The organism is Candidatus Accumulibacter phosphatis, assembly GCF_012939955.1.
Taxonomy (GTDB): Bacteria; Pseudomonadota; Gammaproteobacteria; order Burkholderiales; family Rhodocyclaceae; genus Accumulibacter; species Accumulibacter delftensis.
Window position 1 is genome coordinate 1 of record NZ_SPMY01000019.1, and the last position, 57671, is coordinate 57671.

A 57671-nucleotide genomic window follows, 5' to 3' on the forward strand; every position below is an offset into this window, starting at 1 on the left:
GATTGACGAGGCCTGCGCCCCAGTACGCGAAGCAAAGAGGACCCCAGTGAAGGATTCGTAGTTGGAATGCGCTTGATTCTCGACACCAACATACTTATCGCAGCACTGATCACGCGCGGTACGCCACCCGATCAGCTGTATAAGGCATGGCGGGACGGCCAGTTCACCCTTATTACCTCAGAGCTGCAAATCGAAGAAATCCGCCGACGTCACGCGTCGCGACGGAATCCGCTTCCGAATTCACCCTGCAGAGGCAGGCCGATTGGTCAACGATCTCCGCCGCTTGGCAGTGACCGTCGAGAACCTGCCGACCATAGACATTTCACCAGACCCCTACGACAATTTTCTNTTGGCGATGGCCCAGGCAGGACAAGTCGACGTTCTGGTTACCGGTGACAAGCGAGACCTACTCGCCCTCTCACGCCATCAGCGGACGCACATCCTGACCGCACGCGAGGCTCTTGTTTTTCTGAAGAGCTAACGGTCATGACATGTCGAGACACCCCTGATGATGAAAGCCATGACCGTTTTCCCCTCTTCCCCTGACCCTTCTCCCGCGAGGGAGAAGGGAGTTTCGTGAGTCGCTTGCGCAACTTTCACATCAAGGCGATTTCTGCCACCGGCCAAGCACGCCGAACACCTGCTTGCGTAACAGAACAATCAGTCGCCCGCAAGCAACCGCCAGCGGCCTAGGTCTTCAGCCGATACCCCGTCTTGAAGATCCACGCCACGACAACCAGAAACACCGCCAGAAACAATAGGGTCATGAACAGGCTGACGCCGACACCGACGTCGGCGACGTCGTAGAAACTCCAGCGAAAACCGCTCACCAGATAGACCACCGGGTTGAACAGGGTGATCGTCTGCCAGATCGGCGGCAGCATGTTGATCGAGTAGAAGCTGCCGCCGAGGAAAGTCAGCGGGGTGATGATGAGCAGCGGCACCAGCTGCAGTTTCTCGAAATTGTCGGCCCAGATGCCAATAATGAAACCGAACAAGCTGAAGGTCACCGCCGTCAGCACCAGGAAGAGCAGCATCCAGACGGGATGCGCGACCTGGAGCGGAACGAACAGCCCGGCCGTCGCCAGAATGATCAGGCCGAGGATGATCGACTTGCTCGCTGCGGCGCCGACATAGGCCGCCGCGATTTCAATATACGAGACCGGCGCCGACAGCAGTTCGTAGATCGTGCCCGTGAATTTCGGGAAATAGATGCCGAAAGACGCGTTGGCCACGCTCTGCGTCAGCAGCGACAACATGATCAACCCGGGGACGATGAAAGCGCCATAGCTGATGCCTTCGATCTCGTCGATGCGCGAGCCGATCGCCGCGCCGAAGACGACAAAGTACAGGGAGGTCGAAATCACCGGCGAGATGACGCTCTGCAGCAGCGTGCGGCGCGTACGCGCCATCTCGAAAAGGTAAATCGCGCGCATGGCGTGCCAGTTCATTGCTCTTCCTTCACCAGGCTGACGAAAATATCTTCCAGCGAGCTTTGCGTGGTGTGCAGGTCCTTGAAGGCGATGGCCGCGTCGTTGAGATCCTTGAGCAGGGCGACGATGCCGGTGCGCTCACCGTGCGCGTCGAAGGTGTAGATCAGCTCGTTGCCATCACTCGCCAGCTCCAGCTGGTAGCCGGCCAGCGCCGGCGGTATGTGCTCCAGGGGGGTCTGCAGTTGCAGCATCATCTGCTTCTTGCCCAGCTTGCGCATCAGCTCGACCTTGTCGTCGACGAGAATGATCTCGCCCTTGCTGATCACCCCGATGCGGTCGGCCATTTCTTCGGCCTCGTCGATGTAATGGGTGGTCAGGATGATGGTCACTCCGGTGGCCTGCAGCGAGCGCACCAGTTGCCACATGTCACGGCGCAGGTTGACGTCCACGCCCGCCGTCGGTTCATCCAGAAAGAGAATCTGCGGCTCGTGCGACAGCGCCTTGGCGATCAGCAGGCGACGCTTCATGCCGCCCGAAAGGGTGATGATCTTGTTGTCTTTCTTTTCCCACAGCGAGAGATCACGCAGCACTTTTTCGATGTAGCCGGGATTTGCCGCCTTGCCGAACAGGCCGCGGCTGAACGACACCGTCGCCCACACCGACTCGAAGGCATCGGTGGTCAGCTCCTGCGGCACCAGGCCGATCATGGCGCGGGCGGCACGGTAGTCGGCGACGATGTCGTGGCCAGCGATGCGAACGCTGCCCTCGCTGGCATTGACGATCCCGCAGATGATGCTGATCAGCGTCGTTTTCCCGGCGCCGTTGGGACCCAGCAAGGCGAAGATCTCGCCACGGCGAATATCCAGATTGATGCGCTTGAGCGCCTGGAAGCGTGAATCGTAGGTCTTGGAAAGTTCGGATACGGAGATGATTGTCTGCATCGCTGTGACGATAACAGATCGTGGCGATTCATCCAAAAACGCAGCAGCGCCTTCGTCAGGCCCGGCGCAGTTTCAGCAGCCGGCGCGGCAGCCACATCGTGGTCGATGCGCCGTGGCGCATCGGTCGCAGAGGGCAAGGAAAGGAACGCTGGACTTCCTCATGTCGCCGCGTGCACCCCTCCTTCAACGCGGATTGTTGTATCGGCGTGGCTGGCTGCTTCCCGGTGCAGCCGACCCTTGAAAGCTTGCACCGCTGGGCGGAGCGCTCTTGGCTGTGCCGTTCGGGACGGTCACGGCTTCCCCGCTTTCTGCGCTGGCCCTCATCCGTCGGCCCCACGCGGCAACTGCTCGACCCGTCCACCGCCACCGCCGCGCCCCTCGCGCTGCTCCCCCGCCTCGCGCGGGCGTTCAGGCCGCGACTGCCGTCCCTCGGGCGGCGGCGACTTGGCATCGCCGGCGGGTGCCACTGAGCGCTGCGGCATCGCCGCGGGCCGCGCATCGACTGACGCTTCTGGCTTCTGTTGGCGAGCGAAGGCCTCTTCGCGACGCGCAACATCATCGGCTCGACGCGGCTCGACACGGCTACCCGACCTTTCCACGCCGGGCGCTGGCGCTTGCTGTGGCGCTGGCGCTGGTGGTGCTTGCGGTGGCCGTGGTGCTTGCGGTTGCGCTTGCGGTTGCGCTTGCGGTGGCCGTGGTGCTTGCGGTTGCGCTTGCGGTTGCGCTTGCGGTTGCGCTTGCGGTTGCGCTTGCGGTTGCACTTGCGCCGGGACAGGCGCGGATACAGCGGGCCGCTCGGGAAATCTCGGAAGCGTCGCCGCGGGTGGCGGCGCCACTACGGGCTGAGCAGGCGGCTTGGCGTGTTCTTCAGGTCTTCCCGAAGGGGCACCGCTTACCGAGTGCTCCACGGCCGTGACCGGTCGCTCAGCGCTCTGCGCTCCGCGACCAGCAGTCGCCGCTGGCAAGCGATCAGGGCGTTCTGCAGGGGCAGCCGTGCTGGTGGTCGCACCCTGAGTTGCGGGCGGCATCGACACGGCTGGTGGCGCCACCGGCACTGCCGGTGCCCCGCGATCGATTGGCGAGGCAACGCCGGGCAATGGGGTCAGCCGCGGCGGCTCGCCACGCCCATCCAAGGGCTCACTGCGCGGAACGCGACCAGTCTCCCGCACAGGCCGTGCACCCTGCTCTGCATCGGGCCGCTGCCCGGCAGCAGGCAGTGACGAAGGCGATCCGGCAGCCGGCAGCGCTCCCTGCTGCCGTGGTGGATCACCTGCAGACGCTGCTGCGGCTGCAGGTGCCGTTGCCGGCGCGGGCTGCGGCTGACCGATCGCCACGTCGTTCGGCCTGGCCGCCGGACGCTGCTGTGGCTGTGGCTGTGGCTGTGGCTGTGGCTGTGGCTGTGGCTGNGGCTGCGGCTGCGGCTGTGCCTGTGGCTGTCTGGGAAGGCCGCCCGTTGACGGCTCCCTCCTTTCCGCAAGCGCCCCGCGCTCACGGCCATCCTGCGCCATCGGTCGACGCCCTTCGCCGCCCCGCCCGGCGTCTACCGGCGGTACTGCAACCGGCGCCTGCACCTGCACCGACCGAGCGCCAAGTGACTTGCCGTCGCGCGGCAGCATCGCGGCGCGATCGATCGGCCGCTGCTGGGTGACGACATCGGCCGGCACCATGGTCACCGCGCGCGGCATTTGCCGATGCGCGTAGGGCATGCGCTCGACCGCCGCCTGCGGATTGTTGGTGATCGTCGTGATGTTGTTGATCTGGGTGACATGGGTGACGTTGACCGCACGGACATGTCTTGCGCTGGACCGGTAGGGCGGCACATAGACTTCGCGTGGGGCGAGGGGAAACCAACCGACTGCGGGGCGCGCGCCGACCTGTACCGAGACACTGGCGCCCGGCGAGCCGACCCAGGCGACCAGCGCCGGTGCGTACACCGGTCGCGCCACACGCTTGCCGGGCACCCACCCCCAGGCCCCTCTGTGGATCACCCAGCGGCCGTAGTGGAAGGGCGCAAAACCCCAGGGCTCGTCACCGACCCAGGTCCAGCCCCAGGGGGCGACCCACATCCAGCGACCGTGCCGATAAGGCGCCCAATCGGCGGCAACCCCTTGCGGGAACCAGACCGCACCATACTCGGGGCTGTCGTGCCAGCGCCCGTGGGCGTCAAGGTCGGCAGCGCCGGTCATTTCAGGAGACACGTAGCGACCGTACGCGGCACTGGCAGGCCCCTGCTCGCGCCCGGCACTCCACAGGACAAACGCGTCCTCCACAGGCGCTGACACCTGGTAGCGGATGCCGCCGTCGTTCCAGAGTTGGGTACGCTGGCCGGCGCGCAGGTCGAGCGCGCCGTCGCCGCCTGCGAAGCGCAGGCGGCCGCCATGAACGGTGGCCACGATGGCGGCAGGCTCGGCATCGAAACGATAGCTACCCGCCTCCGAAAAGCTGAAGCGGCCATCGCGACTGCTGAGCTCGAATTCAGCGGCCGCTTCCGGTGAGCGGAGGCGAATGATCACGCTACCGGTGAGCAAGTGCAGGCGAACGCGCTGATCATCGACCGTGACAAACTCCAGGATGCTGCTCGCATCAAACTGCACCGAGGCCGACCCGAGCTGGACTTCGCTGCGTGCACCGGCCGCGGTCGACAGAATATCGCCACTGGTAATCGGCCAGTTGAGCAAGGCATTGGTCGATTCGCCACTGTCCGCACGATGCAGGTGAACAGAGCCCGACAACCAGGCGATACGCCCAACACGGCCTGTCGGGTCGGCCGCAGCCGGCGCCGCCAACAGCAGCGCGAGTAGCAGCAGGAGAGGCAAGACGAGCGCACGGCGCAGGGCCGGAAGTAGACGGTGGCACGACGGGGCAAGCGACAAAAACATGGCTGCGGTCTCGAAAAGCGCTGCGTGGAGAACGGCGAATGGGCACGGATGGGAGCTTAACGCGCGAGCAGGTGCTTGGTTGGACACGTGGAACAGTTTGTTACACGATTGTTGGCGCTTGCTCGCGTGGTGACATTCTCGTCGGCACGCGCGCCGACCGTTCCGCCGTCGCTTCGGCGCCGGCCGACTTGCAGTTGAGCGGCGTAGTTTCCACCGCATCGCCGGCCGCCCCTTACCGAGCCACGAGCGAGCGTTGCACGCATCGCCACAGAAATATAGACTAGGCGGATGTACAAATAAGAGAAGTGAGCCATGGCTAGCTCCGCAACCGCCAAGATCTTCAAGAATGGCAACTCCCAGGCCGTACGGCTTCCGAAGTCTTTCCAGTTCGATGTGGACGAGGTGGAGATCCTCCGCCGCGGCGACGAGGTCATCCTGCGCAAGCCACGTCAGAACCTGTCCGAGGCTTTCGATCTGCTGGCCAGCATGCCGGACGACTTCTTCGCCGAGGGCCGCGACGACGCGCCGCCGCAGGATCGGGAGCCCCTGGCATGACCGCCCGTTATCTGCTGCATACGGACATCTGTATTTACACGGCTAAAGCCCGGCCCCCGGAAGTCGCCCAACGCTTGCGGAACCTGACACCCGGCTCGGTGGCCATGTCGGTCGTGACCCTGGGCGAGTTGGTGTTCGGGGCCGAGCGCAGTCAGGCACGTGCGCAGGCCATTGGAAATTTGGCGCGGCTGGTCGAGCTGATACCGGTCCTGGACCTGCCCGAATCGGCGGGCCGTCAATATGGACGCATACGTGCCGCCCTGACCGCGGCAGGGACGTCCCTCGGCAACAACGACCTGTGGATCGCTGCCCATGCCGCGGCCGACGCCCTGATCCTGGTCAGCACCAACAGTCGCGAGTTCGAGCGCGTGCAGGGGCTTCAGGTCGAGAACTGGGTCCGTGAGTTGTGAGCAGGAAACCGTGATCCGTCCCCGGTTTCAGTCGTCCCCGGTTTCACTCCCCGATCTGATTAGAGAACAGCCAAAAAATGCAATTCCGAAATAATATCAATGCTCTGCGGGCGGTTGCGGTGCTGGCGGTAGTCTTGTTCCACTTCAAGATTGATGGTTTCCAGGGCGGATTTACGGGAGTAGATATATTCTTCGTTATCTCCGGGTTTCTGATGACTGGCATCATCTTCAGCGGCTTACAGGAAAACCGCTTTTCACTGCTCGGTTTTTATGCGTCCAGAGCAAACAGAATCATCCCGGCGCTGTTCGTTTTGTGCATGGCACTGATGATCTTCGGATTCATCTACTTGCCCATTCAAGATTACCGAAGCCTGCTGAGAACTGTAAAAAGCAGCATGTTGTTCAGTTCCAACTTCTTGTTCGCTGGCGAAGGGAGCTACTTCGACTCCCCCGTGCATGAGAATTGGCTGCTGCACACATGGTCCCTTTCGCTGGAATGGCAATTCTACATCCTTTACCCCGTCCTGCTGATGGCTATATTCAGAGCATTCGGAGAACAAAGGGTCAGAGGCACGCTGGTGCTGCTGGCGATAGCCTCGCTGGCGGCCTCGATATATTTCACAAAGACACATTCGGTGTTTTGCTTCTATATGCTTCCCACACGCGCATGGGAGTTGATTGCCGGCGGCCTGGCATACCTCTTCCCCCTGAGAACAACAAAACGCGCAGGATATGCACTCGAGTTTTTGGGTATGGCAGTGATCATGGCCAGCTTGTCTTTTTTTTTCCGAGAAAAACCATTGGCCGGGTTATCTGGCAACCCTGCCCGTTCTTGGTACTCTCCTTTTTATCTACGGAAACACCAACTCCGTTTTCAGCCGCAACAGCTTCCTTCAGTTCGTTGGCAAAACTTCATATTCTACATACCTCTGGCACTGGCCGATCGTTGTCCTCCTTTACTTCTGTGGGCTCCTCGAAAATTGGGCATACGTAGCCCCCTCAATTCTTCTCGCTTTCGCCTTGGGAGCACTTTCTTTCCACCTCGTGGAGAAGCGCAGGAAGAAACCTCGCGAGACCACAAAAGTTGTCTTGCGGTACGCTGCTCTGACTGCCGCTACCGTATCAGCAGCTGCCATTACTGCAGCAGTAGCCAAGGATCACCCCGGCATCCGGTTTGCTTCCCTTGAGGAGGGTCAGCCCGAATACACCAGCACACTCTATACGCAAGACTGTTATCCGAACGATTTTGGCGCAGCCGATTGCAAGCTCGATTATGGCGAGATCTCTGTCATTCTGTTCGGCGATAGTCACGCACAGTCTACGGCAGCTGCCGTCCAGCTGGAAAACCGGAATGCCGCATTAGGCTGGGCTCTTGCCGGCTGCCCAAGCCTGAGAAACTTTGCAATGGACGATAAAAAGCAGGAAAAGAAATGCCACGGCTTCATCAAGGAAAAAACTGGATATATTGAAAAATCAATACCCTGGAGTACCAGTCATTCTATTTAGTCGTTCAGGAATCTATTTGGACCCCAGCAGGGAGAATCGCTTTCGTGTCTACTTCAATGGAAAAACCAATGAAGATGGACAGTCATTGGAAAGCGAGTTCTCAAGAGAGTACGTCAACACAGTTTGTGAAATATCTGAAAACCATCCGGTCTACATCGTCAGACCCATTCCGGAAATGCCTTTTAGCATATACAAGGGCCTAAGCCTGAAAGCTAGACTGTTTCAAGGCACTTCAGATATATCCAGCCCTCTCGAACACCATGAAAAACGCACCAAGGTCGCCAATCTTGCCATTGATGCCGCGGCCGAAAAGTGTAAGGCACAGATTATTGATCCGATACCCTACCTCTGTCCAAACGGTCAATGCATGGGCTCAAAAGACGGCGAATCGCTGTATTACGATGACAACCATTTGGTTGACCATGGTAACGTGCAGCTAAAAGGTTTGTTTAAAGGCATCCTTCGCCCCTTGTAAATCGGAAGTCTGGCACTGCTCAACAAGGCCCACCGTCACTCCGCCAACAAGCCGCTCGCACGCAGCACCTGTCTTTGCGCCGCTTCTTCCAGCAGCCTCACCGTTCCCGGCATGGCCACGGTAAGGAAAGCGCGCGCGCGAGTGATGCCGGTGTACAGCAGCTCGCGGGTCAGGATCGGACTCAGCGTTGCGGGCAGGAGCAGCGCGGCGTGGGTGAATTCCGAGCCCTGCGCCTTGTGAACGGTGAGCGCGTACGCTGTTTCCACGGCCTGCAGTCGGCTCGGCAGGACCCATTTGATGCTCTGGCTGACATCTCCGGCAGGAAAGGCGACGCGCAGAATCCAGTCATCATCGCTCGCGCCGGGCAGCGCCAGGGTGATGCCGATGTCGCCGTTCATCAGTCCCAGGCCGTAGTCGTTACGCGTGATCAGCACCGGGCGACCAGGGTACCAGCCGTCGCTGGCCGGAATCAGGCCGGCCGCACGCAATACGCGCGCGATGCGCTGGTTGAGCCCGGCGACGCCCCATGGTCCGCGCCGCAGCGCGCACAGCACCTGGAAGCGGCCGTGTGCGCGCAACACTGCGCGCGCCCAGTCGTCGAAGGCTTCCTGGCTGGCGGACGACGCGGGCTGCTGCCCGCGCAGGGTCTCGAGGTAGTGGCGATAGCCATTGCGCTGCGGCGGCGAGGCCACGACGGAGGGGGCGCAGCCAGCGTCGACGGCGTTTGTTGTTGCTGCACTCGCCAGGCCGCCATCGACGATCAAGGCGCCGAAGCCAGCCTCGTCGTCATCGTCGCCGCCAAGCGACAACAGGGCGAGATCGGCATGGGCCTGCTGCCAGAGCCGGCCGACCCTGGCGGTATTGCCGGCATTGACTGCCTCGGCCAGTTGTCCGATTCCGCTGCGCGCAGAAAAGCGGTGGCTGTGGCGCAGCATCACCACCGCCTGATCAAGGGCACTGCCCGCGGCATCGACCAGATCCGGGCCGACCTGTTCGCCGGATGCCTGCTCCAGCCAATCGCAAGTGGCCGGCGTGTAGTGGCCGTCGCACGCACGCTGGCACAGCTCGCCGAGCACCGCCCCGGCCTCGACCGAGGCCAGTTGGTCCTTGTCGCCGAGCAGGATCAAGCGCGCCGAAGGTGGCAGGGCGGCGAGTACGGCGGCCATCATTTCCAGATCGACCATCGACGCTTCGTCGATCACCAGCACGTCGAGCGCCAGCGGATTGCCGGCATGGTGGCGAAAGCGGCGGCTATCGGGCCGGCTGCCGAGCAGGCGATGCAGGGTGCTCACGCTCACCGGGATCGCCGCGCGCACCGCTTCTCCGTGCGCCAGAGCGGCCAGCGGCAGGCGGGCAACGGCGTTGGCGATCGACTCGTTGAGGCGGGCGGCAGCCTTGCCGGTCGGCGCCGCCAGGCGGATGCGCAAGGGTCGCGGCGGCTTCTCGGGTGATGGCGTGCCCGGTGCCGGTTTCAGCGCCACCGCCTGCAGCAGCGCCAGCAAGCTGACCACAGTCGTGGTCTTTCCGGTACCCGGGCCGCCGGTGATGATGCTGAAGCCACTGCGCGCGGCGAGCGCGCAGGCGATCTTCTGCCAGTCAGTAGCGCCACCCGCAGCGACAGTCGCAGCTGCAGCCACACCCGCAGCCGGCGCGAAGAGCAGGTCGAGCGTCTGGCGCAGCGCGGCAATCGGCAGCGCTGCCTGCAGACTGCTTGCCATCGCCAGGCGACGCTCGAGCGCGCCGCGCACGTCCTGCTCGTATTGCCAGTAGCGGCGCAGATAGAGGCGCCCGCCGACACGCAGCAGCGGCGTATTGCCGGCGCCGGCACCGACCAGCAGCGGCTGTGCAAGCGCTTGCTGCCACTGGCTGAGGCTCAATCCGGCGAAGACTTCGCCAGGCAGCGGTGGCGGCTCGAGTGTGTCGGCCGGGCTGCTTCCTGAGCTTTCCCCTTCGGGTGGCAGCGACAAGGCGAATGCCGGCGCTTGCAGCGTCGCTTCGAGATCGAGGCAGGCATGGCCACGCCCAAGCTGGTGGCTGGCCAGGGCAGCGGCGAGGATCAGGAACGGCGGCGCGTCGGGAACTTCACGCCACAGGAAATCGGCAAAGGCGGTATCGAGCGGGCGCAGCCATTGCCGCGCTGCCCAGCTCGCCAACAGCGCCTGCATTGGCTCGCGGGCGTCGAAGCTGCGTGCATTCATGGCCGCTCTCCGGCCATTCTTGTCCTCGCGCCGCGACGCGCAAACAAGGCATCGAGCGCTTCGATCAATGCCCGCGGCGGTCGCTCGACGTGCAGCCCCTGACTGGGCGCGTACACCCCGCGCAGGAAGATGTAGACCGCCCCGCCGACGTGGCGGTCGTAGTCGTAATCGGGCAGGCGCGACTTGAGCAGGCGATGCAGGGCGAGCAGGTAGAGGACGTACTGCAACTCGTAGCGCGCGTGCAGAATCGCGGCGCGCATCGCCACCGGCGTGTAGGCGGCATCGTCGGGCCCCAGCCAGTTCGACTTGTAGTCGGCAACGAAATAGCGGCCCTGATGTTCGAAAACGAGGTCCATGAAGCCCTTGAGCATGCCGTTCAACTGCGCCGGCAGCAATGCCGGGCGTGCCGCGCCAGCGAGCGTGTGCGCGCAGACCAGGGCGTCGATGCGGGTGGTGGGAACGCTGTGCACCGCCAGCCAGAACTCCATCTCGGCCATGGCCGCCTTCAGTTCGGACAGGCGGATCGACGTTTCCGGCGCGCCAGGCATGGCGCTCAACTTCATCGGCGTGTTCAGGAAGTACTGTAACCAGGCCGTCAGCGGCTCGATCCAGTGCACCCAGCCGCGGGCCTGGCAGCGGCGCGCGATCATGTCGCGCTGCAGCGCCTGATCGCCGGCGCCAGTAGCGAAGCCCTGCCTGGCCACGGCTTCAAGCAGATCGTGCAGAAAAGTGCCCGCCTCGGCGCCGCGCGGGAAGCCGTGCAGCGAACCGAGGCCGCTGGCTACCGCCAGCGCAGGAAGCGCCGTCCCGGCACCAGGCAGCGGCAACAGCCCGGATTCCGGCATGCCCGCCTGCGTCGCCAAAGCCAGCAGAGGCAGCTGTGCCACCATGGCCTCCTGAAAAACCGCTTCGCTGGCTGTCTCGGCCGCGGGCGCGGCCGCAGCTGGCGCAGCGCCGCTCTCGCCCTCGGTTTTCAGCGCCGAATAACTGGCGATCCACCAGTGCTCACCAGCGACGCGCTGCGACTGTCTTGCCGCACCCACAAACGGGGTCACTCCGTTCAGCTCGAAGCGTTCATTGCCGGGCTCCGGCGCCGGTTCGACGAGGATATCCGGACAGCCATCGCCCCAGTCCTGCAGCGCCTGCGGCAAGGCGCCAGCGGCGATCGCCTGCCCGCCGCCGAGCAGATAGGCCAGGGCGCTGCGCTCCAGATCCTGCAAAGGCGCGACTCCGACCCAGGTCGCGTAACGGGCGCGCGTCAGCGCCACATAGAGCTTGCGCAGATCTTCGCCCAGGCGCTCGCCGTCCGCGCGCTCGACGACGCCCGCAGCAGCGGCCAGCGAGAGACGCAGGCCGCCGTCTTCGTCGTGCCATTTCAGCGGCAGATCGCTGCCTTTGGTGAGCCGATAGTTGCTGGCAAAGGGCAGGAAAACGAGCGGATACTCCAGTCCCTTGGACTTGTGCACAGTCACCACCTGCACCAGGTCGGCATCACTTTCCAGGCGCAGCTGCCGGGCATCGCCGCCAGTGCTCGCGGCGTCCTGCTGTTGCTCGGCCAGATAGCGGATCAGCGCGTGCTCGCCGTCGAGCAACGTGCTCGCCTGTTGCAGCAATTCGGCGAGATGCAGCACATTGGTCAGGATGCGCTCGCCGTTGTTGGCGTTGATGGCCTTATTGGCCTCGCTCGCCCTGCCCTGGCCCAGCAGCCGCGCCGGCAGATGGAAATCGTTGAGCAGCCGGCGCAGCATCGGCAGCACGCCCTGGCGACGCCAGCAGTCGCGGTAGGCGCGAAACTGCAGGACGCGCGCCTCCCAGGCGAGCTCGTCATGGTTCAGGCAATCGAGTTCCGGCCAGCTCAGGTCGAGCGTCGCCGTGGCCAGCGCGGCACGTAAGAGACGCACATCGTCGGGCTCGGCGCAGGCGGCGAGCCAGTGCAGCAACTCGACCGCTTCGGCGCTTTCGAAAACCGAATCCTTGTCCGACAGATAGACGCTGCGCACGCCACGCTGCGCCAGCGCGCCACGCATGGCATCGGCTTCGCTGCGGTTGTTGACCAACACCGCCATGTCCGCCGGGCGCAGCCATTGCGCCCCCAGCTCGCTGACAAAACCGGCCCGCCCGGCCTGGCCGAGATTGAGCAGGGTCACCATCTCGCTGGCGCAGGCGGCCGCCATTTGCTCGAGATAGTCGGTCTTGCTCAAGGGCTTGCCGTCCGCCTTCGCCGGCAAGCACCAGGCGATCAGCGCCGGCAGCGGCTGGCCGGCCAGCTGCCATTCATCCTGGCGGCCCTTTGCCGCGGCGGCGACGAAGGGCACCGGATTGTCGTCGTCGCGGCGGAAGAGGAAAGCCCCGCTTCCTGCCGCGCCGGCTTCAGCGACCGCAAAGCAGTGATTGGTCGCGGCCAGCAGGGCCTCGGTCGAGCGGTAGTTCTTCTGCAGCGTGTGCAGCCGGTCGGCACAGGCGCGTCGGGCGGCCAGATAGGTGTGGATGTCGGCGCCGCGGAAGGCATAGATCGCCTGCTTGGGATCGCCGATCAGGACCAGCACGGTGTCCGGGGCGTTCTGCGCGACGCGATAGACGGCGTCGAAAATTCGGTACTGCACCGGGTCGGTGTCCTGGAACTCGTCGATCAGCGCGGCCGGGAACTGGCGACGAATGATCTCCGCGAGGCGCGCAGCATTGGCCCCGTGCAAAGCGGCGTCGAGGCGGGTCAGGAGGTCGTTGAAGCCCATCTGCGCGCGCCGCGCCTGCTCGACCGAAAAACGTTCGGCGACCCAACGCGCGGCATGGCAGAGCAGCTCTTCGCGCGCACTGGGGAGTGCCGAGAGCTCGGCAGCGAGCGCCGCGATGGCCTCGAGAGCCGGGTGTTGCGGCGCTGCGCCAGCCTTCCAGGCTTCGGCCAGGCCAGCCGGAGTCAGGCGATTCCATCCGCTCTTCAGATCGGGCCGTACCATCGCCGGGTCGTCGCGCCAATCGCCCAGCGTCTGCAGCCACGGCTGGTAGTAGCGCGCCTGCAGTTTGCGCCCATCCACCTGCTTGCTGGCGACGGCCTTGTCGAGCAGCGTCTGCAACTCCTCGACCCATTGCCCCCAGGGCGCCTTGAGCTCGGCCAGGCGCTGCCGCTTCTCGCCGAGAGCCTTCGCGACGGTAGCGGCGGGCGTCAGCGGCGGTTCGGCGAGCAAATCCGCGTAGTCGATTAGGCCGCGAAGACTGGCCCGCAACGCTTCCGGGCCAGACCACCATTGCCGAACTTCGGCAACCGCCTCGGCATCGAGCGCGACCATGAAGCTGCGCCAATAGTCACGCACGACTTCGGCAAGCAACTCGCGCTGGTCGGTCTCGAGGGTCTGGGTAAACAGGCTGTCGCTGTCGAAAGCGTGTTCGCGCAGCATGCGATTACACCAGCTGTGGATGGTCGACACCGCCGCTTCATCCATCGCTTCGGCGGCCAGTTGCAATTTGCGGGCGCAGGCTGGCCATTGTTCCGGCGGATACTCGGCACGCAGCTCGTGCAGCAGATCCTGGCCCGCGGAGGGGCTGCCGATGCTGTCCGGCGCGACACGAAAACACGCGGCCGCTTCGGCCAGACGATGGCGAATACGGTCGCGCAGTTCCTGCGTCGCCGCCTCGGTGAAAGTAACGACGAGTATTTCGCCGGGCGTCAGCGCCCGTTCGAAGGCGTTCTCGCCGCCATGGCCCAACACCAGGCGAACATAGAGCGCGGCGATGGTGAAGGTCTTTCCGGTGCCGGCACTGGCCTCGATCAGGCGACTGCCGCGCAGCGGAAAACGCAGCGTGTCCAGTGCTGTGACCGCGTTGGTGGTCGTGGCCTGGCCATTGCCAGGAGCGGTGAAGGTGGTGGCAGTGGCTGCAGTGGTGGCAGCGGCGGTGGCGGCGCCCGTTCGTGCGGTCTGACTCATGCCCTTGCTCCCGCCGTCTTGTCGGCTTTTGCAGCCCGCTCACTATTCCCAGCCTCGCCCTTGGCCCTGGCGGGAATCGCCTCGAGCAGCGGCCGCAAGAGTAGCTCGGCGAGGGCAAAAAACTCGCCGCTTGCCGTCAGCGCCGCAAAGTCTGGATAAGCACGCCGCAGATAAGGGTCGGACTCGACTTCGCCCGCTTGCCGGAAAGCGCCGGCGTAGGTCTTGCCGGCGGCATCGCTACCGCCTTTCAGGAAATCGAAAGCACTGCGCGCCGCCAGCGGCAAGGGCTCACGCATGCCGCGCTGCCACGCCGCCAGCAGGACGCTCAGATGCGCCGCGGCCTGAGCAGCTTCGAGAGCAGCCAACTCGACATCGCCGACCTTGCTCAGGACCAGCGTCGTCAGCGGCCCGCCGGCAAGCTGCAGCGCCAGGTGCCGCACCCAGTGGCGGATCAGCCGCTCGCTCCGGTAGTGACCGTCCTTGACCAGATCGCCGCTCTCCAGCACCACCCGGCCACGCTGCCCGGCGCCGTCGCTACGAATGCCGCCCAGCCAATCCGCGAGTTCCAGATCCTGCCCTTCGACGCGCGCCTGGAAGCGGATTTCCTCCTCGCCTTCAAGCACCAGCGGCCAGCGCGCGAGCGCCGCCTGATAACGCGTGAAGAGCTCGTCCATCGGCGCCAGCAGATCGTCGGACAGGGCCTCGCCGAAGCCTCCTGCGGGCAGATCGCCGCGGCGCTGGATGCTTGCCAGTCGCGCCTCGCGGGCGACGACCAGGTCCTCGCCCTGCTCCAGCGCCACCGCCTGCGCACGGATCAACTCGTCCTGCAACTGCCAGCGGCCCAGGCCGTCGAGATCGAAAGGTTCCTGATCTTCGCTGAGCGGATCGTCGCGCTCGAAAGAGACCTTCAGGCGCTGGCGAAAAAAAAGCCCGCACCGGCTGCTTCAGGAAGTCGCCGAGATCCTGCAGGCTGAGCGGCTCCTCGCGCAGCAGCGGCGACAGCAGAGCATCGCTCGCAGGCAAGCGTTCGCTGGCGCGCTCGCCGGCAGCGGCATCCGGCCGCCACTCCCGCGAATAGGTGAACAGCGTTGAAGCCTCTGGCTGCGGCGGGAAATAGTCCGCACTGAAGGGCTGCAGCCGATGCTCGACGGTCAGCGCGTCGAGCAGGGTCGTGCTGGGGCTGGTGCGAGCACCTGCCGCTGCCGCCTTGTTGGCGTCCTCGGCCAGTCTCCAGCCAGCGGCAAGATGATCGCGCAACTGCCCGACCAGCACCGACGGCGGTCGCTCGCTGTTGTCGTTGATGCTGCGGCCGACCCAGGAAATGTGCAGGCTTTCGCGCGCCGACAGCAGCGCTTCCAGGAACAGATAGCGATCGTCCTCGCGCCGCGAACGGTCGCCGGGACGGTAATCGTGCACCATCAGGTCGAAATCCATCGGAATGCGGCTGCGCGGGTAGTCGCCGTCGTTCATGCCCAGCAGGCAGACGCGGCGGAAAGGAATGGCGCGCATCGGCATCAGCGTCGCGAAAGTGACGACGCCGCCGAAGAAGCGCTGCGACAAGCTCCCCTCGTCGAGCCGGCTCAGCCAGTATTCACCGACCACCGACAAGGGCAGCGTTTCGACCAGCGCCGCCTCGTCGCAGGCCTCCTGCCAGCGCTCCAGGGCCATGTCGAGTTGCAGCAGCGTGTAGGCGTCGTCGGCACCCTCGTCGGTGGCGAAGAAATCGGCCATCAGTTGGCGCAGGCGCAGGCACCAGTCAACCACCGTCGCCGGCTCGCGCAGCATCCGCCAGCTCGCTTCCAGCGCGTCGAGCAACTGCACCAGCGGGCCGAGCAAGGCCGCATCGATACCGCCGATCTCGTCGTAAGGCTCGATGTCCCGCCAGGCCGCCGCGTCAGCGCCAACGGCGTAGCCGAGCAGCATTCGCCGCAAGCCGAACAGCCAGGTATTCGCTGCGGCCGCATCCGCCTGCCTGGGCAGGTCGAGGCTGGCGCGCTGCTCGGCGTGCAGGCCCCAGCGAATATTGGCGCCATGAATCCAGCGCTGCAATTGCGGCAGCTCGTCTTCAGCAATGGCGAAACGCTGGCGCAAGGCCGGTACGTCGAGGAGGTCGAGCAGATCGCTGACCGCCAGCCGCGACTGCGGCAGGTCAAGCAGCTTTTCCAGCGCATTCACCAGCGGATCGAAATGGCGCTGCCCCTGGTCGGCGACGCTGAACGGCAGGTAGCGCGGATCGCTGGCCTCGAGCAGACCGAACACCGCCTGGATGTGCGGCGCATAGGTATCGATGTCCGGGACCATGACGATGATGTCGCGCGGGCGCAGGCTGGCATCGGCGTTGCAGGCGGCAAGCAACTGATCGTGGAGGATCTCGACCTCGCGCTGCGCACTGTGCGCGACATGGAAGCGGATCGACGCATCGCACGCCGGATCGACGGCCGGCCAGAGGTCGATCGTTTCGTGCACCGGGCGTAACTCGAGGATGTCGTCCTGCAATTGCTGCAACAGCGTCTCGCCGCCGAACGCCTTGAAGAGGTCGATGCGCTGCTCGATGGCCAGGAACTGCGATTGCGCACGCGCGCGCGCCTGCTCGTCGTCATGCTCGTCGAGCAGGCCGATGAAATCGCGTCCCTGCTTGCCCCAGGCAGCAAGCAGCGGCTGCGCGTGCAGGTGCAGCAGTTCCTCGGAAATTTCGCTCGGCGCGCCCTGCCGCCGCTGCTGGCGTGCCTGTACGCGACGCAGCAGATCCCGGTCGGCAACGATGTCCGCCCAGTAGTGCTCGCAGGGGTTGTGCACGCACATCAGCACCTGCGCCCAGCGCCCGAGCACCGCCAGCACTTCCAGCGATTGGCGTGGCAGGCTGGAAATGCCGAAGACCATTACTCGGCGCGGCAGACCCGCCGGCGCCTCGCCCGGCGGCCAGTTTCCGGCGCGCGCGAGAAAAGCTTCATGTACGGCTGCCCGGCCGGCGTTGGAGCGCTCGTTCCGACCCTCACCCTGCCCGCCCGCGCCGCGGTCTAGGTGCGCCTCGACGTCGGCCAGCAGCGCCCGCCACAGCGCTGCCTGCCAGCGCTGCTCGTCGGCGAGCGGCGTCTGCTGGCCACGCGCGTCGATCAGCACATCGTCGCCCGCCGCCCAGGCCGCCAGCCAGTCGGCACGGTAAACCTGATATTGATCGAAGAGATCGGCCAGGCGTTCGGCGAGCTGAAAACGCTTGCGGCGATCGCTGTCCGCGGCCAGAAAACCCCGCAGCGGCGCGTATTCGAGTGCGTCCATCACCTGCGGCAGAAGACGCATCAGCCGCCACAGCAGCCGCCCCTTGTCGAACGGCGAATTCTCCGGCACCGCCTGCCGCCCGAGCACGGCGCGATAGACCTGCCACAGGAAACGCGCCGGCAGGGAAATCTCCAGCGCCGCGGCGATACCGCAACCGCCATGCTCGGCCGGCTCATCGCCCTCCGCATCGCCCTCCGCATCGCCCTCCGCATCGCCGTCCGCATCGCCGTCCGCATCGCCGTCCGTCGCGTCGGCCGCCAGCGCCAGCTTCAGCCACTGCGCGATGCCATTGCTCTGCACGAGAATGATCTCGTTCTCCAGCGGCGCCAGCGGATAGCGCCGCATCCATTCAACCACCAGATCGCGCAGCATCTCGGGTTGATTGCCATGCACGAGCATCAGGCCAGGGGTCAGGGCGGGCGAGGTCAAATCGGGCTCCGGGAACGGGGATCAGGGAAGCTCAGGCGAGGCTCGAAAGATACCCTGGAATGGGAGTGGAGGCCATGCCGATGGCCGCCCTCGAGCGCCTTGCCTTGCCCTGGATTGCTTCGCTTCGTGTTGTTCTTCGGCTTTGCGTTTGGCGTCGGCGCGGATCAGTTCGCGCATCCAGCTCTATTCGCTCACGCTGCTGTAGGGGCCTTGGGCAATCTGTCCATCCACAAACGGCTGCAAGGGGGCGGGGATTCGGATGCCGATGCAGCAGTCACCACGACGGCGACCGGCAACGCGAAGAGCAGGCTACTTGGGCAGCCGCTTCTGCAGGGACTCGATCTGCGCCGAGGCTGATGCCGACGGCGTGAATCGCTGCGGGTGGTCGGCGAGGAAAAGGCCGCGCTCGGCGGCGCTGCGCTGGCGCAGGAACCATAGCCCGGATTGTCCGACCCGATAGTGGAGGTCACTACTCGAGAGCGGCCGGTCGGCCGCCGGCAGCACCAGGAAAGCGACCAATTGCCCGGCCGCTCCCTTGTACACGGTGTCGATCCTGATTACCGCCAGAACCATGTCCTCGCCGGCAGTGCGCACCGGGCTGTGGCCGATCAAGGTGCCGCTGACCACCAGGTCCGAGCGCTCGAGCAACTCGGATTCCGACATGCGCGCCCACATCGCGACGGCGTCAAGACAGACGACGAGCAGCAACAAGCAGCAGAGGATGGGGCGGACCCAGGCCAAGGATCGATGCGAGATCACGGCGATTCACCATGCCAGACTTCCTCCGGTCGCAGCAGCGCCGCCGGAGGAAGAGAAAGGCTCAGGCAGGCTCAGGCGACCGGCAGCGCCGCAGCGCGGCGGCGGCGGCCGAATACACCCAGAGCCGCGCAGGCCAGGCCCAGAAGTGCTGCCGTTGCCGGCTCGGGAACGTCCTGCACCTGCGCCGGACCATAGAGGTACTGCATGCCGGCGATGTCGTCGGCCTGGGGACCGGAGAAGGCCTCGCCATAGAACGGATTCATCAGCGAATCCGGCACGTCGGTGTGACCCAGGCCAAGCGCGTGGCCGATTTCGTGCGCGGCAACCGTGAAGATGTCGAAGGCGCTCGGGTCGCCGCCGAAACCGAGCTTCCACTGATCACCGGTGTCGAAGTGGATGTCGCCAGCGGCGCCCGCTCCGTTGACCGGCGGGAAGTAGCCGTGGGCGAGGGTTCCGAACGGGCCGTCGAAGGTGTGGCCACCGAAGCGCAATTGGCCCGAAGTCCCGTCGTTGAACGGCAAGCCGTCATCGACAACCAGGTTGAAGGTGAGGTTGGCGACCGACGACCAAGCGGCAAATGCCGAAGTTATCGCGCCGAGGTAGCCCACGGGCATGAAGTCGGCCAGGGCGCTGATCGTGCAGCCAGCGAATTCCTGTTCGCAACTGGTCCCGGTAGCCATAAAGCTGTAGCTGACCGTGGCACCGGTGCCAACTACTGGCGAACCCCACTTGCCGGGGCTCGTAGGCCCGAGGACGTAGGCTGAAGCCGGTACGGCGGTCAGCGCACCAGCGGCGAGAAGGGCCGCAGCAGCGATTTTTCTTAATGTCATGTTGATTATCCTGGTTGGGGGGGGGTGGGTGGTGGTGGTGTAGCGCCTTCTGCAAAGCAATGTTCATGCCAACTATTTCAAGCCACTGATTCGCAGGCAATTTCAAGGCTTCTTGAGGGAACCGAAAATGGCAGCTGTAAAGAATGCCGACAGCTTGCCGCGCCCCCGCTGACGCCCCTCCGGTGGTTCGCCCTGGTCAGGGAAAATAGCGGAAAATGGGGGACGCGCCACGGTCATCCGGAACCAGGATCGCGTTCATAAACTGAAAAATAAGGGTCAAAACCGTGTTCTGTCCCGAATCGCACCAGCAAGCGGATGGCGATTGACACCCCTGCGGCGGAAGCATAAACATGGACGGTGCTAGCCTGGGGAGGCCTGCGCGGTGGCGTGTCGGTGGCGCTGTCCCTCCCCCGGCCGGACCGGAGCGCGACGCCGTCATTGCGAGGAGGCGCTGCATTCACCATTCACCGTTCACCATTCGTCTCAGTCGCGCGTCCAGATCGTGTGGTCAATCTCGTCGGCGATCTCGGGATAGTCACGGGCATGAAAGCGCGGCTCAAGCCCGGCATTGCGCTGCTCGAAATAATCCCTGGTCAGCTTGACCACCGTCCCCGACAGCGCCAGGATGGCGATCAGGTTGATCGTTGCCATCAGCCCCATGGCGGCATCTGCGGTGTTGAACACCGTCGCCACGGCCTGCACGGCGCCCCAGACGACCATCAGCAACACGCCGCAGCGCAGGATCAGCAGCCCGGCCGGGTTGCCAACACCGAGATAGACCAGCGCATTCTCGGAATAAGAGTAGTTGCCGATGATCGACGTAAAGGCGAAGAAGAAGATCGCCACGGCGATGAAATAGCGCCCGGCCGCGCCGATATGCACCTCGAGCGCGTTCTGCGTCAGCTGTGTTCCGGTGACGCCCGACCCCGGCTCGAGGACCCCGGAGAGGAGGATCATGATCGCCGTCGCGGAGCAGATCAGGAGGGTGTCGATGAACACTCCCAGGGCCTGCACGAAGCCCTGGCTCGACGGATGGTGCGGCACCGGCGTTGCCATCGCGGCGATGTTCGGTGCCGATCCCATGCCGGCCTCGTTCGAGAACAGGCCGCGCTTGACGCCGTTCATCATCGCCGCCATCACCCCACCGGTCACGCCGCCGGCGGCTTCCTGGAGGCCGAAGGCCGAGCCGATGATCTGGCCGAGTACGCCGGGTACAGCGCCAAGGTTGGTGAGCACCACGTAAACCGCCAGCAGCAGATAAGTGATGGCCATGAACGGGACCAGGATTTCGGCCACCTTGGCGATCTGCTTGACGCCGCCGAAGATCACCAGTCCGGTGATTGCCGCCACGACCAGGCCGACCGTCAACTTGGGCACGCCGAACGCGCCCTGCATCGCGTCGGCAATCGAATTCGCCTGCACGGCGTTGAACACCAGCCCGAAAGAGAGGATCAGGCAGACCGAAAAGACCGCCCCCAGCCAGGGCATCTTGAGCCCCTTGCGGATATAGAACGCCGGCCCGCCGCGGTACAGCCCGGCCGGACCGTGGGTCTTGTAAAGCTGCGCCAGGGTCGACTCCGAATAGGCCGTTGCCATGCCCACCAGGGCCACCATCCACATCCAGAAAATCGCCCCCGGCCCGCCGAGATAGAGCGCCACCGCCACACCAGCGAGGTTGCCAGTACCCACCCGGCTGGCTAGCGAAACGGTCAGCGCCTGGAACGGCGAGATCCCGTCCTTATCGGTTTCCCGCGATCCGAGCACGGTCCGGAACATCTCGCCAAAATGCACGATCTGCGGAAATCCCAGCCGGACGGTGAAATACAGGCCCGCCGCCAACAGCCCGTAGATCAGAACGTATCCCCAGAAGATCGTGTTCAGAAAGTCGATGATGGCGTCCATGGCGGCCCCTCCGCAAAAGTATGACCGCAGCTTACACACGGCTTCGTTCGTTTGTCCAATGCGCTTTTCCTATACTCGCCCGTCGCCCGTCGCCAACGCTATCCGCGCGCCGACCGTGTCGCTAGAATGCCGGGATGTTGAAATCGATGCCGCCCGCCGCTGCCTGCCCGCGCCTGCGGGCAGCGACCAGGGAATAGCGACGAAAGATGAAGCCCGCCATGGATCAAGCCCGCAGGACCGCCCCCTCGGCACTGAAGGCAAACCCGTGCTGACCCGGGCAGCATTTGGCAAGACCTGGTGGGGCGAGCAATGGCTCGACGCGCTGACCCATATCGACTACGACAACCGCTTGCCACGCGGTCGCAGTTACGCCAACAAGGGTGCGGTCCGCAACCTGACGGTGAGCGGCGGCACGATTGCGGCGAGCGTCAAGGGCTCGCGCCTGCGGCCGTACCGGGTGAGCATTGCCGTGCCACCGATCGCCGCGGGTGACCTCGCCCGGCTGCTGGAGCGGATTGCCGCCGACCCGGCGCTGATTGCCGGCATGCTCAACGGCAAGCTCGATCCGGCGGTGCTGGCGCTGGCCAGCGAACTGGGCATCGCTGTTTTCCCGACGCGTTGGCAGGATCTGGCGATGGATTGCTCATGCCCGGACTGGGCGGTGCCGTGCAAGCATCTGGCGGCGGCGATCTACCTGCTCAGCCGGGAGATCGACGGCAACCCTTTCCTGGTCTTTTCGCTGCGCGGATTCGATCTCGCCACTGCCCTCAAGGCACGCGGCATTTACCTCGATGACGATGCCGGCGCCGCGCTGCCGACGCTGAGCGAGCTCCTGCCGACCGGCGACGACCGCGCAGGGGCCGACAGCGGGGCCGACAGCGTGCTGCTCGACAGCCTCGATTTCTCCGTGTTACCGGAGCTCTCCGAAGCCCTGCTGCGCGTCCTGCCGGAGCGACCGCCGTTCTTCGCCAACGGCGATTTCCGCGCGACCCTGAGTCGCGCGCTGGCGCGCGTCGCGAAAACGGCGCGGCAGGCGCTCGACACCGTCCCCGGCGACGAGACTGGCAACGGCGACCAAAGCGGCCACGGCGATGGCACCGGCACCGGCACCGCCGCCGCCCGGCTCTCGCCGGACGACCGACCGCTCCTGCTGCTCGACGCGACGCACAAGCTGACGCTGAGCGGCGTCGCTGGCATCGGCGACTGGCCGCATCTGGTCGCCGCCCTGGCCGAGCTTGCGCCGGCCCGTCTGCCCGATTTCCAGCCCGAACTGGCGGCCTTGCAGCCGCTGCGCCTGCTTGCCCTGCACCTGCTCGCCCGCGGCGCCGTGGTGCCGCAGTTGTTCACGCTCAGGGGCCAGGAAGTCGGGCTGCGCTGGCTGCCGGCAAACCTGGACCCGGCGGTGCGCGCGCTGATGCAGCGCGTCGAGGCGGCGCTGCCGCCCGGCCGGGTGATGCTGCACCAGGGCCGCAAGACGCTGCCGCTGAGCGCCGCGGCGCAGGCCACGGTCCTTTGTTCGCTGTTTCTCGATCACTTCATCCGCGCGTGGAGCGCTGCCGACCGCGACAAGGCCGCCGGCGACAAGACGCTGGCGCTGTTCTTCGCCAGCGGTCGGGCGCTCTACGACGGTCCCGGCGAAGGCTCGATCGCCGCCGGCATCCACGCCTGGCTGGCGCGCTTCCACCTCGCCCGCCGCGAGCACGCGCCGGTACTGTGCCTCGCCGCGGGAGAGGGTGGCGACGAGGAGTCCTCTCCGCAGCACGAGAATTCCAACGACGGCGATCACTTCTCGCTGAGCCTGGCCGCGGAAAGCGGTGCGACCTTGCAGCCGCCGGTCGCCCTGGCGACCGTGCTCGACGATGCGGCCTGGGCGCAGGCACGCTTCGGTGTTCTGCAAACGGTTGCCCTGCTCGCCGAGTTCTACCCGCCGCTCAACGCCTACGTCAGTGCCGGCGCACGCACGCCGCTGCGCATTGCCGCCGATGCGCTGCCTGAATTCCTCTTCGCGACCCTGCCCGTCGTTCGCCTGCTCGGCATCCGCGCGCTGCTGCCGAAAGCGCTCGAGCGCCTGCTGCGTCCACGCCTCTCGCTGCAGCTCAAGGGCCAGGCAGGCCAGGCTGCTGGCGGTGGCTTCCTCAACGCCGACGACGTTTTCGGTTTCGACTGGCGGGTGGCGGTCGGCGACCAGCTGCTCAGCCGAGAGGAGTTCGAGAACCTGGTTCGCGACGCCACTGGCGTCATCCGCTTCAAGGCCGGCTATGTCTATCTCGACCCGAACGAGATCGAGCGCCTGCGCGCCCAGCTGGCGCGGCCGCCGGCGCTATCGGGCAGCGAGCTGCTGCGCGCGGCGCTGGCCGGCGAATACGCCGCTGCGCCGATCGGTCTCGACGAGGGCGCACAACGCCTGCTGCAACAGCTGCGGGAAGCCGATGACGTCGAGCTGCCGGGCACCGTGCTGGCGACTCTGCGCCCCTACCAGCAGCGCGGCTACGCCTGGCTGTACCGCAACGCCCGTCTCGGCTTCGGCAGCGTCATCGCCGACGACATGGGCCTGGGCAAGACGCTACAGGTCATCGCCACGCTGCAGAAACTGCGCGACGACGGCGCGCTGGCGGAAGCCAAGGCGCTGGTCATCGTTCCCACCAGCCTGCTCACCAACTGGCAAAAGGAAATCGCGCGCTTCGCGCCGGCGCTGAGCGTCGCCGTTTTTCACGGCGCGCGGCGCGAACTGGCAATCCGCCAGGGAGAACAACGCCCGGACGTGCTGCTCACCACCTACGGCATCGCGCGCAGCGAGGCGGCGGCGCTCAAGGCCCTCGCCTGGCAGGTGCTGGTGGTCGACGAAGCGCAGAACATCAAGAACCCGGCGACCGCGCAGACGCGGGCGGTAAAGGCCATCCCGGCGAGCAGCTTCATCGCCATGAGCGGCACGCCGGTGGAGAACCGCCTCTCGGAGTACTGGAGCATCATGGACTTCGCCAACCGCGGCTACCTCGGCAAGCTGCCGCAGTTCGTCAAGGAGTATGCGCTGCCGATCCAGACGCATCGCGACCAGCAGGTAATCGAGCGCTTCCGGCGCGTCACCGCGCCCTTCCTGCTGCGCCGCCTGAAGTCCGACAAGACGATCATTGACGATTTGCCGGACAAGATCGAGCAGGACCAGTACTGCAGCCTGTCCGCCGCGCAGAGCGCGCTCTACGAATCAGTGGTTCAGGAAGGTTTGCGCGTCATCGCCGGCGAGTCGGATACTTTCCGGCGGCAGGGCCTGGTGCTGCAGATGATTCTGGCCCTGAAGCAGATCTGCAACCATCCCGCGCAATACCTCAAGCAGGGTCAGGAAGGGGGGCAGGAAAGGACTCAGGAAGCGGGCCAGGAGCGCACCGCCGCCGCGCTGTCCGGCAAGGCGGAGCGTTTCCTCGAACTGATCGACGCCATCCACGCCAGCCACGGCAAGGTGCTGGTATTCACCCAGTTTCGTGAAATGGGCGAACTGCTCGCCGGCTGGCTGCGCGAACGCTATGCACGCGAGCCGCTCTTCCTGCACGGTGGCCTGACGCGCAGCCGCCGCGATGCGCTCGTCGAGCGCTTCCAGAACGATCGCACCGAGCAGGTTTTCCTGCTCTCGCTGAAAGCTGGCGGCACCGGCCTCAACCTCACCGCCGCTTCGAGCGTCATTCACTACGACCTGTGGTGGAACCCGGCGGTGGAGGCGCAGGCCACCGACCGCGCCTACCGCATCGGCCAGCAGCAGAATGTGCAGGTCCATCGCCTGATCACCCGCGCCACTTTCGAGGAACGCATCAACGACATGATCCGCGCCAAGCGCGAGCTGGCCGAGTTGACCGTCGGCAGCGGCGAACAATGGATCGGCCAGCTCGGCGGTGACGAACTGGCGGCGCTGTTCACTCTGCATTGAGGGGCGGCGGCGAGCCAAGCCGAACGAAGGCCAGCAGTGCCGCACAGGCGCTAATATGAACGCAGCGCCCGAGTGCGCTGCGCTGACAAGGGGGAGACGGGAACGATGCTCATCTGGCTGCGCAACTATCGACGCGACTTGCTGGCCGGCGATATCGGCGCCGGCATCATCGTCACCCTGATGATGATTCCGCAGAGCATGGCCTACGCCCTGGTCGCCGGCCTGCCGCCGGTTACGGGGCTCTACGCCAGCATCCTGCCGCCCGTCGCCTACGCCTTGTTCGGCAGCAGCATGGTGCAGTCGGTGGGGCCGATGGCCATCACCTCGCTGATGATCGGCACCTCGCTGGCGACCCTGGCGCCACCCGGATCGGCGCTGAGCATGGTGCTCGCCGGCCAGATGGCGCTGATCGCCGGCGTGATCCTTTTTCTCAGCGGCGTTTTCCGCCTCGGTTTCGTCGCCGGCTTTCTCAGTCGCCCGGTGATGAGCGGCTTTACCAGCGGCGCCGCACTATTGATCGCCAGCGGTCAGCTCGGACCGCTGCTGGGCGGGCCGCTGGCGAATAGCCATCTGCCGAGCGCACTCATCGGACTGGCTTCGCTACTTGCCCTGTGGCTGGCGAAGACCTATCTGGCGCGCGCCCTGGCCGCTCTTGGCGCCTCCGGAAAAGCAGCGGAAATGCTCACCAAACTGGCGCCGGTGGTGGTCCTGGTCGCGGCCACAGCCGCCGTCGCCGGGCTCGACCTGGCAGCGGCCGGGGTCAAGGTCGTCGGCGAAATTCCGGCGGGCCTGCCAGCGCTCGCGCTGGCCGTGTCGGCAGAACATTGGCAGCCCTTGCTGATGCCCTCGCTGCTGATCGCCTTCATGATCTTTCTCTCCAGCCAGTCGGCCGCGCAATCGCTGGCTCACCGGCGCGGCGAACGCATCGTCAGCAACCGCGAGCTGCTCGGGCTCGGCGCCGCCAACCTGGCCAGCGCGGTGTCGGGCGGCTTCGCGGTCACCGGCAGCATTTCACGCTCGGCAGTGAATTACGCCGCCGGCGCCAACACGCCGCTGGCCAGCATCATCTCGGCCGCCCTGATCGTCCTGGCGCTGCTCGTGCCGACCACCTGGATATCCTGGCTGCCACTGCCGGCGCTGGCGGCGACGATCATTCTCGCCGTCCTCGGCATGATCGATGTCGCCACCTTGCGCGACGCCTGGCGCCATGACCGCAGCGACGCCGCCGCGCTGCTGGCAACGACCACCGGCGTCCTCCTTCTCGGCGTCGAAAAAGGCGTCATTCTCGGCGTCGTCCTGTCGCTGGCGACGGTCATCTGGCGCGCCAGCCGGCCGCACATTGCGGTCATCGGCCGCATTCCCGGCAGCGAACACTTCCGCAACGTAAAACGACATCAGGTCGAAACCCTGCCCGAAGTGCTGATGCTGCGCATCGACGCCGATCTCTTCTTCGGCAATGTCGATGCCATCGTCGACCACCTCGAACAACTGCTCAAGGAGCGGACGGCAAACGGGCAAGCGACGCGCGACGTGCTGCTGGTCATGTCGGCGGTGAGCAGCATCGACACCACCGGCCTCTACCTGCTCAACGAGATCAATCGCAGCCTGCTCGGACAGTCCATCAAGCTGCATCTGAGCGAAGTCAAGGGGCCGGTCATGGACCGCCTGCAGCGCAGCGAGCTGCTCAAGCAGCAACTCGGTGGACGCGTGTTTCTAAGTACCGCCGCAGCCTTCAGCTACCTCACCGAGCAGGCTGCGCAGGAAACCTGGTCCATTTGAGGGTATTGAGCTGGCGGGCAGCGGGCGAGTCGAACGAGCGGGTCAAGCGTGGAGCCGTGAAAACGCCCCACCCGCCCCCGGGAAGCGAGAGCACCTGTCCGGCCGTGCACGGCCTGTAATCGCAGCCGCTCCAGCCGGAGCACTTTGGCGAGCCCCAACGAAGGCCTGTACGATGCAGATACCCCCCTGTGGCTGGCCCGAGGCCCAGCGCCAAACCTTGTGCTCCCGACCGACGTGGCTCAGGCCTTTCTTCTTGCCAATGCTCTGGAATGGTAAGGCCAAAAGGAAAGACCTGCCCCCCGCGCAGCCCTGAAAATAATGACCGTTTCCCCGTCTCACCCCGGGCCCTTCTCCGGCCGGTGGCGAAGGGCGCTTGGCGAGTCGCGTCCGCGACCTTCCCATTACTTCAGCGCATCGGGAAGCTTGTCGTTCGCCCGCATCTCCTGCAGCGAGCGTTTTGCGACCTCATAGCCGAGGTGGCGATAGCTCTCGAACTGCGACTCATCGAAGAACTGGTCCACCGTCGGTTGGTGCGGAAAGTCCTTGTGCGTGCGCCGGTATTGAACAATGTCCGGCGGCAGATCGGCGGTGAGGGAAGTCTTCCAGTAGATGAGCGTACCGCGTGAGGCGGGCTCAGGATAATCGATCCTGGCGATCGCATAGTGCCGCCGGCCCAGCCACTCCTCCTCCGGCACCTGGTCCCTGGGCTGTGGACGGATGTCGTCCAGCGGGGTCTCGGTCTCGAAGCTGAACTCGACGCCGAAATCGGTGTAGCACTTGCGCATGGCCTCGGCGAGGTCGTCGAAGGCGTACTTCGCATCGGCTCCCGCGTCGCTGGCCAGAATCAGCGTGCAGCGGCGCCGCACCAGCTCGTAGATGCCGAGGTTCTCGAAGTGACCGCCGTCACTGAGGCTGACGAAGGGGTAATCGAGGTCGGCGCTGCCGGTGAGTTCGGCGATCCAGTAGCGCAGGCTGAGCAGAGGATCGCGTTCGCGCCACGCGCTCGGATCCGTCGGATCGCCACACCAGTAGCCCAGGCGCACGTTGAACACGGTCATCAGGAAGGCGACTGCGGGAGAGGTATGAAAGCCCATGTTCGGGCTTGCTGCAGCGCCCGATATTGCCACCGCGGTGCCGAGCTGCATGGGCATGCCTTGCACATCCTTGCCGTACTCTGCGGCCGGACGAAATCCGCCGCTCACCTGGTGCGACGCCGGCTCGTAGCCGGCGTAGCGCGGCGTGAACGCGAAGGAGGCGGCGCGCCGGTTCTGCCACGCCAGCTGCCTTCCGCGGTTGAGATTGATCGCTGTGCCGACGATATGCAACGGTTTTTGATTGGCGAGCTCGGGCAGCGCCACGTCGTCATTGGGATCGAAGCCGGTGAGCGGATGCGGGCGGCGCTCGCAATTGGTCGCGCCGAGATAGCAGCGCGTCAGGCGGTTGCGGTAGAAGTGATGCAGCGAGAACAGATTGATGTTCACCCGCCATGACACCAAGAGCGCCGCCAGGAATGCCACCCCCGCCATGGCGGTCAGCATCCACGGTGAAGTAAACCACGGCTTGATGGTTTGCTGGTCTTTCGCAGCGAAGGCTAGGAATTGATCCCACCACCTCGGCGAGTCGATGTTGCGCACGGTGACCAGCGGCATGCCCGCGCCGGGGTCGGCGTGCAGGTAGATGCCCGGCGCTGGAGGCGGCGTGTTTCCGGCAACCGGCGCCTCCCCGACAGCTGCTGTCGCTCCAGCAGCCGGCGTCGTTCCAGCGGCCGGCGTCTCCCTGGCACACCAATCCTTCTTCTCATCCTGTGTGGCGCTGGGCATACCCGGGCGCCAGTCGTGGCCCCAGCTCAAGGCTTGATGCAGTCCCCAGGACAGCGGGAGCAGCAGGCCGAGGACGAACACGTAGGGAGCGAGGCGGACCAGGACCTCCATCCAGCCCTTGCTCCCCTCCCCCCCTTTCGTTTCTTTGCTCTTGCCGGCAAGTACCCCGAAGAGCGTGCTCGCAATCCACGCGAAGCCGCCCATGGCGACTACCCATTCGTTTGCCCACTCGAGCAAGGCCCAGCCGTAAAGCGCGATGGTGAAGATTCCGGTCCACATCACGGCCAGGGCAATCAATCGGGCCCCGTAGACGCTCCACAGCTCGCGGTCGCTCTCGACAAACTGGCGGCCCATCAGACCGACATGCACGACGACCATCAAAGCAATGGCAATGATTACCGTCGGCGGGCCAAAGGCTACCGCGGCCCAGCAGCGATGCTCGCCGGGCAGGGCCAGGATCGCATTACCGATCCCCCACATGAAAGCCGCTCCCGCTGCGCCCGCAAGCACCGCGAAGGCGAGAAAAGCGGCCTGCCACTTCACCTTGTGAAAAGTGCTCTGCCGCCTCAGCTGGCGACAAGCAGCCTGCCACTTCGCCTTGTCCATTAGGGCGCCCAGCCGTTTAGACCAGCCCTTTTCGTCGGAATAATAGAGGGTCGCCATCACGAAGCCCACTCCCCACGGCACCACGTACAAGGCCACGGTGTCCCAGAATCGCGTCTCCGCGACACCGCCCACGGCAAGCTGAATGTAAGAGCAGGTGGCGAGGAATCCCGTGGCGACAACCGGCACGTCGATTAGCGCAATAAGCCAGCGGGAGCGCATGAACCACGGGCGGCGCACTTTTCGTTCGGGCGGGAAGAACAGGGCCATGGCAACCGCGAACGTTGGCGGGAGTAGCGCCACCATCATCATCGGGTAATACCAGGCTGAAAAACCTTCCCAGTTCACCAGGAACGTGGCGAGCTGCGCCGCAATGATCGGGAGGATGAGTATCCCCCCGATCAGCGCAATCAATATGACGAGATTAAGCAAGAGATTGCGCAGGTAGGTCGCGACGGCGACCAGGGAGTCCTTGCTCAACCCGGCGCGCGGCGTTAAGTAGTTGCTGTACGAGCGCAGGAAGCGGATCGCGGCGTGCTCGAGCTTGCCGTCACCGCTGCAGAGCTCGGTCTCGGCTTTCGCGACCTGACCGCCACCATAGCGCTTGATGAACAGAGACAGCCAGCCGCCGATATAGCCACCGCCCGAAATCGTCGACAGGTAGTCGAATTTCTGCAGCAGCTTTTGCTCGGCAAGCGCCTGAATGACGCCGAGGTTGAAGGTGGCGCTGCGAATGCCGCCGCCGGAAAGCGCGAGGCCACGCGCCTTGCCTTCCGGCGAAAAACCGGCACTGCGCTCGTCGTCCAGCACAGCGTCGAAATGCAGCGGCGCAGTGTTGTTGGCAAGGGTCGATTTCTTGTCTGTCATGGACATGGACTCCCCTACTTTTACCACATCAGGACTGGAAGCGAATGGCGGCCTTGCCACGCAGGCCCGCAAGCAGGCCGGTGGGAACGGCGACACCACGTCGCGCCGCACACAGGGCGTCCCCCTCATGGAGAGTAATCGCCCCCCCTCATCCAAGGCATCAGCCTAGGCCCCATGAGGAGCGAATACAAGCTCGTCGTACGCGCCTCACGAACCTCTCTTTTACCGCCGCCGGCGAAGGAGCGGGGTGAGGCGGGCCACCTCGTTCAGGAAGTCGTCGCGCGCAGGGAAAGCAGCGCCCGCTCCCGGGGAGCGGCAGCACCTGCCCGGCCGAGCACGGCCGGTAATCGCAGCCGCTCCTGTCAGCGCACTTCGGCAATCCCCAACGACGGCATCTACGGCGCCGCTACCCCGGGGGCTGGCCGGAGGCACTGCGCGCACGGCGTGCTCCCGACCGACCGCTGCAGTGCTGCATTCCTGATAAGCCGTTCGGCATCCGTTAATGTGAAAGTCGCGCAAGCGACTCACGAAACTCCCTTCTCCCTCGCGGGAGAAGGGGCAGGGGAAGAGGGAAACGGTCATGACTTTCATGATTTGGGGTGTCTCCACGTGTCATGACCGTTAAAGCCGTGCGAAATCCTTGTGGCGGCTCGAATTCGGCCGCTCCATAGCGCTGCCCTCGTCGTGAAAACCGGGCCGCCATTCACCAATCATGGTCATGACGAGGAAGCGCAGCCGACACGGCAAACTTCGCCTTGCCAAGCCGCGCCTGGCCAGCAGCTTGAAAATCCCGCGTTTCCTGCTATAACTTCCTGATTGGCGGGCGTCGATCGCACACCAATTCGATCGTCTGGGGGGGACGTCCACGTGGGCTTTTTCACCTTCATTGAGCAGCGCTGCTGGCGTCAATGGATCGGCTGTGCGCCGTGAAGGCGGCGACCGCCCTGCTCCTCGTCAAACTCGTGCATACGTTGGTCTGGGCGCTTTTTGCCGGCTTGATCGTCGCCATTCCACTGGCGTCTTTCCATGGCAGGCACGCCATTGCCGCCTGGAGCGCGGCGGCGGTCGCTGGCGAGGTGCTCGTCCTGGCGGTGAATGGCTGTCGCTGTCCCTTGACGGCAGTCGCCGCGCGCTACACCGACGAGCGGCACGACAGCTTCGACATCTACCTGCCGCCGTGGCTCGCGCGGTACAACAAAGTGATTTTCGGCACGCTGTACTTTGCTGGTATTGCTTTTGCTCTCGCGCACTGGGCGCTGGCAGCCGACTAGTCGGCAACCAATCGTGGCGTGCGCATTCTTTTGCCTATTTTTAAAGGAGTCTTGCGATGTTCAGAGCCCGCCCGTTCGTATGCAGCCTGGTATCGGCCGCCTTCTTCCCGCTCACCGCCGCCGCCGCCGAAACGCCGGCAGTCGCCGAACTGCCGGCGCCCAAGGTCGGCGATGTATGGAAATTCAGGAAAATCGACCTGTGGAACAACAGTGAACTCGAGACGTACCAGCGGGAACTCGTCGAGATCCAGCCCGACCACCTGGTATATCGTGGCAAATCGGCGCCAAATGCCGAGGCGAAGACCTTTTATCACGGTCGCAGCCTGGCTAGCTGCCGGAAAATGCGCGACAGCGAAGAAGAGTATTGTGCGGGTGCGTTGGCCTTCCCGCTGCGCGTCGGCGACAGGAACAGCTATGCAAAGCGACCCTGGAACAAGGGAGACGGTCACTCTTCGGCCGACTGCGAAGTCAAGGGAATCGAATCGGTGACCGTCCCCGCGGGAACTTTCGACGCCGTTCGCGTCGATTGTGACGGCACATGGCAGCGCGTATTCGATATCACGTCGACTTCCGGCAAGACCGGTCGCTTCGAGGAAAGCTTGTGGTACTCGCCCAAGGTCGGTCACTACGTCAAGTTCACCTACACCGGTTACAGACCGAGCGGCGGCGCTTTCACGCGGGAGCAGACCGAGCTGGTCGAATTCGTTCCGAAGTAAGCCATTCGCAGCGCCGCGCGTCGGCAACGGGATCAACTGCTCGTCGTGCCATATCACCTGCGGAACGCTCGTCTGGGCAGCGCCTATTGTCGGTTGTTTTCACAAATCCGCCTCACCGGCGCTCGCTGAGGCACGGCTGAGGCCATCGTTGTTGGCTGGCATGCCGAGGGAGCAACCGGGCAACGTTGTGCGAAGCCTTTCGGGGCGATGGGCTTTCGGTTACGGGCGGCGTGGACTCTTGCGCTGGCGCCGAACCCACTGCCGTTTCGGCAGCCGCGAGCTATTGCCCGGATTTTGATTCACCTGACCCTGCAACTCCTTGACGTCGTGCAGCAGTCGCTTCGACACTTCCAGCAACAGCTCCGCCGGCAGATTCTTCAGCCACTCGCCGCCCATCTGGAAAAGGTCATGCTTACTCAGGCGCATCCCGTCGTGGCTAGCGTGTGCTCGTCAATGAAAAAACTTATGCGCCAAAATCATGGCCGTGGCGGCTTTTCTCAAGAGGGAGTGAACGGTTACTTGTTACTTTCCTGCCGAGTGCGCGACTGCCGGGCGCAAAAATTCTCTACGATTAATTAATTTGATTTGGCATTTGGGCACTCTTTGCATAATCTCACCGTTCAGTTAATGGCCATTCGAACCAGCCAGGCGATAACAAGATGAACCTAACGCCTTGACTGGTTGTTCCTGACGTCGATTTTCGTGCGCTCGTACGATCAATCGCATCTCGTGCTTGGACTGGTTCGTCACTTGCCCCCGGTTTGCGTGGGACACGTGCGATTGTATACGCGCTTGCCAAGAGCAGGTGCGTTGAGTTTTGCGTCTCCCCAGGCAGCGTTGCCTTCCGTTTCCCAGCATTCAGTCAATTTCAAGTGAGGAGGGTGCACATGTTATTCGTTACCAATCGAGTACCGTCAGGCGAAAACCCGCTGGTATCGGAAGCCAATCGCCAGCTCAAATTCGAGGACGAATTCGTTCACGCTACCAACAGCCTGTTCTATTGTCGTGCCGACGCGAATGGTGAGATCACGGAAGTGATGAGCGATGGTTTCTTCGCGAGTCTTGCCGAAAGAGGAAAAATGGGCAGAAAAAAATGTTCTGCTCTATATCCATGGCTATAACACATCCATGTCAAAAGCTCTCGGCAAAGGCTTTTCGCTGCAGACGCTGCTCGACAGGATTGCCGACAAGAGGTTCGAGGTAGTGACCCTCATCTGGCCCTGCACCGCCGATCCACAAAATGCCGAACAACAAGTTCGCGCACTGAAATACTGGAACGATCAGGACGCCGCGGACATGTCGGGACCGGTGTTCGGTCGCTTGCTGTCCCGCTTCGTTTTCCGGCAAGCGCACTTGCCCGCGAACGCAGAAGCCTGTCAGATGCGAATTCATATGCTTGCCCACTCGATGGGCAACCGCGTGCTGATGAATGTCCTCAACGCTTGGGGAAACAGCATCGGCGGCGGCGGCGTTCCGCTGCTTTGCCGGAACATATTCCTGACCGGTGCGGATATTCCGAACACCGCTCTAGAACGTGGTCAGCCCGGCTATGCGATCACCCTCGCCGCTCGCAAGGTGATCGTCTACCACGCGTCCGACGACCGGAAGCTCGAAGAGAGTATCGTCGCGAATACCTTCCGCGATGGGTTCCGTGGTGCCATCGAAATGACCGCAAGGCTCGGCGATTACGGACCGGAAAGCCTGCGCAAGACGCGCGACAACGTTCACGCCATTGACTGCGACCAGTTCAATGAACAGTTCGACACCAAGACCGAGGGCGGCAAGTCGAGAAGCGTCGGCCACAGCTATTTTCTAACCGACAGCGAAGAGGCTGAAGAAAACCCATCCGTCGCCTGGAAAGCCTATTATCAGGTGAAGGGCGCCATCAGTCCCTCTCTCTACCACATGGCGGCAACCATGCTTACCGACCGGGTAGCCGAAATCGGTACGAAACGGAAGCTGAAGTTGTCGCCTGACTACGTTTTCGCACCTCGGCAACCCGTGCCACCTGTTGCCACCGCGCAGCCGTCCGCCGCGGCAGGTGCCACAAACCCGGTAGCGCACGCAAGCCCCCCTGGGTGATGGCTCGCCTTCCAAAAACTCTTCTTGCGCCCAATACGCGTTGCCTGCTTCTCAAGGGGCCAAGCTTGTCAGAAATCACTTCATCGCGTTTGCGAAACGGAGATCAACATGGCGTTGTTTACAGATACCGACAGTTATTGGGCCGAGTCACCGTCGCACATCCTGAAGAAGCGACTATTGTGCGAAGGAGATTCGTGGTTCTCGATTCCGTCGATCGCCCATATCCCCCTGCAACTCGAAGCATTGCTAGACGCCTCCATTCTGTGCCTCGCCGATCCCGGAGACACCCTCGAAGAACTGACTGCCGGACTGCAGTTCAAGAAAATAAAGACTCTCCTCGCGAGTGAGCGGTTTGGCCAGAAATGGGATGCGCTGCTGCTCAGTGTGGGCGGCAACGACGTGATCGGACCAGAGATCAGGGGATTGTTGAATGCGCCCGCTGATCCGGCAAGCACCAACCCCGATCATTACTTGAATCAGGAGGCCGTTGAACAGATGTTCGCGGTACTCGACGAGCGCCTACGACAGATCATCGGTCTGCGCGACCAATCACCGATCAACCGGGAAATGCCGATCTTCATTCACACCTACAGCTATCTGACGCCACGCGACGAGGGACACAAAGTTCTTGCCTGGAGGATTTCCGGACCATGGATACACCGTTACATGGTACCGCTCGGAATCACCGATTGCTCGCTTCAGCAGGCGATAGTCGCCAAGCTGCTTGATGGCTTCCATGGGCGGCTGGAGAGAATCGCCGATGAGACCAACGAATTTCACGTCATTGATACAAGGAAATCGCTGGAGCCGGTGCTGTGCAGGAATCGCAAAGGGTCGCAAAAGCTATGGCGGGACGAAATTCACCCCAGCAGGAAAGGCTTTGCCCGAATTGCGAAAAGCTTCTTTGTTCCCGCATTGCTGAAGGCTGGCGTGATCACAGACGCGGACCTGCGCCGCTGAGTCTGGGCGAACCCCTCCTGCGTCGCCCCGCTCAGCGCGGCGCATCAACCGTAAGGCCGCGCGCGCTGACCACTTTTCTTTGTCAAAGTCAGCGATCAGCGATGTCGCCTGATCCACTCACGCCTCGCACCATGCGATCGACGATGGGCTGCAGGCGTGCGAAGCTGGCGTCGTCCGTACGGAGCGGATGTCGCCTACTTTCCGGCGGCGAGGCTTGCGTGCCGCGTTAGCTGTTCCCTGACAGGATTTCGCCTTCGATCACACTTAGAGCAAGCTGCGCCCGCGCGCGCCGACTTTCCAATTCACCAATAGATGTAGACTCGATCCGTCAAGCGGGTAAGCTTGCTCGCATTGGGAGCGCTGAAAACCCCGCTCGGAGCTTCGCGATGATGCTGCCGTTCATCGCTCGGTCGCTCCCCTGGCGCGAGAACAAATACATCCGTGGGAGGAAAACAGCATGCGCAGCAAGATCGTTACTGCCGACGAGGCGATTGCCCTGATCCGGGACGGCGATACCCTGGCCAGCACCGGCTTCGTGCAGACCGGCTTCGCCGAGGCACTGCTGTCGGCGCTGGAGCGACGCTTCGTCGCTACTGGCTCGCCAAACAACCTGACCTTGTTCGCTGCCGCCGGCCAGGGCGACGGCAAAACGCTGGGGCTCAACCACCTCGGCCACGAAGGCTTGCTGCGCCGGGTGGTGGCGGGTCACTGGGGGCGCATGCCGAAAGTCGCGCAGCTGGCTCTCGACAACCGCATCCAGGCCTACAACCTGCCGCAAGGCATCATCTGTCAGTTGTTCCGCGACCTCGCCGCCGGCAAGCCGGGGTCCTTTTCGAAGGTCGGACTGCACACCTTCGTCGATCCGCGCTACGGCGGCAGCCGCATCAATGCCGCGACCACCAAGGACATCGTCAGTCTGGTCGAAGTCGATGATGAAGAATGGCTGTTCTACAAGGTCGGCGAAGTCAATGTTGCTTTCATACGTGGCACCACCGCCGACACCTTCGGCAATATCACCATGGAACGTGAGGCGCTGACGCTCAACAACCTGGCCATGGCCATGGCCGCCAAGAACAGTAACGGCATCGTCATCGCCCAGGTCGAGCGAATCGCCGAACGCAGCGGTCTGCCGCCGCGGCAGGTCAAGATTCCGGGGATTCTGGTGGACTGCGTGGTCGTCGCCGAACCGGCCCAGCACATGCAGACGCTGGCGACGCAGTACAACGCCGCCTATGCCGGCGAATTTCGCGTTCCCGCGGCCAGCGTGGTGTCGACACCACTCACCGAGCGCAAGATCATCGCCCGCCGTGCGGCCTTCGAACTGCCGCCGAACGGAATCATCAACCTCGGCGTCGGCATGCCCGAAGGAGTGGCGGCGGTCGCCAACGAGGAGCGCATCTCGCACCTGCTGACGCTGACCGTGGAATCGGGCCTGATCGGTGGCATTCCCTCGAGCGGCGGAAACTTCGGGACCGGGGTCAACATGGACGCGGTGATCGACGAGAACCAGCAGTTCGATTTCTACGACGGTGGCGGCCTCGACATGGCCTGTCTCGGCATGGCCGAATGCGACGCCGCCGGCAACGTCAACGTCAGCCGCTTCGGCGGTCGTCTAACCGGCGCCGGCGGCTTCATCAACATCAGCCAGAACGCCCGCCTGGTGGTCTTCGTCGGCACCTTCACCGGCAAGGGTCTCGAAGTCGAGGTCAAGGACGGCAAACTGCACATCGTTCAGGAGGGTCAGCAGCGGAAGTTCCTCCAGCAGGTCGAGCAGATCACCTTCAATGGCCAGTACGCCTACGATCGTGGCAAGCCGGTCTACTACGTCACCGAACGCTGCGTCTTCCGGCGGGTGCGGGGCGGACTGGCGCTGATCGAGGTGGCGCCCGGCATCGACGTCGATCGGGATATTCTGGCAAACATGGATTTCGAACCGATCATCGGCGAATACGGGGTGATGGATGCGCGCATCTTCAATGCCAATCCGATGGGGCTGGAGGTCGAACTGCTCAATCTCTCCCTGCCGGAACGGGTCATCTACGATCCGGAGCGCAACATTCTATTCCTCAACTTCGAGGGTATGCATGTGCGCGTCGAGGAAGACGTGAAGGCTATCTGGGATATTTGCGAGCTGCGCTGCCGGGCAGCCGGGCAGCGGGTCGGCGTGATCATCAACTACGACCGCTTTCGCATCAACCAGGACATGTACGACGCCTACGCCGAAATGGACCGCTACTTCCTGGACAACTATTTCAGTCAGATCACGCGCTACGCCACCAGCGCCTTTCTACGCGCCAAACTCGGCGAGGCCTTCGCCGCGCGCAGCATCGCGCCGCACATCTTCGAGCGCCGCGAGGAAGCGCAGGCCTTCCTGGCCGGGCGCCACGGCGACACCAGCCCTGCGGACTAAGGCGATTTCTGTCAAAGAACATACCATCTTGCTTGTCTTTTCGCCCGTCTTCTGTGTTAAGACAACAGTTACATGGTCCGACTATGCGCCTGTTGTCGCGCCTTGAAGCCGACCGAAAATCCGGCGCAATCTGGTACGTTCTTTTCCGGCAATCGCCTAAGGCGCATCAAGAGCAGCTTCCGGCAAGGATTGGCCGCGCGGCAGCAATACGCTGCTTTGCAGCGATGCATTTTTCCACAACCACATAACGGAGTCCGATCATGAATGTACGCAACGCTTACCGCACCGCCGCCGCGATCCTGATCGCCGCTTTCCTGCCTTTCTCGGCAACGCAGGCGCAGCTTGGCGACCTGATCAAACAGGGGGGGAGTGCAGCATCCGGTGCATCCGGTAGCCTCGGGGGCCTCGGTGATCTGGGTGGAGCACTGTCGGTGCAGTCCGTCACCTCGGGCAGCGCCGGCAATGTCGCCGGCCTGCTGGAGTTCTGCATCAAGAACAATTATCTCAGTGGCGACAAGGCGGCGGAGGTCAAGAATTCCCTGACCAGCAAGCTCCCCGGCGGCTCATCCTCATCGGACAGTGATTACAAGAGCGGCAAGAAAGGCATTTTGAGCAGCAGCGACGGCAGCACGCTCGACCTCAGCGGCGGCGGCCTGAAGAAACAGGCCACCAAGCAGATCTGCGACACGGTTCTTGATCAGGGCAAATCGTTTTTGTGAGCGGGCGGCGGCGGGTATAGCCGAAGCCCCCGTCGGTCAGCGGCAAATAGCCTTGCCGTTGGCGAAGAGCGCCACCCGGTCCCGGCCAGCGTTCTTGGCGACGTAGAGGGCCTTGTCGGCAGCACTGAGCATCTCATCTTCCATTTGCATGCTGGCTTCGATGCTCGCCACTCCGATACTGACCGTGGCCTGGATGTCCACTCCGGAAACGTTGATGGTGAGCGCCTTGATCATCCGGCGCAGGCGCTCGGCGGCCAGTAGTGCAGTCCTGGCGTCGGCGTCGTGGCAGACCAGCAGGAACTCTTCGCCGCCGATCCGACTGACGCTGTCGTCCTTGCGGGCTGCGGCCTTGATAGCCGTGGCCACGCACTGCAAAACGCGATCACCGACGGCATGACCGTAACGGTCGTTGATCGACTTGAAATGGTCGACGTCGATCATCAGCGCGGCCACTGAGCGACCCGTGCGCCGCGACGAGCTCCAGAAGCGGGCGAGCGCCTCCATGCCCGAGCGCCGGTTCGGCAACTCGGTGAGCATGTCGGTCATTGCGCTGTGTTCGAGGCGACGGTTGCTGATCGCCAACTCGGCGGCAAACTGTTTGAGTTGCGCTCTATCGCTCTCCCAGGCCTCGAGCAGTTTCACGTAGTGCAGGGCCGCCCGCATGCGCGCGCTCAGAGCCCGCACATGTATCGGCTTGGTCAGGTAATCGTCGACTCCCGCCTCGAAGGCCTCGATGATCTTCTCGTCGTCTTCCTCGCCGGTGAGCATCACCACGTACATCGACTGGCCCCAGTCGGTCGCGCGCAGCGCCCGGCAGAACTCGAGCCCGTCCATGACCGGCATGCGCCAGTCAGTAATCACGATCTGGGGCATCACCTCCAGCGCCAAGGCCAGCGCCTCCTTGCCGTTCTCGGCGGTGTGAACCGTACAGCCGAGCAAGTGGTCCAGCAAACCCTGCGTCACCATGCGCCCGGTTGGATCGTCATCAACCAGCAGAACCACCTTGCCGGTGCGCGTCTTGGCGGGCTCCTCTTCCGGCCGGGGAACCGGAGCGCTACTCATGGCGCTGAACGACGGCAATTGGCCCGCCGGCACCTTGAGAAGCTCGGCCCAGGCATGCCACTGCGTGACCACCCGGTCGAAGACGTCTCCCAAGGCCGTCGCATCGAGACCGATCTTGCCGCCCAGGAGCATGAGTTCCGAGATGCTGCGCTGGCGCTCGGCGACTGGCGAGCTGCCGAGATCTGCCATTCGCCGTGCGTGGAAGAGCAGATGAACCAGTTGATAAGGCCGCGAGCCCTCGGCAAAGCCAGAGCTCTGCGGAAACTCGTGATAGCGGACCGGCTCGGCGAGTGCCTTGGGGATGCCGCAATCGGCCATTATGCCGGCGGTGAATTCCGTGTGATCGACGCCCAGGTGCTCGCGTTCCCGTTCCAGAAGTGCCAGGCCTTCGCTCGGCTCGGCGAGGACGGCGCCATAATCGCCGGGGTAGGCGGTGGCCAGAGCCAGGCGACCAATCTGCGCCATCAGGCCGCAGGCGAACAATTCCTCAAGTGGAGCGGTACGCACCAGTCGGCCCAGCTCCTGGCTGGCGACGGCCATGAACAATGAATGCGACCAGAAGCCGGGATAGTCGAACGCCGGGCAGCTGCCACGCAGGTATTGATCGACCAGGGAAAAACCCATCGCCAGTTGGCGCACAGTGGACATGCCCAACTGCAACACTGCCTCCCTGATCGAGGCCACCGGCCGGCCGCCGGCGGCTGCGGCATTGGCCAGGCGCAGCAGGCGACTCGACAGGGCCGGATCGCTCTGCACGATCTTGGCCACCGAATCCAGCGTCGCATCGTCGCGCCGGCAAATATCCATGACCGCCAAGGCCACCCCTTTCGGGCTGGGAAGCTGTCCACTGAGACGCAGCTGTTCAATCTTGGTCATTTCTGCCTGCTTTTTTTTTCTGCTGACGGTCATGATGCGTACCACCGTCGCGGAGGATGGACGAAAAATGGACGGGAAGAGCGATGGCTGGAGTCCTGCTGCATGACAGAGACCTGGCACAAGCAAGTCATAAGCCGGCGCCCCAGCGATACTGCCAGGCGAGCCCGAGCAGATCGAAGTTGTTGCCGGTGCGGGCTGAAACGCCACTGCTACCGTAGAGCTTGATCGAGTGGTGAATAGTCACCGGAAATGCGAGGGTGGCGCCAAAGCGCCAGTTCTGCTGCAGATCGCTGCCCAGCGTGCCGTCGAGCGTCGTACGGCCGCCGGCGAAATAGGTGGCGTCCAGCGAGGCCCAGATACCCCCGCTAAAGCTGTGGATCAAGTGCCCCTCCAGCGAATAGAGCGCTTCCTGCGAACGCTTGTTGCCGTTGAAGAAGTCCTTGTTGTCGGTGAACAGGGTTGCCGCCGCCGTACCCTCCAGCGTCCACCGCCCGAGCGCTTTGGAGAGCCCCAGTTCGGGCTTGAATGACCAACGGTTGCTGCCGAGATTGACTGCTTTGCTGTTGTCGTACTGGCCCAGCGGCGGGCTCACGCGCAGGCTCGCACCGACGATCAGGTCCTGCTCGTAGGCGGCAAACTCGCGCAGCGAAAGTGCCGGTGCGCCGAAGACGTTGACCGACAACTTGAGCACCGGATCGGCGAAACCGGAGACGTCGCGGCGGAGCACCTCCCCTGCGAAATTGGCATTTCCGCTCAGTTCGGTGTAAGGGACGATGATGTTGAGCTTGGCCGACTGGCCGAAGAAGTCGAGCACCCGCCCATAGGCGAGGATTGCACTGGAAGTCGTCAGCTGCGGATCGGTCACCGCCAGGGAACTGTCGAAAGCCAGGCCGCCGCGGGTATACCCGTAGCCCGCGATCAGGAAATTCAGGCCGATCGGCGCGTTGGAGTAGGAGCGCGGCTCCATGTCCTGCGCCTGCGCAAAGGAGGATAGGAAGAGCGTGCCGACAATCTGCCCGGCAGCGACAAGCAGCGCGCGGAGGGCGCGACCAGGCTGGGCAGAGAAGCGACGCCGGGATGCCGGTAAAAGGCGTGCGAGTATGCCCATCACTCTGAAGAAAGGGGGCTGCCGGCGCATCACGAACATCATGGCAGCGCACTCGCTGCCGGCGATGGCGGCCCTGCCGGTGGTGCAGTGGCAGCATCGCCCTGAGCCGGGACGCTGCCCTGGCCGCCGACGAGCGCAGGCCCCGAGCGAAGGTGCAGATCGCGCTGCGGGAACGGAATCTCGATACCATTCTCGCTCAGCACCGCGTCGATGGCGAAGTTGAGTTCGTGCGTTACGCGCAGCCGCTTGTCGAAGGAACCAACGAACGCGCGGACCTCGAAGTCGAGTGAGCTGTCGCCAAAGTCCATGAAATACACCGACGGCGACGGCTCCTGCAGCACGTCGGCGTTGCCCTGCACCACCTCCAGCAGCAGCCGCTGGACGAGCGCGATGTCACTCCCGTAGGCGACGCCGACCTTGAGCAGCAGCCTGGTGGTCTGGTTGGAGAGCGTCCAGTTGACGACGCTGCCCGTGATGAAGGCCTTGTTCGGGATGATCACTTCCTTGCCGTCGAAATCGAGCACCGCGGTGGCACGCGCGCGGATGCGTGCGACGGTGCCGGTGACATCACCAACGGTAACGATGTCACCGATGCGGATCGGACGCTCGGCGAGAACGATCAGTCCGGAGACGAAATTGGCGACAATCTCCTGCAGGCCGAAGCCCAGGCCAACGCCCATGGCGGCGATCAGCCAGTGCACGTCGTCCCAGGCGATGCCGAGGATGCTGAAGGCGCTGACCATGCCGACGGCGGCGAGCGCATAGCGGGTGATGACCTTGATCGCGTAGGTGGCGTCGGCCTCAACCTCGAAGCGCTGCAGCAGGACGATGTCGAGCAGAGCGCCGACATTGCGCACGGCGACCGCAGTGACCACGGCAACGACGATCGCCAGGAACAGGTTGCCGACGGTCAGCGGCAGCGTCGTGCTCTGACCGTCTACCGTGGCATGGTAAGTCCACAAGGGATGGTCGATGATCACCGACAGCGCCGGCAGGCCACCTTTCCACACCCACCAGATGCCGCCAAGCAGCAACAGCGTGATGAACAGGTCGAGCAAGGATCGCGTCTGCTCGCTGATTGCGGCGATGTCGAGCCTGGTTATCGGCGGCTCGGCCACCTCGCTCCCATCCTCGCCGCCCTCCACCGCTGCCTCCCGGGCCAGTCGCAAGGCCTCCAGAGCCTGGCGACGGCGCAGGCGTCGGCGCTCGACCTGCACCCATAGCGCAATCAGACCGTAGAGCGCCACCGCGCCAAGGACCATGAACAACGACATCAGGATATGGCCAAAGAAATAGGCCGCGGCGACCGAGTAACCGGCGGCACTGAGCCCGGCGATCGCCAATGGCACAGCCAGCGCAGCGCCGAACCAGAGGGCATAGAGCCGAACCGCCCAACTACGCGGTGCGCGCGCGTACAGGCGCTGGATCAGGGGGCTCCGGCGGCGCAGCAGGCGGCCCAGGAAAAGCGCGAAAACGAGCATCGCCAGGGTGAAGCTCATCCGTCCAAGGCTTTCCCGGTTCGCAAACGGCGCATGGTCCAGTCCGTTCAGCGCGACGAGGAACAACAGCGGCACGAACATCAGGGTGAAGCGACGTAGCGCCTGCCCGGAAAAGCTCAGCAATGACTCGTCCCAGCCAAAGTGACCACCGGCAACGCCACGGCGATCGAGCAGCCCGGCAAAGGCAGACAGCGCCAGCAGCAGCTTGGCACTCACCACCAGGGCAGCGGCAAGCGCCAGCGCGAAGCGCTGCGCATCGGGGGCCGTCCGCAGCAGATCCGCCGCTGTCCACAACAGCAGCGGGCCGGGCAAGGCCAGCGCCAGGGTGATGGCCAGCGCGGTAACCGTGTAGCCGATCCAGTAGCGCTCGGCATTCCCTGCACTCGGGGCGAGGGCGACGAGCTTGGCTTGCAGGCGCTGGCGGGCGAGAAACAGCGTGAGGGCAAGCACCAGGGCCAGCGTCGGCCAGAACGGTCGCCACGCCAGCTGCCCGCCGAGAGTAAGAACTGCCGCGCGCCAGTTGGCGGCTGAAGTCATCCATGCCCACGACGGAGCGAGCTCGCTGATGGTTTGCAGGCTTGGCCGCGCGGGCACCCAGAAGAGCAGCCGGGTCAGCTCCGTACGCACCGCCTGCGTTCGCTGCACCAGCGCGAGAGCGGCGGCATCATTGGCCTGCAAGGCTTGCGCCAATTCCTGCTGCAGCTCGTCGAGGCTGGTCAGCAGGACTTGCTGCTGGCGGAGTAGCGGCCGCGCGACGGCCGCGAACTGCGGCCATAGGGTATCCGGGAGCGCTGGCTGCGCCGTCCCGAAACGCAACACGACGGCGGTCTCCATGTCCGCGAGTTCGTCCAGCGCATGTTCCGCCTTAAGGCTGGTATCGCTCGCCGCTTCCAGCAGCTCTTTGCGCACGTGCCGCGCGGCGTCGAAACCCTCGACACTGGGCAGCAAGCTCAGTTGCTCGATAACCGTCTGCGAAAAAATCTGGCCCAGCGCATGCACCTGCGCGTGCCGCTCGATGCGCTGCATGCGTTGCTCGAGTTGCTGCTGACTGTTGCGCTGCTGCACGAGATCGCTGCGCGCCCGCTCGAGTGCCGTCTTCGTTTCAGCAATCTGAGCTGACAGGCGGGAATTCTCCGCGGCGATGGCATGGGCCAGAGCAGCCGGCGCGGCCACTTCCGCGCGTACCGGGAGCGCCACGAGCAGCGCCATGCCGACCAGCACGATGATCGCCGGGTAGCGGATCAGCGCACTGCCGAAACGCCCGGCGTAGATGCCCAGGGCGCGCAGGAGTCCGTTCACGGCGTCTGAATCGCGACCGCAATTTCACCGCTGACGCGCGCCAGGGCGCGGCTGTGCGCGGCGACCAGGGCATCGAAATCGCCGCCGGCAGTTGTCTCACGTACCAGCGATCGTCCGCTCCTGGAAGTGTCGTCGGCGACACGGCGAACGGTCCATATGGCCTCGATCACCACCGCATCGCCCAGGGTCGATTCGAACTTCTGGATATCGATACGGACCTGGTAATCGGTCGTCGTTTGCGTGCTCTGGCCATAGGGCCAGACGCGCTCCGTCGCCAGCTCCTGCGCCAGGTTTGCCGCGATCACGCGCGTAATGTCTTCGGGGAGCGGCGACGCCCAGCGGTTGAATTCGTCGAGGCGCACCTCGTTTGCGCCCGCATGCACGACGATCTGCGGTCGATCGACCACCGTCGGCAACGCCACCGGACCGACGGCGACCGACGGACCCGATGCCTTGCCGCCCGTTGGGCTCGGGCCGCTCAAAGTGTAGAAGCGTGACGTCGGCGAAGCACAAGCGCTAACGATGGCGAGCAGCAGGCAGGCGATGACAGTCCGATAACGCATCGGGGTTTCTCCTCAGTCTCAGTTCTTGCCGCGAAGCAGGGCTTCGGGATGGCGATCGAGATAGTCGGTCAGCACGCGCAGCGAACGTGCCGCACGGGCGACTTCACGCATCGCTTCGCGCAACTCCTGCTGGCCCGGTGAATCCGGTGCCAGGAGCCCCTTGTCCGTATTCTTGATCATCCGGTCTGCGGACGCGGTGGCACGACGAATCTCGTCAAGCACCTTCTTGAGCTCCGGGGTGACGTCCGAATCGAAGCGCTTGACGGCCTGGTCAGCATCCTTCAGCGTCTGATTTAACGTTACCAGCATTTTCCGGGTGTCGGCGCCGATTGCCTCGTACGGCAGCTTGTCGAGCTTGGCGAGAATGCTGCCGATCTTCGCCTCGAAGTTCGGCAGGGTGCTCGGAATCGACGGCACCACCGATTTCTCTCCGCTCCAGTCGATCTTGACCTTCCGCGCATCGGGGTGGAAATCGAAAGACACGTAACGCTGGCCGGTCAGCAGGTTGCCGCTCTGAATCTGGGCTCGCAAGCCGAAGTCTTCGACCATCCGCTCGAAGAAGGCCTCGCGTCTGGGACTGACGCGCGCCAGCATTTCGCCGCGGACTGGCTGCGCGTCGTGCATTTGTGCAATCAAGCGCTCGGGATAGACGACGAACTCGACGCGGCCGCGCAGGCGCTTGCTCTTCGGTTCGATGTCGAGGCCGACATTGGTGACTTCGCCGCCTGCCAGCCCGAGCAGAGTGACCGGTGCGCCGACCGACAGCCCGCGCAGCGACTCGTCGAAATGAAGGACGTAACGCCTCGCCATCGGCTCCGGCTGCTTCATCGCCGTTGCCTGATCGCCGTGCAGGATGAACTCGGCTTCGGCGGCGGCCGGTTCCGTTTGCGGTGAAAACGGTGGCGTCTCGAAGGCCAGCCCGCCAGCAATCAGCGCGATCATCGACTGCGTACGCACGTCCAGACCATCGGCGTCGATCGACAGATCGAAGCCGCTGGCGTTCCAGAAACGTGTTCCAGGATTGACGAACTTATCGTAGGGCGCATTCACGAAGACCTTGATCTCGACCGCCTGGCCATCTTCCGTCAGCTCGTAGGCGACCACCTGGCCGGCTGGCAGGCGTCGGTAATAGACCGGCGAACCGATACCCAGGGAGCCCAGGTTGTCGGCCTTGAGCAGGAATTGCCGCCCGGGCTGATCGCCGGTGATGATCGGCGGCACTTCGAGTCCGCTGAAGCTGCGCTGGCTGCGGTCCGCCTTGCCGGCCTCGAAACCGATGTAGTTGCCGGAGAGCAGCGTGCCGAGACCGGAGACGCCACTCAGCGTGATACGTGGCTCGACAACCCAGAATTTCGCGTCCTCGACCATCAGGCCGGCCGCGCTCTTGGCGATCTTGGCGGTCACCGTGACGCTGCTGTAATCGTCGGACAGTTGTACGGCGGCCACCTGACCGATATTGACGTCCTTGTACTTGACGACGGTCTTGCCGGCTTCGATGCCCTGCGCATTCTTGAAGACGATGCTGATAAGCGGGCCTTCGCTGAGAACGCGTTGCACCGCGATGCCGACGGCGACCACCGCGGCAAGGATCGGAATGATCCACACCACCGAAATGCGGGTTCGTTTCTTGCGCACAACGGTGGCCTGCGGGAGTACATCATCACTAGTGCTGCGCTCAGTCATTCTCGTTCTCCATAGGGCCAGCGGCATCCCAGATCAGTCGGGGATCAAAGGTCTCGGCGGCAATCATCGTCAGCACCACAACCACCGCAAAGAACAGTACCGCAGGGCCAGGCCGGACCACCATCAGAGGCTCAAGTTGCACCAAAGCCACGGTGAAAGTGACGACAAAAACATCAAGCATCGACCAGCGGCCAATCAGTTCGACCATTCGATAGAGGCGCGCCCGCTGGTGACAACCGCCGCGCATGCCGCGGTGCACGCTGATTAGTAGATAAGCCAGGGCCACCAGCTTTCCCAGTGGCACCATGACGCTGGCGATCAGGACGATCAGGGCCAGCGGCCACGATCCGGAGGCGAAAAGGTACACCACGCCGCCCATGATGGTGTCGGCCTCCGACGAGGCGAAAGTACTCGTGGCCATCATCGGCAGCATGTTCGCCGGGATATAGCAAACCGCCGCCGCAATCACCAGCGCCCAGGTACGCTGCAGCGAATAGGCGCGGCGAAACTCGAGTTCGGCACCACAGCGAGGACAATGCCCCGGATCTTCCGGGTGCACAGGCCGCGACAGGAGCTTGCAGGTCTCGCAGGACACCAGCCCCATCTGCGCTGCAGTGCGCGCAGCTGTGCTCAGCGACAGGCTCATCGCCCTCCCCCCGGCAAGGCTCGCCTGATCGACGGCCTGCGTCGAGGCCTCTTTACCCGTCTCCCAGTCTACCAGCTTCCAGATTTCTCGGGCATCGAAGCTGACCATGATCGCCGGCACCAGCACGGCCAGCAGACCCATCGCATACATGCCGATGCCGGGGTCCACGCTGGCCAGCTGGGCAATCTTGATCAAGGCCACGAGAACCCCGAGCGACATCACGTCGTACATCGACCAGGGCTGCATATGCAGACTCCAGCGCAAGATCTCGCCGACCCAGTGCGGCAGGCGGGCGCGCTGCGAGCGCCTCGCGGTAAGCAACACGGCCAGCATCAAGACCATGAAAAATGCCGGCGCAATGACCCCGCAGAACATGACGATGGCGGCCGCAATCTTCTCGCCCTCGTGCCACAGCTGCCAGGCGCCGCCGACGATTGTCGTGCTCGCGTGCCGGCCAACGGCCGACAGGCCGATCATCGGCGTGACGTTGGCAACGACGAAGACGATCGCCGCGGTAACAGTCAGCGCCAGGGGTATCTGCAAGGGATCGGTCGGCCGCGCGGCCAGGGAGTAGCCGCAACGCGCACAGAGCGCCTTGCCGCCAATCGGCAGAGGCGGAATCCGCTGCAGCAGGTCGCATTCCTGGCAAGCCATCAGCGGCTGCGACGCAGGGGTACGGCAACTGCTGGCGGAATCAGTCATCGCCAAGAGCCAGCAGCGCGACGCTCATCTGACATACACCGCCCCCCTTCGGCCACTAGAAGAACTTCCAGTTGTAGTAAGCAGCAACATAGATAACGTCGGTATTGTTGTACGAGCCGACGACCTTGCCGCGCCCGCCAAGCGCCACCGGTGCCGTCGTCTGCAGCTGGGTATCGAGCTTACCGCCGTACAGGTACTCGGCGGCAATGCCCCAGTAGGTGGTCTTGCTGAGCTGCTGCTCGCCGCCAACACCGAAACGCCAGGCCGAGTTTACCGGCAGCAACGGCGAGACGTCGCCCGACTGCATGCCGGAGTCGTAAGCAACACCAAAGTTGAGCAGCCAGGGTTCGCTCAGGCGGTGCTGCGCGCCGAGCGCGACGTGCCAGGTATCATTGAAGTTCAGGTTCTGCGTCAGGCTGACCGGATCATTGGTGTCCGAGATGCCCAACTGCACCTCGCCGAACTTGGACCACTGCTGCCAGCCAACGCTGCCGAGCACCGCCCAGCGATCATTGACCTGGGTAAACACGCTGGCCATCGCCTGCTGCGGGACATTGATCCCGACCTTGATGTCGGCGTCGAGTGTGCCGCGGTTGCGCAGTATGGTGGCCAGATCGGGGCCGAGGTTGGAAAACTTGGCCGGTCCCTTGAAATCCAGATCGATCTGCGAATTCCAGGTCAGCCCCAGGCGTGTGCCCGGATCGATCTCATAGAGCAGGCCAAGGTTGAGCCCCCAGCCCCAGCTGCGGTCGTCCATCTTCAGTCGGCCGTCGCCAAGGCCAGGCGCCGGATTGTTGATCGCCACGTAGTTGGTGTAGATGCCGTACATGGCATTGACGCCGGCGCCGAGCGAAAGCTTGTCGTTTACCTTGTAGGCGATCGAGGGCAGCAGGGAGATTCCGAGCAGCGTCGTTTCCTGCACGTAGTAGCGCCCGACCCAGTCGTTGTCGTAGCTCAACGGCGCACCGAAGTTGCCGGTGACCGCAAAACCGAGCTTGAGGTCAGGCGACACGCTATAGCTCAAAAAACCGCCGCCACCGGGGAACCAGCCATTCGAGCCAACCGCGTAGCCGCCGTTGTCGCCGCCAAGTCCGGGTGAGGTGCCCGTGTCGGCCGAGAACTTGGTGTTGCCCCAGAGCAACTGCCCCCCGGCCAGGAACTGCGTCCCCTCCAGCCTCGTCATGCCGGCAGGATTGCTGAGCACCGTCGACGCATCCTGCGCGCGCGCACCGTAGCCGGCCGACGCCAGACCGACGTCGGCCGTCCCGACCTCGTAGGCAATCAAGCCGCCGGCCATCCCCTGGCCGGCGGCCAGGGCGCCGGTGCACAAAACCAGCTTCACCGCCTTGCGGCACGCTGTACCCATCTCAAGCTGCCAAGTCATCATCGTCACCCATCCGCAATTGAATAGCCGTCAATTTCTTCGCCGCGAGCGGCCGCCAAGCGCGGGAGCGAACCACTGATGCCGCGGAAGAGCCAGCTGCCGCTCGCTCCTCCACACACCCGAAACTACCGCCAGCCAACGCCGCGACGCCCGACCCCGACGCCGTGGAAGCCAACTCCGACGCCGCCGCCGGGACCAATCCAGTCGATGAACAAGGCAGTCACGCCGCCGCTCGTCGGCACCGTGCCTTCGATAAGCTTATAACTGTACACTAGGTCCTTGCCGTCGACGACCGGCTTGCTGATCTCGACGATGGTCAACGTGTTGTTCTCTTTGCCCGGCTCATAAACCGACAGGGTGGCATTTGGCGGATCGGCGCTGAAGTTGTTCGGTCCCGCCGCAGCTGTCCACTCTTCAAGATAGGCCGCCAGCGTGATATGGCCGGCGACGCGCACCGGCCGATCCGAGAAGTAGATCGTCTGTGGCGCGACGTTGACCAGGCGCAGCGTCGTGTCGTCGGCTTTCAGCCTTTCAGCGCTTTGCACGAACATCAACTGAAGCTTGCTTTCCTCCCCTGCAGTTGCGGGGTTGAGCAAAGCACCAAGCGGGGCAGCCGCAACCAGCGCGGCAGCGGCCACGAAATTCCGTCTTGCATTCATCGTCGTACCTTTCGTCAAAAAAAAAAGCGGGCCTCGGCGATCGCCGCATCATGGCAAAGAAATTGGCAGCGGCATGGCCCGACCTTGCCGCGCCGGTATCGCCCGCGCGCCCTACTGCGTCAGCTGATTGAGGATCTTTTTCTTCGCCGCCTCGTAATCGCTGGCGCTGATCAAGCCCTGGTCGTACAGCGACTGCAGTTCCTTGAGCCGCTGTTGTGGCGTCTTGGTCTGGCTGGCGTTCGCCGCGGCCTGATCGGCGGCAGCCGCCGCCTGCTGGGCCGATGCAGCAGAGGCATTGGCTGCGGCCTGCGCCGAAGACGCAGCCGCGGCTTCCTGCGAAGCGGCCGCATTTTCATTACCCGCATCCTCAGATTTGCCAATTCAAGCTGGAGACTTGAGCGCTCCGCGGCGGTGCTTCCGGACGACGCTCCTCACACCCTCGCCGCGAACCGAGGCGGCAACGACCGCGACAGCCTTACCGGAACTCCCGACAGAACCGATGATCCCGTTTCAGCGATGACGCCTCGTGCCGCGATCGCCGACGGGACCGGGCTGGTTGACGCCCGGGTCTCTGCCAACATTGCCGGCTGCTCCGGGCTGGTTAACGCCGGGATCCCGCCCGATATTGCCGACCGCTCCGGGCTGGTTAACGCCCGGATCGCGTCCGACGTTACCCGCCGCGCCAGGCTGATTGACGCCGGGATCCCGCCCGACGTTGCCGACCGCTCCGGGCTGGTTGACGCCCGGATCCGTGCCCGACGTTGCCGGCTGCACCGGGCTGGTTGAATCCTCGGTCGCGCGCGTTCAGCGTCGCCGGCACGGCGACGATGAGGGTACCGATCAGCAGCGCCGGTAGCCACGTTTTTTTTGCCGCCGGCCGGCCGGCCGACGATCTCTTTCTGCACTGTCATTGCTGCCTTCATTGTTTTCTCCAGGATAATTGAAGCTGCTCCAGCGCAGCTCGACGCAAGCCCTGTCGCGCCCAGCAGCACTCCACGCACCCTCCGAACTGCTACTTGCCGCCCGGCGTCGCTGCCGACTTCGGCATCACCTGCAACACGTAAAAGCCCTTGCCGACCGCAGTCGGGAAGTACGCACGCCCGCCGAAACCCGGCGGCGTCAGCGAGTTGATCGTCAGCGGCTCGAAAAAGTCCGACTCGGCGATGATCTTGCCGGTGGCCGCGTCACGCCAGGTCAGCTGCTCCTTGTAGTTGGCCGTGAACAGCGCGGCCTTCAGCGGCTCCTTCTCGACGTTGCGCTTCATGTTCGTCAGCAACAGCACACGCTTGTTCGCTGGCCCGAAAAGCGGCTGGAAGGTGGTGGTCGTGTTGTCGAGCACGAACACCACTTTCAGTTCGCCGCTGGCCGGGTCGAGCTTGATGCCGGCGACCTTGCCGACGCCCATGTCGGCGGAATAGATCATGTTGTTCTCGGGGTCGGCGCCGCACTTCGGCGGCGCAAAGCTCCACTCGCCCTTCTTCAGCTCGCCAAAGGGGAAGATGATCTGCTTCCTGTTCGCGTCCCTGAGGTTGGCGACAACGATGCTCGAGGCCACCTTTTCGCTGCCGGCGCCATTCAGCTGGAAGGCAATCCAGTCGCCGAGCAGGCTGGGTGCGGTGGCAGTGGTCTGGCCTTCCTGCATTGGATGGATGACCCAGGAATCGTCGGCAGAGAGCTTCTTCGTCGCCGGGTCCCAGAAATAGCGCCGCGCGCTCTTGTCCATGCCAATGTAGATCGCGATCCTGCCTTCGTACATGCTCACGATGTGCGGCGACGACGCCGGCTCGGGAAGCGGGATGTCATCCAGCACCTCGAGCGTATCGGGGTTGACCGCCACCAGGTGCGAGTTCGGCTGCTTCATGCCTTGCTCGGCCGCGCACTTGATGATCGCCATCGTGCCCTGTAGCGTGCATCCCTTGGGCCGTGTCTGATCCTTCATGATCAGCGTCCCATCGGGCGCGACGGTCATGTGCTTGAAGTTGGTGTCCATGGGCGGTGCGTCGCCACTGGGCAGGGTGTTGTGCTTCAGGATCAGGCCGCTGTCCGGGTCGAGCAGCACGATCTGGTTCGACCAGGAAAAGGCGATCTTGCCGTTGGCCAGGATGTTCAGGTTGGCGTTTCCGATCCAGCGGCCAGACGCGTTCAGGTTGTCCAGATAGGTGCGCCAAAGCTTCTTGCCGGTGGTGGCGTCGGCCTTGGCGACGAAGGGCCCGGCCATGTTCGGGTCTTCGAGCGTCGGGTATTCGCCACCAACAATGTACAGTTCGCCCGGCTGGCGGTTGTTGATGTACGAGATGCCCGGGTAGTCGTCGGCGCTGCGCCAGGCGAAGACAGTGTTCGCGCCGTCGCGCGAACCGAGGAAGCTGGCGCAGGGGAACAGGCCACTGCGCTGCGCATCGGAGATCTCCGCGCCGTTGAGTGACGAATAGTAGCCCGGCGTCGAGATCTTCTGCTGGCAGTCCAGCTCCTTCGCGTACAGGCTGACATCGCCCGGCAGCGGGCCGTTGGCGACGATCTGGTTCGGCATCAGGCCGATCTTCGCGACGCGCTGGTCGATCTTCGGCTCGATCACCGACCAGCCCAGGCGGTAGGCGGCGTAGCCAGAACGACCACCAAGATGAGGCCGATCAGCTTCAGCAATGAGGATGTCTTCAATGCACTTTCTCCCTTGTCGCGAGGTCGATGCGGCACATCACCTGGTCTTCAATCCCGACGCCTCGAACGCCGCTTTGTTGGTGTACTCGCCACGCGGGTAGTACGGCCCCATCACGTCCTCCTCCATGCCGGGCCTGGTGATGTTGTCGGGGCGTTCCTTCCAGGTCGGGTTGGTAGCCATGATGCGCAGCATCAACATGCCGAAGTCGGGCCGGTTCTTCGGCCCGGCAATGCCTTCGCCACGCGGGCTCCACTCGATCCAGGCGACGCCGTTTTCCGCCGTGGCGTTGGCCGGCCGGTCTTCCTTGCGGCTATAGACAATCGTGTAGTTGCGCTCGGCGTCGAGCGGCACCTGCATGTCGGTCAGGCCGTCGACGATCTGCCCCGACGGCATGGCCTCGCAGCTGACCAGGGACCAGTACTGGGTCTGTGCATCGGGCATGATCTCCAGGCCCTTGCCGCCAGCGCCGGCATAGGTGTTCGGGAAAGTCGGCATCTTGCCGCGCATTACGTAAACCGGGCCGAACTTGCGCGACAGCTGCACGAACAGGTACTCGGTGGCCGGGTCTCCGCCGCCGTCGATCGGGCCGGCGAAGGGGATTTTCGCGCGCTCTTCGGGCGTTTTGAACGAACCCAGGATCGAGTAGCGGATGTTCCAGTACTTCTCCCACACCGGCAGCTTGCGCGCCGGCGCGCTGGCCGGGTCGAGTTGCGGGTCGTTGCCCTTGGCGTGCACCAGCTGCTCCCACTGCTCGTCGGTCACCGGCTGCTTGGTAGCGCCCGGGAAGGGGCGACCGAAACTCTTGACCACTTCTTCCGACGTCAAGCTTGTGCCATCGGCCAGAGTGCCGGTATAGGTGGGCATGTGGAAACCGCCCCTGGGCGTGTCGGACGCCCCCCAGCCAGTACCGTCGCTGCCCTGGTCGGAGAGGTAGATGCGATTGACGAACTGCAGCTCGCTGCCACCTGTGCCGGCATAGACCACATTGGCCTCGCGCTGCTGCGGATCCTCCGGTGCTTCCCTGGCGACGACGCGCAGAGTGAACTTGCGCGCTTCGGCCAGACGGTCGGCGCCGACGCGGAAGGGGTTGCTTGAACCCGGGTCGGGATCAATGTTGCGCGCGTCGACAGCCTCCCCGATGGACACGAAAGTGCCGCCTTTTTCCCGGTACAGGGCGAACTGGAAGTAGCGCGCATGCGGATAGCGGTAGTTGAAGCTTACGCTGCCACCGTCAGGGAGCGCCATGCGGCCGATGAAGTAGGTGGACTGCCAGTCGGGCCACAGGTTGGGGTTCTGGATCGGCCGCGGGTATTCGAGGTGGTTCCAGTAGCCCCAGCCGCGCGGACCCTGGAACAGGCCGTCGTTACCGTAGCGCGTGTCGGTGCGCACGATGTTCTCGATCGACTTGTCGCCGAAGCGCCGCACCCCCAGCGCGTTGAGGTTCTGCACCGGCACCAGCGCCGGCGGCTTCCACGCCCCCTCGCCGAGCGGATACACCGACGGCGCCTCGGTCTTCGGCCAGTACATTCGCATGACGACGAACAGCGGCCCGTTCGGCGCCGGCAGCCAGTTCGCTTCCTTGTCCTTGCCCGGCGAATCCTTCTGGATGTACACGGTGATCGAACCGTCGGCGTTCCTTTTCAGCTCGGGCAGCATCGGCGAGTTGATCAGGTAGCGCTTGATCGGGTTGTCGATCAAGAGCTGTGTGCGCCCGTCGTACATGGTGATCGACCAGAAGGCGTTCACCGGCGGTAGCTGGCCGGCGGCGAAGGTCATCTGGTAGGTGTGCTTGCTGCCGTCGGCGACGATGCCGTTGCTGTCGTGCCGCGTGAAGGGGTAAACCGCCTCGGCCTCGCTGTTACCGTAGATGCCGAGCTTGGCGGCGGCAGCGCGCAGCGCCCAGTTGCCATTGTAGAAGTCGCGGTTGCCGGCGGCGGCACCGATATGCCAGCCATTGACGTCCTTGCCGATACTCTCGGCGGTCTGCCCGATCTTCTGCAGCGCGGCCTTGATCGCCTCGCCCATCGCCGCCTTGACGGCCGGCGTCAGTTGTTCAGCCAAAGGCTTGAGCCCGGCGCCAATACCGACTTTCGCGAAGCGTTCGCGCATCGGCTTTTCGACTTCGGCGCTGCCGGTCGGCGGGCAGAACTGCAGTAGGAAGTTCAGATAGGCGGCAAACTCGCTTGTGAAAGCCTCGGGCTTGAAGGCCGGCCAGTCGATGGCCGGCGCCGCGGGCGGCTTGGCGCCACCGATGAAGGCCGACAGCGGCTTGACCAGGTAGCCGGCCTGGACCTGCTCGACATTCGGCATGTCGGCCGGATTGAAGAGCTGCGTGCGGTAGATGGCCAGGCTGAACTGCGTCTCGCTGCGGAAGGTCCTGGCCACAGTGGCCGGGGCCGTACCCTGCCAGTCGGGCCCGGCGATCAGGTAGCAGCCGGCCTCATTGCCCGTGGCGCGGCTGCCGATGTAGCCATAGTTGTCGGTGTACAGGTCGACCAGCTGCACGTCGTAGTAGCGCGCCGGCTCGATCTTCGGCATACACAGCACCATCGGCTCGGCACGCAGGTCGAGCATGACCATCGAGTAAGGGGTGTCGCTGTTCGGCGTGCTGATCGCCGTATCATGCGGGGTGTAGACGCGCGCCTCATTGTGGAGGGTGTTGAGCGGCGCCTTGAACTGGCCCGACTTGCGATCGATGAAGTAGTCGTACTGCACCTTGTAGCCGACGATCATCGGCAAGCCGTAGAGGTACGCCTCTTCGACAGCATCCTTGATTCCGGCGACGGCGTCCGCTTCCGTCGCCGCCAGGCTTGCCGTTGCCATGGTAGAAGCCATGGTGATCGCCACAGCCAGCTTCAATACTTGCTTGCGCATGCTTAACTCCTCCTCTTGCCAACGATCCGGCTGAACACTGCGTGCGCTACGAAGGTGACCGGCCAGCCCATGAAAGGACGCGATTGTCGACTGTTCCGTACCAGCTTGCTTGATAATTTGCGACATCTGCAGGTACGCACCGGAAATCTTCACCATGGAGAACAATCAGGCAATGCAGGAAGCGAAAAGTGGCTATGGCGAAGTTCCGGAGGGATTTCAGCGCGTTGGCCCCCTGGCCAACATCGCCCAGATGATCGCGCACTTTGCGCTTGATGCCGAAGCGCTGTTCGCCAGCGTCGGCGTCGCGCGAGACCTGTTCAGCGACCCGGACAACATCATTTCGCCGCACACGGCCGGCAAACTACTCGAACGCTGCGCCGAGCTCAGCGGCTGCCCGCACTTTGCGCTGCTTCTCGCCCAGGCGCAAAGCGCTTCCTCGCTTGGCATGGTCGGCGAGCTGCTGCCGCACTGCGCCGATGTCGGCACGGCGCTGGCCCACCTGCAGAACCTTCTCCACCTGCACGACCGTGCCGGGATGGCGACGCGCACCATCGATGGCGACTCCGCGACCTTCGGCTACGCCTTGTTTGCCGGGCCAATCGCCGGCGTCGACCAAATCTACGACGGCACGCTTCTCATCGCGCAGAACATCATGCGCCTGCTCTGCGGCCCGCAGTGGAAAGCACGCGCCGTGCTGCTCTCACGACGTCGACCGGAGAACCTGCGCCCCTATAAACAAGCCTTTCAGTGCCCGATCGAATTCGATGCCGAGAGCTCGGCACTGGTCTTCCCGGCCAGCGATCTGCGCTTGCCGGTCGCCGGTGCCGACCCTGATCGCTTCAAGCTCTTGAAAGAAAGGCTGGAAGACATCCGCAGCCAGCATGATCTCGACCTCGTCGCGCAGACCCGTCGCGTGGTGCAGGCGATGCTCGTCCTGCGGCGCTGTTCGCTGAGCGGCGTCGCCCGGGAGCTCTCGATGAACCCGCGCCGGCTGAACCGCCTGCTCGAGCGCGAGGGCAGTACCTACCGGCAGTTACTCGACGAAGCCCGCTGCGGTTTCGCGCTGCGGCTGATCTGCCTGACCGACCTGTCGCTCGGACAGATCGCCGTGGTCCTCGACTATTCCAGTGCCAGCGCCTTCACACACGCCTTCAAACGCTGGAAGGCTGTCTCGCCGCTGGCGTGGCGACGCCTGCATGGGCGAACGATTACGACCGCTGCAAGCATGCACGATTCACGCTAGACTAAGCGGAGCATCACGCTCCCAAACACAGAACCCTCATTCAGAAAGGTAGCTTTCAATGAATCCAGACACACGAAAACCAGTGAATTTCGCAGCGCTCAGCATTTCCACGCTTGCACTTTCGGTGGCGATTGCCTTGGGACTATCGACCCCTGCGAGCGCCGATGAACTGGATGCCAAACGATTGGTGAAGGCCATGTCGGAGTTCCTGGCCGCGCAACAGGCGCTGTCGTTCAACTACGACGCCACTCTTGAGGTGGTCACCCCGGAAGATCAGATTCTCGCACTGGCAAGTTCGGGCAAGGTGGAACTCAAACGACCCGACAAGATTCATGCAACGCGCGCCGGAGGCTTTGCCGATGTCGACATGTCCTTCGACGGAAAAAAACTCACCATCCTGGGCAAGAATCTGAATATATATACTCAGGTCGAGATACCCGGCTCCATCGATCATCTGGTCGATGTGATGCGCGACAAATACGACCGCCCCCTCCCCGCCGCGGATCTGCTGCTGTCGAACTCCTACGATGCGCTCATGGAAGGAGTCGAAGACATAAAAGATCTTGGCAGTGGCGTGATTGGTGGCGTCGAGTGTGATTCGCTGGCGTTTCGAGCCAAAGACGTCGACTGGCAAATCTGGATTGCCCACGGCGACAAGCCTTATCCCTGCCGTTACGTGATCACCTCCAAGCGCGTGCCGAATGGCCCGAGTTACAGCATCCAGTTCAGTAATTGGAAGAGCGGGAAAGCGGTCGCGGCGA

39 protein-coding genes and 1 pseudogene (1 of these 40 running past the window's edge) are annotated in these 57671 nt (G+C 63.9%); 18 read left to right on the plus strand and 22 right to left on the minus strand.

Annotated features, from left to right (window positions below):
- Positions 1–66 precede the first annotated feature (66 nt).
- The gene (locus tag E4Q23_RS25125; RefSeq protein WP_423753316.1) at positions 67–396 is read left to right on the plus strand and encodes a PIN domain-containing protein; all 330 of its coding nucleotides are present in this window, start codon (positions 67–69) and stop codon (positions 394–396) included.
- Positions 397–689: 293 nt separating this feature from the next.
- Here the strand turns inward: E4Q23_RS25125 and E4Q23_RS06985 are convergent, their stop codons facing one another.
- The 3 genes from E4Q23_RS06985 to E4Q23_RS24795 form a co-directional block, all read right to left on the minus strand.
- Positions 690–1451 (minus strand): ABC transporter permease, encoded by a 762-nt coding sequence (locus E4Q23_RS06985; protein WP_169065970.1) that lies wholly within the window; start codon positions 1449–1451, stop codon positions 690–692.
- A complete protein-coding gene (locus E4Q23_RS06990) occupies positions 1448–2374 on the minus strand; it encodes an ABC transporter ATP-binding protein (protein WP_169065971.1) in 927 nt (308 codons plus the stop codon). The genes E4Q23_RS06985 and E4Q23_RS06990 overlap by 4 nt, the downstream gene beginning before the upstream one ends.
- Before the next feature lie 320 nt (positions 2375–2694).
- Positions 2695–5472, minus strand: coding sequence for a DUF6600 domain-containing protein (locus tag E4Q23_RS24795; protein ID WP_423753318.1), 2778 nt, complete (start codon positions 5470–5472; stop codon positions 2695–2697).
- Positions 5473–5565: 93 nt separating this feature from the next.
- On the opposite strand from E4Q23_RS24795, the gene E4Q23_RS07000 reads away from it, so the two are divergent.
- The 5 genes from E4Q23_RS07000 to E4Q23_RS24525 all read left to right on the plus strand — a co-directional run bounded on the left by E4Q23_RS07000 (position 5566) and on the right by E4Q23_RS24525 (position 8199).
- Positions 5566–5808 (plus strand): antitoxin, encoded by a 243-nt coding sequence (locus tag E4Q23_RS07000; RefSeq protein WP_169065973.1) that lies wholly within the window; start codon positions 5566–5568, stop codon positions 5806–5808.
- The gene (locus E4Q23_RS07005; protein WP_169065974.1) at positions 5805–6218 is read left to right on the plus strand and encodes a type II toxin-antitoxin system VapC family toxin; all 414 of its coding nucleotides are present in this window, start codon (positions 5805–5807) and stop codon (positions 6216–6218) included. Before E4Q23_RS07000 ends, E4Q23_RS07005 begins: the two co-directional genes overlap by 4 nt.
- Before the next feature lie 77 nt (positions 6219–6295).
- Positions 6296–7405: an acyltransferase family protein gene (locus tag E4Q23_RS24515; RefSeq protein ID WP_272873645.1), complete on the plus strand. Its 1110-nt coding sequence runs from the start codon at positions 6296–6298 to the stop codon at positions 7403–7405.
- Positions 7308–7724: an SGNH hydrolase domain-containing protein gene (locus E4Q23_RS24520; protein WP_272873646.1), complete on the plus strand. Its 417-nt coding sequence runs from the start codon at positions 7308–7310 to the stop codon at positions 7722–7724. The genes E4Q23_RS24515 and E4Q23_RS24520 overlap by 98 nt, the downstream gene beginning before the upstream one ends.
- Positions 7618–8199 carry an SGNH hydrolase domain-containing protein gene (locus tag E4Q23_RS24525; RefSeq protein ID WP_272873647.1) on the plus strand — a complete coding sequence of 194 codons (582 nt, stop codon included), beginning with the start codon at positions 7618–7620 and terminating at the stop codon, positions 8197–8199. Before E4Q23_RS24520 ends, E4Q23_RS24525 begins: the two co-directional genes overlap by 107 nt.
- Before the next feature lie 35 nt (positions 8200–8234).
- Here E4Q23_RS24525 and recD read toward each other — a convergent pair whose 3' ends face one another.
- The 6 genes and pseudogenes from recD to E4Q23_RS07045 all read right to left on the minus strand — a co-directional run bounded on the left by recD (position 8235) and on the right by E4Q23_RS07045 (position 21513).
- Positions 8235–10397: an exodeoxyribonuclease V subunit alpha gene (gene recD / locus E4Q23_RS07015; protein ID WP_169065975.1), complete on the minus strand. Its 2163-nt coding sequence runs from the start codon at positions 10395–10397 to the stop codon at positions 8235–8237.
- A complete protein-coding gene (recB, locus tag E4Q23_RS07020) occupies positions 10394–14317 on the minus strand; it encodes an exodeoxyribonuclease V subunit beta (protein ID WP_169065976.1) in 3924 nt (1307 codons plus the stop codon). Before recB ends, recD begins: the two co-directional genes overlap by 4 nt.
- Positions 14314–17992, minus strand: a pseudogene (recC, locus tag E4Q23_RS07025) (exodeoxyribonuclease V subunit gamma). Before recC ends, recB begins: the two are co-directional and overlap by 4 nt.
- Before the next feature lie 339 nt (positions 17993–18331).
- Positions 18332–18781, minus strand: coding sequence for a hypothetical protein (locus E4Q23_RS07035; RefSeq protein WP_169065977.1), 450 nt, complete (start codon positions 18779–18781; stop codon positions 18332–18334).
- Positions 18782–18852: 71 nt separating this feature from the next.
- Complete coding sequence (locus tag E4Q23_RS07040; protein ID WP_169065978.1) at positions 18853–19611, minus strand: matrixin family metalloprotease; 759 nt, start codon at positions 19609–19611, stop codon at positions 18853–18855.
- A gap of 483 nt (positions 19612–20094) precedes the next feature.
- Positions 20095–21513 (minus strand): alanine/glycine:cation symporter family protein, encoded by a 1419-nt coding sequence (locus E4Q23_RS07045; protein ID WP_169065979.1) that lies wholly within the window; start codon positions 21511–21513, stop codon positions 20095–20097.
- 265 nt (positions 21514–21778) lie between these two features.
- Between E4Q23_RS07045 and E4Q23_RS07050 the strand changes: the two genes are divergently transcribed.
- Positions 21779–25429, plus strand: a complete 3651-nt coding sequence (locus tag E4Q23_RS07050; RefSeq protein ID WP_336511621.1) for an SNF2-related protein — start codon at positions 21779–21781, stop codon at positions 25427–25429.
- A gap of 105 nt (positions 25430–25534) precedes the next feature.
- Entirely contained in the window at positions 25535–27208 is a 1674-nt protein-coding gene (locus E4Q23_RS07055; protein ID WP_169065981.1) for a SulP family inorganic anion transporter, read from the plus strand.
- A gap of 401 nt (positions 27209–27609) precedes the next feature.
- Here the strand turns inward: E4Q23_RS07055 and E4Q23_RS23645 are convergent, their stop codons facing one another.
- Positions 27610–30654 carry a hypothetical protein gene (locus E4Q23_RS23645; RefSeq protein ID WP_423753319.1) on the minus strand — a complete coding sequence of 1015 codons (3045 nt, stop codon included), beginning with the start codon at positions 30652–30654 and terminating at the stop codon, positions 27610–27612.
- 770 nt (positions 30655–31424) lie between these two features.
- Between E4Q23_RS23645 and E4Q23_RS07065 the strand changes: the two genes are divergently transcribed.
- On the plus strand, positions 31425–31769 hold the full coding sequence (locus tag E4Q23_RS07065; RefSeq protein WP_336511622.1) for a hypothetical protein: 345 nt from the start codon (positions 31425–31427) through the stop codon (positions 31767–31769).
- A 56-nt stretch (positions 31770–31825) separates the two neighbouring features.
- Positions 31826–32485 carry a hypothetical protein gene (locus tag E4Q23_RS07070; RefSeq protein ID WP_169065983.1) on the plus strand — a complete coding sequence of 220 codons (660 nt, stop codon included), beginning with the start codon at positions 31826–31828 and terminating at the stop codon, positions 32483–32485.
- 219 nt (positions 32486–32704) lie between these two features.
- On the opposite strand, the gene E4Q23_RS07075 is transcribed toward E4Q23_RS07070, so the two are convergent.
- Positions 32705–32911 (minus strand): hypothetical protein, encoded by a 207-nt coding sequence (locus E4Q23_RS07075; RefSeq protein ID WP_248595289.1) that lies wholly within the window; start codon positions 32909–32911, stop codon positions 32705–32707.
- A gap of 461 nt (positions 32912–33372) precedes the next feature.
- On the opposite strand from E4Q23_RS07075, the gene E4Q23_RS07080 reads away from it, so the two are divergent.
- The 5 genes from E4Q23_RS07080 (at position 33373) to E4Q23_RS07100 (ending at position 38656) form a co-directional block, all read left to right on the plus strand.
- Positions 33373–33606, plus strand: a complete 234-nt coding sequence (locus E4Q23_RS07080) for a hypothetical protein (RefSeq protein WP_169065984.1) — start codon at positions 33373–33375, stop codon at positions 33604–33606.
- Between the two features lie 7 nt (positions 33607–33613).
- Positions 33614–34567: an alpha/beta hydrolase gene (locus tag E4Q23_RS07085; RefSeq protein WP_248595290.1), complete on the plus strand. Its 954-nt coding sequence runs from the start codon at positions 33614–33616 to the stop codon at positions 34565–34567.
- A gap of 24 nt (positions 34568–34591) precedes the next feature.
- A complete protein-coding gene (locus E4Q23_RS07090) occupies positions 34592–35527 on the plus strand; it encodes a hypothetical protein (protein ID WP_169065986.1) in 936 nt (311 codons plus the stop codon).
- A gap of 457 nt (positions 35528–35984) precedes the next feature.
- Positions 35985–37937 carry an acyl CoA:acetate/3-ketoacid CoA transferase gene (locus E4Q23_RS07095; RefSeq protein ID WP_169065987.1) on the plus strand — a complete coding sequence of 651 codons (1953 nt, stop codon included), beginning with the start codon at positions 35985–35987 and terminating at the stop codon, positions 37935–37937.
- A gap of 260 nt (positions 37938–38197) precedes the next feature.
- On the plus strand, positions 38198–38656 hold the full coding sequence (locus E4Q23_RS07100) for a DUF2501 domain-containing protein (protein ID WP_169065988.1): 459 nt from the start codon (positions 38198–38200) through the stop codon (positions 38654–38656).
- 36 nt (positions 38657–38692) lie between these two features.
- Here E4Q23_RS07100 and E4Q23_RS07105 read toward each other — a convergent pair whose 3' ends face one another.
- The 8 genes from E4Q23_RS07105 to E4Q23_RS07140 all read right to left on the minus strand — a co-directional run bounded on the left by E4Q23_RS07105 (position 38693) and on the right by E4Q23_RS07140 (position 50137).
- Positions 38693–40594, minus strand: coding sequence for a GGDEF domain-containing response regulator (locus tag E4Q23_RS07105; RefSeq protein ID WP_169065989.1), 1902 nt, complete (start codon positions 40592–40594; stop codon positions 38693–38695).
- Positions 40595–40721: 127 nt separating this feature from the next.
- Entirely contained in the window at positions 40722–41744 is a 1023-nt protein-coding gene (locus tag E4Q23_RS07110) for a transporter (protein ID WP_248595291.1), read from the minus strand.
- A complete protein-coding gene (locus E4Q23_RS07115; RefSeq protein WP_169065990.1) occupies positions 41741–44500 on the minus strand; it encodes a mechanosensitive ion channel domain-containing protein in 2760 nt (919 codons plus the stop codon). Before E4Q23_RS07115 ends, E4Q23_RS07110 begins: the two co-directional genes overlap by 4 nt.
- Positions 44497–45063, minus strand: a complete 567-nt coding sequence (locus tag E4Q23_RS07120; protein ID WP_169065991.1) for a PqiC family protein — start codon at positions 45061–45063, stop codon at positions 44497–44499. Before E4Q23_RS07120 ends, E4Q23_RS07115 begins: the two co-directional genes overlap by 4 nt.
- 18 nt (positions 45064–45081) lie before the next feature.
- Positions 45082–46746 (minus strand): intermembrane transport protein PqiB, encoded by a 1665-nt coding sequence (locus tag E4Q23_RS07125; protein ID WP_169065992.1) that lies wholly within the window; start codon positions 46744–46746, stop codon positions 45082–45084.
- The gene (locus E4Q23_RS07130) at positions 46739–48094 is read right to left on the minus strand and encodes a paraquat-inducible protein A (RefSeq protein WP_169065993.1); all 1356 of its coding nucleotides are present in this window, start codon (positions 48092–48094) and stop codon (positions 46739–46741) included. Before E4Q23_RS07130 ends, E4Q23_RS07125 begins: the two co-directional genes overlap by 8 nt.
- Positions 48095–48149: 55 nt before the next feature.
- Positions 48150–49478: an OmpP1/FadL family transporter gene (locus E4Q23_RS07135; RefSeq protein ID WP_169065994.1), complete on the minus strand. Its 1329-nt coding sequence runs from the start codon at positions 49476–49478 to the stop codon at positions 48150–48152.
- 125 nt (positions 49479–49603) lie between these two features.
- Entirely contained in the window at positions 49604–50137 is a 534-nt protein-coding gene (locus tag E4Q23_RS07140) for a hypothetical protein (RefSeq protein WP_169065995.1), read from the minus strand.
- Positions 50138–50221: 84 nt separating this feature from the next.
- Between E4Q23_RS07140 and E4Q23_RS23650 the strand changes: the two genes are divergently transcribed.
- Positions 50222–50923 (plus strand): hypothetical protein, encoded by a 702-nt coding sequence (locus E4Q23_RS23650; protein WP_248595292.1) that lies wholly within the window; start codon positions 50222–50224, stop codon positions 50921–50923.
- Positions 50924–51149: 226 nt separating this feature from the next.
- Here E4Q23_RS23650 and E4Q23_RS07150 read toward each other — a convergent pair whose 3' ends face one another.
- Together E4Q23_RS07150 and E4Q23_RS07155 are read right to left on the minus strand one after the other, a co-directional pair.
- Positions 51150–52709: a hypothetical protein gene (locus E4Q23_RS07150; RefSeq protein WP_169065996.1), complete on the minus strand. Its 1560-nt coding sequence runs from the start codon at positions 52707–52709 to the stop codon at positions 51150–51152.
- Positions 52710–52829: 120 nt separating this feature from the next.
- Entirely contained in the window at positions 52830–55667 is a 2838-nt protein-coding gene (locus tag E4Q23_RS07155; protein WP_169065997.1) for a DUF1254 domain-containing protein, read from the minus strand.
- Between the two features lie 154 nt (positions 55668–55821).
- Here E4Q23_RS07155 and E4Q23_RS07160 point away from each other — a divergent pair, with 154 nt between their 5' ends.
- Positions 55822–56910, plus strand: a complete 1089-nt coding sequence (locus E4Q23_RS07160; protein WP_169065998.1) for an AraC family transcriptional regulator — start codon at positions 55822–55824, stop codon at positions 56908–56910.
- 36 nt (positions 56911–56946) lie between these two features.
- Here the strand turns inward: E4Q23_RS07160 and E4Q23_RS23655 are convergent, their stop codons facing one another.
- Positions 56947–57108: a hypothetical protein gene (locus tag E4Q23_RS23655; protein ID WP_248595318.1), complete on the minus strand. Its 162-nt coding sequence runs from the start codon at positions 57106–57108 to the stop codon at positions 56947–56949.
- Between E4Q23_RS23655 and E4Q23_RS07165 the strand changes: the two genes are divergently transcribed.
- Positions 57107–57671, plus strand: the 5' portion of a protein-coding gene (locus E4Q23_RS07165) for a DUF2092 domain-containing protein (protein WP_291998481.1). It continues 107 nt past the right edge of the window; 565 of the gene's 672 nt are visible here — the first part of the coding sequence; the start codon lies at positions 57107–57109; its stop codon lies off the right edge, out of view. The genes E4Q23_RS23655 and E4Q23_RS07165 overlap by 2 nt on opposite strands.

What these genes read in the sequence shown, in the direction of transcription:
- E4Q23_RS07005 (WP_169065974.1), top strand. Translation starts at nt 5,805, where the DNA reads ATGACCGCCCGTTATCTGCTGCATACGGACATCTGTATTTACACGGCT.
- E4Q23_RS07080 (WP_169065984.1), top strand. Translation starts at nt 33,373, where the DNA reads ATGTTATTCGTTACCAATCGAGTACCGTCAGGCGAAAACCCGCTGGTA.
- E4Q23_RS07135 (WP_169065994.1), bottom strand. Translation starts at nt 49,478, where the DNA reads ATGACTTGGCAGCTTGAGATGGGTACAGCGTGCCGCAAGGCGGTGAAG.
- E4Q23_RS06985 (WP_169065970.1), bottom strand. Translation starts at nt 1,451, where the DNA reads ATGAACTGGCACGCCATGCGCGCGATTTACCTTTTCGAGATGGCGCGT.
- E4Q23_RS07095 (WP_169065987.1), top strand. Translation starts at nt 35,985, where the DNA reads ATGCGCAGCAAGATCGTTACTGCCGACGAGGCGATTGCCCTGATCCGG.
- E4Q23_RS07040 (WP_169065978.1), bottom strand. Translation starts at nt 19,611, where the DNA reads ATGACATTAAGAAAAATCGCTGCTGCGGCCCTTCTCGCCGCTGGTGCG.
- E4Q23_RS07155 (WP_169065997.1), bottom strand. Translation starts at nt 55,667, where the DNA reads ATGCGCAAGCAAGTATTGAAGCTGGCTGTGGCGATCACCATGGCTTCT.
- E4Q23_RS06990 (WP_169065971.1), bottom strand. Translation starts at nt 2,374, where the DNA reads ATGCAGACAATCATCTCCGTATCCGAACTTTCCAAGACCTACGATTCA.
- recB (WP_169065976.1), bottom strand. Translation starts at nt 14,317, where the DNA reads ATGAGTCAGACCGCACGAACGGGCGCCGCCACCGCCGCTGCCACCACT.
- E4Q23_RS07100 (WP_169065988.1), top strand. Translation starts at nt 38,198, where the DNA reads ATGAATGTACGCAACGCTTACCGCACCGCCGCCGCGATCCTGATCGCC.
- E4Q23_RS07085 (WP_248595290.1), top strand. Translation starts at nt 33,614, where the DNA reads ATGTCAAAAGCTCTCGGCAAAGGCTTTTCGCTGCAGACGCTGCTCGAC.
- E4Q23_RS07130 (WP_169065993.1), bottom strand. Translation starts at nt 48,094, where the DNA reads ATGACTGATTCCGCCAGCAGTTGCCGTACCCCTGCGTCGCAGCCGCTG.
- E4Q23_RS07000 (WP_169065973.1), top strand. Translation starts at nt 5,566, where the DNA reads ATGGCTAGCTCCGCAACCGCCAAGATCTTCAAGAATGGCAACTCCCAG.
- E4Q23_RS07055 (WP_169065981.1), top strand. Translation starts at nt 25,535, where the DNA reads ATGCTCATCTGGCTGCGCAACTATCGACGCGACTTGCTGGCCGGCGAT.
- E4Q23_RS07125 (WP_169065992.1), bottom strand. Translation starts at nt 46,746, where the DNA reads ATGACTGAGCGCAGCACTAGTGATGATGTACTCCCGCAGGCCACCGTT.
- E4Q23_RS07110 (WP_248595291.1), bottom strand. Translation starts at nt 41,744, where the DNA reads ATGATGTTCGTGATGCGCCGGCAGCCCCCTTTCTTCAGAGTGATGGGC.
- E4Q23_RS07075 (WP_248595289.1), bottom strand. Translation starts at nt 32,911, where the DNA reads ATGCGCCTGAGTAAGCATGACCTTTTCCAGATGGGCGGCGAGTGGCTG.
- E4Q23_RS07120 (WP_169065991.1), bottom strand. Translation starts at nt 45,063, where the DNA reads ATGCGTTATCGGACTGTCATCGCCTGCCTGCTGCTCGCCATCGTTAGC.
- E4Q23_RS24515 (WP_272873645.1), top strand. Translation starts at nt 6,296, where the DNA reads ATGCAATTCCGAAATAATATCAATGCTCTGCGGGCGGTTGCGGTGCTG.
- E4Q23_RS23655 (WP_248595318.1), bottom strand. Translation starts at nt 57,108, where the DNA reads ATGGCCTTCACCAATCGTTTGGCATCCAGTTCATCGGCGCTCGCAGGG.
- recD (WP_169065975.1), bottom strand. Translation starts at nt 10,397, where the DNA reads ATGAATGCACGCAGCTTCGACGCCCGCGAGCCAATGCAGGCGCTGTTG.
- E4Q23_RS07140 (WP_169065995.1), bottom strand. Translation starts at nt 50,137, where the DNA reads ATGAATGCAAGACGGAATTTCGTGGCCGCTGCCGCGCTGGTTGCGGCT.
- E4Q23_RS07105 (WP_169065989.1), bottom strand. Translation starts at nt 40,594, where the DNA reads ATGACCAAGATTGAACAGCTGCGTCTCAGTGGACAGCTTCCCAGCCCG.
- E4Q23_RS07045 (WP_169065979.1), bottom strand. Translation starts at nt 21,513, where the DNA reads ATGGACGCCATCATCGACTTTCTGAACACGATCTTCTGGGGATACGTT.
- E4Q23_RS07160 (WP_169065998.1), top strand. Translation starts at nt 55,822, where the DNA reads ATGGAGAACAATCAGGCAATGCAGGAAGCGAAAAGTGGCTATGGCGAA.
- E4Q23_RS07070 (WP_169065983.1), top strand. Translation starts at nt 31,826, where the DNA reads ATGTTCAGAGCCCGCCCGTTCGTATGCAGCCTGGTATCGGCCGCCTTC.